Genomic DNA, 57,671 nt, shown 5'->3' on the forward strand with positions numbered 1-57,671 from the left:
CCGCGCCAGCGTGCAACCGACGCCACAGCCCGCGCGCCGCAAGGCGGCTGGGTGCGCGATCTCTTGACCGCCGCGTCGAACGATGCCGAGCTCAGGCCGGCGGCTCCCCAGGCGCCAGCGGAAGCCCCGCGCGCGGTCCCTGCCCAGCGTTCACCGCAGCATGTCGTGGAATCGCTGAACTCGCTGTCCGTCGATATCGCGCGGGCCATCGACCACGATGCCTCGATCGAGCTGTGGAACCGCTACCGGCGCGGCGAGCGTGACGTGTTCACGCGCAGGCTCTACACGCTCAAGGGCCAGCAGACGTTCGACGAAATCCGCCGCAAGTACCAGGCGGAGGCCGAATTCCGCACCGCCGTCGACCGCTATTGCGACGATTTCGAGAAGCTGCTCAAGGATGTCTCGCGCAACGACCGCGACAACATCATGGCCCAGACCTATCTCACGTCGGACACCGGCAAGGTCTACACCATGCTGGCCCATGCCAGCGGCCGCCTGCATTAGGCGGTCGACAAGCCAAATCGAACAAGGCGGGGGCTTGTCTCCCGCCTTTTTCTTGAAGGAACTGACTTTGCCACCCGGAGACGCATCCGGGTTTGATCTCGCTTTCCGGAACCGGATCCTGAGTTGTGAAGACGGCAATCATATTCGACTGCGAGTTTCTCTGCCTTGAGGGATCACAACGCCGATTCTGGTGCGCGGCCCACGATCCCGATCCGATCATCGCGCGGATCGGCGCGGCAAGGCTCGGCCTCGAAGGTGACTTCCCCCTGCTGGGCACGCACAAAGCCTATATCAGACCGGTCGACCGGTTTGGCGAGCGGTACACGCTCGATCCGTTCTTCATTGGACTGACCGGCATCACCGAAGAAATCATCGAGGCCGAGGGCGTTGCGCTGAAGGAGGCCCTGGCCGGCGTCGATCGGTTTTCCGCCGGAGCGCGGCTGTGGTCCTGGGGCAAGGACGAACTGAACATGATCGCCATCAGTTGCTATGTCGCCGGCATCAGGCCGCCTATCCCGGCCACCCGGTTCGACAATGCCGTCAAGCTGCTGATCGCGGCCGGCATGCCGATCGAGGACCTGGCAAGGACACCGAGCAACAAACTTGCGGATTATTCCGGCGTCGAACATCCGCCAGTGCAGGGACATGACGCGCTCGACGATGCGCTGTCCGTGACCTACACCCTGCAGCACCTGATGAAGACTGGAAAGCTGCGGCCGGAGACCTTCGGCCGTCCATAAACCGGAAGCGTTGGTGGTAGCCCTGCGCGCCTGGCGCTCAGATCACCGAATCGGTCCAGCGAACGATCTGCTGGGCCGCATCGCCGAAGGCCGCGTCGAGCGCGCTGACATAGGCCGGGTTGCCGCTGCCCGAAACGGGTGCCGATGCAGTGAAGCTCTTGGAAGCCTTCACTTCGCCGTTGCGGTCGTTGAGCAAGCGCACGAACAGGTCGACCTCGGCATGTTCACCGCCGTTGACGCGCACTTCGAAGGAGCGAACCTCGACGATCACCTGATAGTCGATCGCCAGCCCCTCGCCCGGCTTGCCGACGCCGGCAAAGCTGCCCGAGCGCTGGAACGTCTCGGCCAGCCGCGCCTGCACGATCAGCGGCAGCCGGTCAGCCCATTGCGCGCCCTTCAGATATTGGATCGAGCCGTCGGAGGGTTTGATGACTATGTTCTGGCTGTCCAGTGCCTTCAGTGCCGAAGGCTGGGCGATCAGGATTTGCTTTCGGCTATGGCCATGCGCGTCGACCGACGGTGCCGACAATTCGAACGTGTCGAGCGGTGCCGGCTTGCCGCCGAGCGCCGCGCAGCCGGCAACCGCCAGGACAAGCAGCGCCGCAGCCGATTTCAACCCGCTCGTTCCAAGCCTACTCAATCTCACGCGTGAGCCCCGTTATCCCCTGATCGCACGATCAACCCGCATTCACGAGCACTGTTCTTGCGGCGGGCCGATGCCGAAGTCAACGCCGCGCCCTGCCATCGAACTGCCGAACCTCGCCGTCGCCACCCGAAAGGATGCGCTGCGGATTGCGGCTGAGATCCGTCACCGCCTCCTCGATGCGGTTGATCGAGCGGCGGCTATCCTGCACCAGCGCCTCGACATTCTGTAGCCCCTGGCCCGAGAAGCGCGCCAGATTGTCGGTGATGACCCCAAGCCGGGCATTCAGCGTATCGGCAACCTGCTTGAACGATTTCAGCGTATCCCTGGCGTCGGCCATCACGCCGTCGGCCTGGCCAGAGCCGAGCAGCTTGTCGACCTTGGCGAGAATGCCGTCGACCCGCACCGAGGCGTCGTTGAGCCGTTGCGCCAGCTGCCTGGCGTCCTTGATCGTCTGGTCGATGTCGTCAGCCCGATTGGCGATCTTGCCGGTCACCTCCGCGATATCGCCAGCCGCCTTGTTGGCGCTGTCGCTGGCCTTCTGGATGTTGGCGAGCGCTTGGCGCACCTGCGCCGGATCGATGCCGTCGAGCACGCCATCGACCTTGGCCAGCGTGCCTTGCGTCTGCTTGGCGAAATCGTTGACCGATCCCACTGCCGTATCGACGTTCCTGATTACACCGTCCAGCTGCTGCGACGTTTGCTTGAGATTGCCCGTCACGGCATCGACATTGGCAACGATGCTCTTGATCTTGTCCTTGTCGACGGCATTGAGCAGGCCTTCCGCTGCTTTCAACGTGCCGTCCAGCTTGCCTGAAACGCCCTTCAGCTCATTGGACAACGCGCTGACGGCGGACAGGAATTTGTCGATCCCATCGGAATTCCTGGCCAATGCGTCGGAAAACGTCTGCACGTTCTGGACGGTCTGCGTCAGCGGCCCGCGCACATCCTTGGTGAAGCCTTCGAGTTCCGTCAGCACCCTGTCGGCGCGGGTGAAGATGTTTTGCGCCGTCTGCAGCAGATTGGTCACGGCAGAAGGATTGGCGACGATCTCGGCGACCTTGCCATCCTTCTCGGCCTGATCGAGCAGCTTGATTTCCTTGGGGTCGGCGCCCTTGAGCTCGATATTGGCCTGCCCGGTGAGGCCGGCGAGGCCGATATCGGCCTGCGTCGACTTGGTGATGGGCGTCATCCGGTCGATCTCGGTATCGGCGATGGCGACAGTCGGATTGTCGACGTCGATATAGACGCGCTTGACGTCGCCGACCTTGACGCCGTTGAACAGCACGAAGCTGCCGCGGCCGAGACCAGAGGCCGAGCCCGGAATGCGCACCCGCAGCAGCGTCGTCTCGCCCCTATCGCCGATCGCGGCCGTCCAATAGACGAAGCCGAACGCCGCCAGGATCGCAACCAGCGTGAAAATGCCGACAATGACGTAGTTGGCTCTAGTTTCCATTGCTTCACTTATGGCTATGCACGTGCGGCAAGATCAAGTTGCCGTGCTCGTTTTCCGCGGAAATAGGATTTTACCCACGGCTCCTCGCTCTTCAGCATGTCGTCGATCGTGCCTTCGACCAGCACCTTTTTCTTGCCGAGCACCGCCACGTGGTCGCAGGCGGTAAACAGCGTGTCGAGGTCGTGAGTCACCATGTAGACGGTCAGATCCATGGTGTCGCGCAGCTTGACGACAAGTTCGTCGAACTCGGCCGCGCTGATCGGATCGAGGCCTGACGTCGGCTCGTCGAGAAAAACGATGTCGGGGTCGAGCGCCAGGGCGCGGGCAAGTGCCGCACGCTTGATCATACCGCCGGAGAGCTCGGAGGGAAACTTCTGCGCCGCATCCGGCGGCAGTCCGACCAGCTCGATTTTCAGCAGCGCCAACTCGTCCATCAGCTTTCTTGGCAGATCGAGATATTCGCGCATCGGCACCTGCACGTTCTCCATCACGGTCAGCGCCGAAAACAGCGCCCCATGCTGGAACAGAACGCCAAGACGCATGTCGATGCGCAGCCGCTCGAGATCGCTTGCCTTGTCGACGTCGACGCCAAACAGTTTGATTGTTCCCGACTGCTTGGGCATCAGTCCGAGAATCGTTCGCAACAGCACGGACTTGCCGGCGCCCGAGGCACCGACGAACCCCAGTATCTCGCCGCGCTTGATGTCGAGCGACAGTTTGTCAAGGATCAGCTTGTCGTCGATGGCAACGGTGACATCGTGCACCGAAAGCACGATTTCGCTCTCGTCCGGCGCCTCAGTCGTGATTCCGTTTCCCTTTGCCATGTTACTAGAACTGGATCGCTGCGTAGAACATGGCGAAAAGTCCGTCGAGAATGATGACGACGAAGATCGACTTCACCACAGAAGCGGTCACGTGCTGCCCGAGCGATTCGGCACTGCCGCCGACCTTCATGCCCTCGACTGAAGCGATCGTGCCGATGATCATGGCCATGAACGGCGCCTTGATCAGCCCGGCGAAAATCGTGCTGAGATCGATTGCGACACGCAACCGGTCGATGAAGGCAGCGGGGGGGATATCGGAGTAGAGCCATGCGGCGATGATGCCGCCGCCGAGCGCGGCGAAATTGGCGATGATCGTCAGGCAGGGCAAGGCGATCACCAAGGCAACCAGACGTGGAAAAACCAGGACGCCGATCGGATTGAGGCCGATGACCTTCAGCGCGTCGACCTCCTCGCGCATCTTCATCGAGCCGATTTCGGCGGTGATCGCGCTGCCGGAGCGGCCGGCGATCATGATTGCCGTCATCAGCACGCCGAGTTCGCGCAGGATCAGCACGCCGACCAAGTCGACGACGAAGATGTCGGCGCCGAAATAGCTGAGCTGATACGCACCCTGCTGGGCCACGATGGCGCCGACGATCGCCGACATCAGCACGACCACGGGGATAGCGCCGACGCCCATGCGATCGATCTGGTTGAAGATCGCCGCCGGGTTCACGGCATGGCCACGGCCGAGCTTCATCTGCGCGCCGCGGATGGTGGCGCCCAATATGTTCATCGAGGCGAGGAAATCGTCGCGCATCTCGTAGACGCGGCGGCCCACCGCCTCCAGTGCCCGAATGACAATGTTGGGCGGTCGCGCCGGTCCGACTTCGGGTTCGCGCCGGACGGCTTCGCTCACCGCTTCGAGCAGGATGGAAGCGACGTCACTTTGGCCTTGCAGCCTTACCTCGACATTCTTCTTCTCGAAGACGCTGACCAGCCGGTCGATCAGCCAGGCGCCAGCGGTGTCGATCTTCTCGATTTTCGAAAGGTCGAGCGCCAACATCTTGAAACCGCTTCGTTTCTCGATCTTGCGCATCTCGGCGTCGATGAGCGCCACCGTCCGCGTCGTCCAGATGCCGGAGAACGCACAGCCGAGGACCCCATCCTCCTCGCCGACCGCGACGCGCGGGTCGTGGTCAGCCCCCGAGGCGGTCGTGCCGCTTGCGTCGCGTTTGCCGATGGTCAACATGGCGTCCTGTTTAGCCTGATGGGTCCGACCTTGTCGATTTGCCGACAACCCTTCTCGCATAGCCGGAGCAGAAAAATATGGCGCGTGTCATTTCGGTCGAGGCCGAGCGTTTTCCAATCGCCGGGACCTTCACCATTTCGCGCGGCTCCAAGACAGAGGCCGAGGTCATCACCTGCACGATCAGGCAAAACGGCCATGTCGGTCGCGGCGAATGCGTTCCCTACAAGCGCTATGGCGAGACCATGGACGGTGTGAGCGGCGCGATCGCGGCGATGCGCGACCGGATCGCCGGCGGGATGGACCGCGCAGCCCTGCTCGACGCAATGCCTGCCGGAGCGGCGCGTAACGCCATAGACTGTGCCCTGTGGGACCTTGAAGCCAAGATCAACGGCAATCCGGTGGCGAACACGATCTGGCCGGCCCCGTTGCGTCAGCTCGAAACCGCCTACACGCTGTCGCTCGGCGAACCGGAGACGATGGCGGCGCAGGCCCGCGCCAATGCCGGCAGGCCGCTGCTGAAGGTCAAGATCGGCGGCGACAACGATGTCGCCCGCATCCAGGCGGTGAGGCAGGCGGCTCCAGGGAGCCGATTGATCCTTGATGCGAATGAAGGCTGGACCGACGAAAACATAGTCGCGAATCTCGCTTTTGCCGCGAAGCAAGACATCGCCCTGATCGAGCAGCCGCTGCCGGCGGGCCGTGACGGCATCCTGCGCCATATAGCCCATCCGGTGCCGATCTGCGCTGACGAGAGCGTCCATGAAGCAGGGAACCTCGAGGCGCTTGTCGGCCTCTACGACGCAGTCAACATCAAGCTCGACAAGTCCGGCGGGCTGACGGCGGCGCTCACCTTGCGCGACCGCGCCCGTGAGCTGGGTTTTGGCATCATGGTCGGCTGCATGGTCGGAACATCGCTGGCAATGGCGCCGGCGGTGCTGCTCGCGCAAGGAGCGGATTTCGTCGACCTCGACGGCCCGCTGCTGCTTGCCCGGGATCGTGTGCCGGGTCTCGTTTACCAGGGATCGATCGTCTCACCCCCGGACCGGGCTCTGTGGGGCTGAGCGCGCGGCAAGCCCGATCAGCATAAGGCCCACGATCGCGATCGGGATCATCGCCAGGAAACCATCCACGCCGAGACGGTCATAGAGCGGGCCCGAAACAAGTGTAACGGCGGCCATGAAGAAGCCGTTGAAGAAATAGGCGATGCCTTGCGCGGCACCAGTGCGCTCTTCGGGGACGGTCTCGCCGATCATTTTCTGCAGGCCGATCAGCACCATTGCGACAGACACCGAATGCAGCGACTGCACGGCAAAGAAGCCGGCGATGCCGAGGCCGAGCGGCCATATCAGTGGAAAGATGATCCAGCGCGCAACGGAGCCGATGCCGGCAATCACCATCACCTTGACAACGGACACGGAGGCGAAAATGCGATTGAAAAACAGAAACATGCAGACTTCCGACACCACGCCCCACGCCCACAGGAGGCCGACAACGGAATCGCTGATGCCGATCGATTTCCAATAGATGGAAACGAAACCGTAGAGGAAGGCGTGGCTGGCTGTAATGATGCCGACGCCAAGGGTGAAGGAGAGGAAATAAGCGTTGAACAGGCTTGGCGCAGCGTGCTGGATTTCCACTGCCGACAGCGGCGAGGCCTTTCGCGGCCGTCCCATGCGCGGTGCCAGCAGGCCTGCGATGAGTGCCGCGCCAAGGGCAAGGACTATGATCACCGGGACGGCTCCAGGGCCGCTGGCCGCCAGGATGAAACCGCCCGCGACATTGGCCAGGAGATAACAGATCGACCCCCATTTGCGCATGCTCGCATAATTGGCCCCGAAGCGGCGCACGCCCGAAAGCGCCAGCGAATCGGCGATCGGCGAATGTGGCGTCCAGACAATGGTCAGCACCAGCGACACCGCCAGCACCGTCGCGTATGTCGGGGTCAGGAAGTATCCCGCGGACAGCAGCAGCGATGCGGCGACGAGCACGACATAGACATCGGCACGGTCCCTGGCTCGATCGGCAAGTGTCGTCAGCAGCGGCGTCGTTATTACGCGCAGGAACATCGGCGCCGCCAGGATGACGGCGATCTGCTCGGCATGAAACCCCTTGGCCTGCAACCAAAGCGGGAAATAGGGCAAATGGGTGCCAAGCGATATGAACAACGTGCCGAAGATCAGGCTCATGCGCAGTTCAAAACGGCTCGGCTTCACGAGTTGTTCGGGCGAAAGCGGTGGCAGCGGCATGAATCGATCCAATGACGCTGCGCTCAACGACCGGAGAGCAGCGCAAGCCGATCCTTAACATGAGGAAAAACCGGACGAAACCGGCTGGACCAGTCGATTAACACCAGAAATCGCGGGGCCGGCTTCGGCTTCAGGCCGCCTGCACCACCCTGTCCTCGATCAGCATCGGGATGAAGGGCTCGTCAAGCGCTTCAGGCAACACATGCGCCCAGGTCAGGATTTCCATGCGGCCGTCGAAATGCTCGACCACGGCGGTGCAGCTCTCTACCCAGTCGCCGGTGTTGATATATTGCACATCGCCGTAGCTTTCGATGGCGGCATGGTGGATGTGCCCGCAGATGACGCCGTCGACATGCGAGCGTCGCGCTTCCTCGCTGAGCACTGTCTGGAACGAGCCGATGAAGTTCACCGCCTTCTTGACCTTGACCTTGGCCCAGGACGAAAACGACCAGTAAGGCAGGCCGAGCGGCTGGCGCAACCGCGTGATCACCCGGTTGACCTGCATGGCGGCGTCGTAGGCATGGTCGCCGAGATAGGCGAGCCAGCGCTGGTTGTGGACGACGGTATCGAACTGGTCGCCATGGATGACCAGCAGCCGCCGGCCATCGGCGGTTTCGTGGATGGCGCGGTCGGCAACGACGATGCCGCCGAAATGCACGCCCTGGAACTGGCGGGCGAATTCGTCGTGATTGCCGGCGATATACGTGATCGAGGCGCCCTTGCGCGCCTTGCGCAGCAGTTTCTGCACGACGTCATTATGGCTTTGCGGCCAGTGCCAGCTGCGCCGCAGGCGCCAGCCGTCGACGATATCGCCCACCAGATAGATGATGTCGGCATCGTGGTAGCGCAGGAAGTCGATCAGGAAATCGGCCTTCGCCGCCTTCGAGCCCAGATGGACATCGGAAATGAACATGCTGCGGAAAGTGCGGGGCTCTTGGACTGACATCGCGGATTCACCCTTGCTTTCGAGCAGCCTATGCTCCGATTCATGCAACAACCGTATGACGGTTGCGATTGGTCCAGCGCTGGCGCTAGCCTGCCGCGCAAATCAAAGGAGAAAATCGTCATGGATCTCGGTATCCGCGGGAAGAAGGCCATCGTCTGCGCTTCGAGCAAGGGGCTTGGCCGTGGCTGCGCCATGGCGCTGGCCGAGGCGGGCTGCGACATCGTCGTCAATGGCCGCAATCCGGAGCTGGTCGCGAAAACCGCCGCGGACCTGCGCCAGCGCCATGGCGTGACGGTGACGGAAGTCGTCGGCGACGTTTCGAAGCCGGAGATACAGAAAGCGCTGCTCGCCGCCTGTCCGGAACCCGACATCCTCGTCAACAACAATGGCGGACCGCCATTGCGCGATTTCCGCGAACTCGATCGCGGAAAAATCCTTGAAGGCGTGACCCAGAACATGGTGACGCCGATCGAACTGGTGCAGGCGGTCATTGACGGCATGGCTGCGCGCGGCTTCGGGCGCATCGTCAACATCACCTCGCTATCGGTCTATGTCCCCATACCCGGCCTCGACCTGTCATCGGGCGCGCGCGCCGGACTGACCTCGTTTCTCGCCGGCGTGGCGCGCACGGTGATCGAGCGCAACGTGACCATCAACAGTCTCTTGCCCGGCAAGCTCGACACCGACCGACTGCGCGGCCCGCATGAGGCTGGCACGCCAGAGGATCCCAAGGCGGCCGCGGCGCGCAAGACCCGCATCAGTGCCGACGTGCCGGCCAAACGGCTCGGCACGCCGGAGGAATTCGGCCAGATCTGCGCCTTTCTCTGCTCGGTCCATGCCGGCTATCTGACCGGGCAGAACATACCCGTCGATGGCGGTCTCTACGTCAGTGCTTTCTGACCAGGATGTCGGCAAAGCGGTGCGAAACACCCGGCATGTAACCGCCGTAAGTGCCTGACATTTAATGCCTTTTGACGCGCTGGCGCTTAAAGCTGCCGGCGCGTCAATTAGCGTCGCGAAAAACCTTGGCCTCATGCTAAAAGGACTCCCGAAGCAGGTTTCGAGGAGCGGCCGCATGGAAGGCGAGAACAAGAAAACGGCACGTTCGGACCTCGACGAAGCCGCGCTTTATTTCCACAAGCACCCGACGCCGGGAAAGCTCGAGATCCAGGCGACCAAGCCGCTCGGCAACCAGCGCGACCTGGCGCTCGCTTATTCGCCCGGCGTCGCCGCCCCTTGCCTCGAAATCCGCGACAATCCGGCGACCGCCGCCGACTACACGGCGCGCGCCAACCTTGTCGGTGTCGTATCGAACGGCTCGGCCGTGCTCGGCCTCGGCAATATCGGGCCGCTCGCCTCCAAGCCGGTGATGGAGGGCAAGGCGGTCCTGTTCAAGAAGTTCGCCGGCATCGACGTCTTCGACATCGAGATCGACGCGCCGGAAATCGAGCGCATGGTCGAGACCATCGCCGCTCTGGAGCCGACCTTCGGCGGCATCAACCTCGAGGACATCAAGGCGCCGGAGTGTTTCGAGGTCGAGGAACGCCTGAAGGCTCGGATGAGCATACCGGTTTTCCATGACGACCAGCACGGCACAGCCATCATCGTTGCCGCCGCGGTGCTCAACGGGCTGGAGTTCGCCGGCAAGACCATCTCGGACATCAAGGTCGTCACCTCCGGCGCGGGTGCTGCCGCGCTTGCCTGTCTCAATCTTCTCGTTTCCCTCGGCGTGCGCGTCGAGAACATCTGGGTCACCGACCGGTTCGGCGTCGCCTACAAGGGCCGTGTCGACGAGATGGATCGTTGGAAAGACCCTTATGTGAAGGACACCGACGCGCGCACCCTGGCCGACGTCATGGCGGGCGCCGATGTATTCCTCGGTCTCTCCGCAGCCGGCGTGCTGAAGCCGGACCTGCTGCAACACATGGCACCGAAGCCGCTGATCCTGGCGCTGGCCAATCCAAATCCGGAGATCATGCCGGAAGTGGCGCGCGCGGCCCGTCCGGACGCCATGATCTGCACCGGACGGTCCGATTTCCCCAATCAGGTCAACAACGTGCTTTGCTTCCCCTACATCTTCAGGGGTGCGCTCGACTGCGGCGCCAGCGCCATTAACGAGGAGATGAAGATGGCGGCGGTGCGGGCCATTGCCGCCCTTGCCCGCGAAGAGCCTTCCGATGTCGCCGCGCGCGCCTATTCCAGCGAGACGCCGGTCTTTGGCCCCGAATTCCTGATCCCCTCGCCCTTCGATCCGCGCCTCATCCTGCGCATTGCGCCGGCGGTGGCCAAGGCAGCCTGCGACACCGGTGTGGCGACACGGCCGATCACCGACTTCGCCGCCTATATCGACAAGCTCAACCGCTTCGTCTTCCGCTCCGGCCTGGTGATGAAGCCGGTGTTCTCCTCCGCCAAGGCCTCCAGCGCCAAGCGCGTCATCTACGCCGACGGCGAGGACGAGCGCGTACTGCGTGCCGCCCAGGTTGTGCTTGAGGAGGGCATCGCCGAGCCGATCCTGATCGGCCGGCCGCACGTCATCGAGGTCAGGCTGAAGCGTTATGGCCTGCGCATCAGGCCCGGGGTCGATTTCGGCCTGATCAACCCGGAGGACGATCCGCGCTACCGCCACTATGTCGACCTCCTGATCGAACTCGCCGGCCGCCGCGGCGTGACGACGGAGGCCGCGCGCACCATGGTGCGCACCGACAACACGGTGATCGCCGCACTTGCGCTGAAGCGCGGCGATGCCGACGCCATGGTCTGCGGCCTAGAAGGCCGTTTCGAGCGGCATCTGCGCAATGTGACGCTGATCATAGGGCCGCGCACCGGCATCAAGGACCGGGACCTGTCGACGCTATCCATGCTGATCTCGCAACGCGGCATCATCTTTCTCACCGACACCCACGTCTCCGTCGACCCGACGGCCGACGAGATCGCCGAGATGACCGTGCTGGCGGCGGAAGAAATCCAGCGTTTCGGCATCGAGCCGAAGGCGGCACTCTTGTCGCATTCGGATTTCGGCTCGCGCGATTCGCCGAGCGCGCTGAAGATGCGTCAGGCCGCGGCCATTCTGGCGCGCATCGCGCCGGAGCTGCAGTGCGACGGCGAAATGCACGCCGATTCCGCTTTGTCGGAGCATCTGCGCCAGCGCGTCTATCCGCATTCGCGCCTGAAGGGCGAAGCCAATCTCCTGGTGTTCCCGAACCTCGACTCGGCCAACATCACGCTGACGGCGCTGCGGGCCATGATGGATGCCTTGCATGTCGGTCCCATCCTTCTCGGCACCGACAAGCCGGCGCACATATTGACACCCTCGGTGACCTCGCGCGGCGTCGTAAATATGACCGCGCTGGCGGTGGTCGAAGCCGCGCATAAGGCACAGGCGATCGCCAATCTGGACTGAACCGGCGGTCGATCGGATCCGGCCCGATTGAGGCATGGTGGCGACGCGACACGGACCACATTCGCGGATCGAGTGTTGCGAGCCGACAACTCTTAACCGAGAATCCGGCATCGGACGAATGCGGATTTCTCGGACCGGGTCAATTTGATATGGTCACGCCGTCTGATTGGGCGGTGAAAATGTCATGAGAGCCCTGTTGCTCGCATCGGCAATGCTGATTGTGGTTGGCGGACAGGCGTTTGCCGCCGACGCCATCGGGCTGGAGCCGGCCGCGCATGACTGGTCCGGCGTCTATGTCGGCGGGCATCTTGGCTATGGGTTCGGCAAAACCGACGCGACCTACAACCTGCCAAACACGCTAGCGGTCCGGGGCACGCAGGACTACGACATCGACGGGTTTCTGGGCGGTGTCCAGATCGGCTACAATTACCAGGTCAATTCCACGGTTCTGGGGATCGAGTCCGATATTTCGGGCGCCGATGTCAAGGGGCATTCCGACGAGGTCAATGTCGGCGGGGGCGATGTCTACGATACCAAGGTGGATTGGTTCGGGTCGATCCGCGCCAGGGCTGGCTATGCCTTCGGCAGCACTCTTGTCTACGGGACCGGCGGCCTCGCTATCGGGGGTGTCGAGAACCGGTATCTCGATGGCCCCGCCGACAGCTATTCCGAAAAGAACACCAAAATTGGCTGGACGATTGGCGCGGGGCTGGAGCAGGCAATCACCGATCACTGGTCGGCAAATGCCGAATATCGATACGTCGACCTGCGGGATCAGACGATCAACTACGCGCCGAACTCCAGCACGACTTTCGACAACACGTTCAGTACCGTCAGGATCGGGATGAACTACAAGTTCTGATGGCCCACCCGGCCATTGCCAGACTGATGGGTACATCGAATGCGCGCGGCTTTTCGGCCGGCAACCAAGCAACTTCCGAAATGGACGATTAACCGCGAACGGGGTAGCCTTGGCGACCACAGGCAAGCGGGATCGAGGCGGATGGCGAGCGGAGGTTTGAAGCAGGCGCATGCTGCCGTGCTGCTTGGCCTCCTGCTGTCCGGTGTGGTGGTCAGCGAGCCCCAGGCCGCTTCGCGGGTCTGCCGTCAACTGGAGGCCGAGCTCGCCGCGACCTCACGCGGCGGTGGCGGTGGCCCGGCAATGGTCCGGAAATACGATGCCGCGATCGAAAGGCAGCGCCAACAGATCTCGAAAGCTCGCGGTCAGGCGAGCAGCGCCGGCTGCGGGTTCTCGTTGTTTTCGCGCAACATCAACCAGTGTGCCGGGCTGAACGCCACCATTGAGCGCATGACCGCCAATCTCGACAGTCTGCAGGCCAAGCGCGCCCAACTAGCCGGCAGCGGCCCACACCGCGACCGGGGCCGTATCCTGGCGGCGCTCGATGCCAATGACTGCCGTGACGATGCGGTGTCCCCCCGCCGCGCGCCTCCGCTGGAGGCGAATCGTGAAGATGGAGGCAATGCGAATCTCTTCGACCAGCTTTTCGGCGGCGACAACCGCCAGGTCGATACATTGGACCAGCCGGACGCTCCCGGCGAGGAACGCAATGTCGGCCGCGTCCTGAACCTGCCCGGCGCTCCAGACGCTCCGGGCAGTGGCGGCGAGTTCCACACCAGTTGCGTGCGCACCTGCGACGGCTATTTCTTCCCGATGTCGAACGCCGCCTCGCCCGGCGATTTCGAGCGCGACCAGAAGAATTGCGAATCGGCCTGTCCCGGCACCGAGATGCAGGTCTTTTATTCGCGCGGCATGGACGATGATTCGGCATCGATGATGTCATCGGTCACCGGCAGGCCCTACGGCGAATTGCCGACCGCCTATCTCTACAAGCAACCCAACATGTCGCGGCCGCCCGCTTGCGGCTGCAACGCCGCGCAGAATTTCCAGATCATTGGCGGCAACTCGCCAAGCCCACAACAGTCACAGCCCGAACCGGAAGCGGCGCCGCTCGTTCCGGTACCGGCCTTAAAGCCCGATCCGGGTGCCGACCCGGAGACCCTGGCCAATAGGGACGGCGGGCTCGACCGTGAGGCCATCAAGCGCCTCTCGGCCAAGCCCGTGACATCGCCCGTTTCGGCCGTGCCTCCGGACCAGCGCAAGGTCAGGGTCGTCGGGCCAACGTTCCTTCCCGACCCATCAGGGGCAATAGATCTGCAAGCTCCGGCCCCGAAGGCAGTCCAGTAAGGGCAAGCCTGAGCGGCATGAACAGCGCCTTGCCCTTGCGGCCGGTCGCTTCCCTGATCTTGCCGGTCCAATCCTTCCAGATCGTCCCGTTCCACGGCTCCTCAGGCAGGAGATCGAGCGCCTGGTGAAGAAAATCGCGGTCGTCGTCGGAAAAGTCGGGCTTCTCCCGCGGCCCTTCGCGCAGGACGCGCCACCAGGCACCCGCATCCGCCAGCCGGTCGAGATTGCCGCGCACCGCCAGCCAGAATGGTTCGGCCTGCTCACCGGCAATACCTAGCACCATCAGCCGGTCCCGCGCCTCGTCGAACGGCATATTATGCAGCAGCACCCGGTTGAGCACGAACAGTTCGGCCGGATCGAACTTGGACGACGATTTCGAGGTCGCGGCCGGGTCGAAATGGCCGGCGAGTTCGGTCAGGTCATGCGCGGCCGCGACATTCTCGGACGTGCCGACCAGTACGGCCAGCGAAGCGACGGCCATCGGCTCGATGCCGTCATCGCGCAGGCTCTCGATGGAAAGTGCGCCGGTGCGCTTCGACAGCCCCTCGCCCGAGACGGTGGTCAGGAGATTGTGGTGGCCGAAGACGGGCGGCTCGGCACCCAGCGCCTTGAACAGGGCGATTTGCACGCCGGTGTTCGTGACATGATCGTCGCCGCGGATGACATGGCTGACACCCATCTCGATGTCGTCGACGACGGAGGGCAGCGTGTAGAGATAGGTGCCGTCCTCACGCACCAGCACCGGATCGGACAGCGAGGCCAGATCCACTGTCTCCTCGCCACGCACCAAATCGTCCCAGCGGATCTCGGTGCGCTCCGTCTGCAGCGGATCGCCTGAGAAATTGGGCAGCAAGAAACGCCAGTGGGGCCGGCGCCCATCGGCCTGATATTCGGCCACCTGCTCTGTCGTCAGCGCCAATGCCTCGCGGCCATAGACCGGCGGCAGGCCTCGCGTGCGGCGCACCTTGCGCCTGAGATCGAGTTCTTCCGGTGTTTCGTAGCAGGCGTAAAGAACACCCTCCGCCTTCAGCCGCTCCACCGCCGCGTCATAGATTTCGAAGCGCCGCGACTGATACTCGGTGGCATCTGGGAAAATGCCCAGCCAGTGCAGGTCGTAAAGGATGGCGTCGGCGAATTCCTGCTTCGAGCGGGCGATGTCGGTGTCGTCGAAGCGCTGGATGAAGCGGCCCTTGTTGTTGAGGGCAAACAGCCAGTTGAACAGAGCGGTGCGCGCATTGCCGATGTGGATGCGGCCGGTCGGTGACGGGGCGAAACGAACGGTAACTGTCATGGGCGGGGCGTACCGGATGCCTTTGTGATTGACAAGATGCGCCCCCGCGCCGTGCCGAAGACATAGAACATGGCGGCTGGAATGAAAAGACCGGGCCGGCAGGCGGCGCAAGGCCCCGCCATGAGAGGGCAAGCAGCCGACGGAGCCGACGAACAGGTGGTTGACGACGATCAGCGGCCGAAGTCGTCTGAACTCAGGCGGGTCCAGCGGTCGCCCATTAAGCCGCCGATAGCGATGTCGCCGGAGCGGACCGCTTGCGCAACCTCGGCGATTCGCGAGCGGACCATCGTCCCGCCGGCATAGCGGAAGAAGACATTCCTGTAGCCGAAGAGGTGAGGCATGAACTTGCCCTGGGTCTGCCCGGTGATGCCTGCGCAGCCCATATCCCGCGCTGCCGCGACGAGGCCGTCCAGCGTCGCGCCCCAGTGGTGTCCGGAAGTCTGGATTTGCAGCAGGACCGCCATGTCTCCGACTCGGCCGTAAAAGGCATAGCAACCGAGCATTTTGCCTGTCTCATCGTAAGTCCCGCCGAAATGAAGTGGTCCGTCGGCCTGCTTCTCGGCCGCAAGCGCGAGCAGCCGCGGCAGTTCGCCGTCCTTCCAACTCGGCCGAAGAGCGTAATCGGAGAGAAGGGTCGGCAGCCGCTCGGCGAACTGCGCGGCATTGATCGGCTCGGCATGGACCCGATGCGACGATGAAGGCTGGAAAGGCGACCCGAACCTTCGCTTCGCGACAGCGTCGAGTGCTCTCGCGCACGGGTCGAGTGCCAAGCGAGGCAGGCCGGGCCATCTACGATGCAGCGCGGCGGCGGCCATCGCGGCTGGCCGGAAGATGCAGGTCCATCCCAGGCAATGGACCGGCAGGAGTTGGTATTTCATCGGTCGCGCGAAGGCCAGGGACACCCGGTTGGCCGAATCCGTCAGTTGCAGATCGAATTCGCCTTGGTGCAAGGCGCGCAGCAATTGCGGTCCTGCCGAGCCATCATCGGCGCCGGTGTCGGCCATGAACGGACCGATGATCGCCGCATTCAATCCAGCGCCGTTAAACTCGTAACGGGCTTTCAGGACGCCGAGGAACCCGCCCAGATCGCCCTGCCGGGTGATCTGGACAAGAGCGCTGCTCGCACCGGGTTGGCCGGCGGGGTCAAGATAGATCTTTCTCATGTATTCGGCCGTCTCCTCGATAGCGCGATCGAGGAGGTGACGCCGGCCGCGGCGAAACTTCGTCAGGAAGAGTGCCGCGACGCGCTCGAGATCTTCGGCGGCGAGTGGCCGAACCGAGCCGTGCTGGGAATCCAGCACCGACGGGGCGGTCACCTTTTGCGCGCCGGCATTTGCGGAAACGAGACGCATCGTAAACACCGAAAAGGTTGCTTTTACAGAATACAGCAACCAAAAGTAGAAACAACGAATCTCGGCCGGTAACGTAAACAGACGTCACGCACTCGGGACTTTGGCTTCGCCCTGCGGTTGCGAGCGCCACATGGCTCGCCGGCTTATGGCACCGATAGAGGTGGCCCCCGACAGGAGCCGGAGGCCACCTTGGGTCACATCACGAGGCCCTTGGTAAGTTCCAGCGCCTGGCGCTCGAACAGGCGGCGGTAGATGCCACCCTTCAGCCGGATCAACTCGTCATGCGAGCCTTCCTCGACGATCTTGCCGCGATCGAAGACCAGCAGCCTGTCGAGCGCCCGCACCGTCGAAAGCCGATGCGCGATGACCAGTGTCGTGCGGCCGACCATCAGCCGTTCCATCGCCTGCTGGATGAGCACCTCCGATTCCGAATCGAGGCTCGACGTCGCCTCGTCCAGGATCAGAATGCGCGCATCGGCCAGGAAAGCGCGGGCGATCGCCACGCGCTGGCGCTCGCCGCCCGACAGTTTCACGCCACGTTCGCCGACCAGCGTGCCATAGCCCTTTGGCAGGCTGGTGATGAAGTCGTGCGCGCTCGCCAGCCTGGCGGCATGCTCGATCTCCTCCTGCGTCGCGCTTGGCCTGGCATAGGCGATGTTTTCGGCCAGCGACCGGTGGAACAAGATTGGTTCCTGCTGAACGATGGCGATCTGGCCGCGCAGCGACGCCTGGGCGACCTGCGAGATATCCTGGCCATCGATCACGATCTTTCCCGCATTCACGTCATAGAGCCGCTGGATGAGCTTGACGAACGTTGTCTTGCCCGAACCCGAGTGACCAACGAGCCCGACACGTTCGCCCGGCGCGATATCCACCGAAAAGTCGCGGTAGAGCGGCGACCGGTGACTGCCGTAGTGAAAGGTGACGTTGTCGAAGGCGATGTGGCCCTGCGTGATCGCAATTGGTTCGGCGCCGGGCGTGTCTTCGATGCCGAGCGGTTCGGATTGGAAATCGACCAGTTCCTCCATGTCGTTGATCGAACGCTGCAAATTGCGGATATGCGTGCCGATATCGCGCAAATAGCCTTGCAGCACGAAGAACGAGGTCAGCACGAAAGCGACATCGCCGGCGCTCGCCTGCCCCCACGACCACAGCATCAGCGCCAGCCCGATCACGGCGGCCCGCATGACCAGCAGCAGCGCCCCTTGCGTGGTGCCGTTGATGGTGCCGCGCACCCAGGTGCGCCGCGTGCGGTCGCGCCATTTGGCGACCACCGTGGCGAGGCGGCGCTCTTCGCGCGCCTCGGCGCCAAAGCCCTTGACCACGGCATTGCAGCTGACCGCGTCGGCCAGCGAGCCGCCGAGGCGCGTGTCCCAGGTGTTCGCAAGCCTTGCCGCGGGCGCGACATAGCCAAGCGACAACATGGCCGTCACCGTGATGAACAGCAGGGAGCCGGCCGCGACGACCGCGCCCATCAGCGGCCAGAACCAGCCGAGCAGCAGCGTCGAGCCGGCGAGCATGACCACCGATGGCAGCAGCGCGATCAGGATCGTGTCGTTGAGCAGGTCGAGCGCCCACATGCCGCGCGTCACCTTGCGCACCGTCGAGCCGGCAAACGAGTTGGCATGCCAGTCGGTCGAAAAGCGCTGAACGCGAAGGAAGGCGTCGGCCGCGATGTCGGCCATCATCTTGAGTGTCAGCTCAACGATGCCCATGAAGGCAAGATTGCGCAACACGACGCCAGTCAGCGCCAGCGCCATCAAAAAGGCAAATGCCGTCATCGCGGCGTTCCAGGCAATGGCATCCGCTCCGGCGCTGCTCGCGACAGCATCGACCAGCCGACCGGAATAGAGCGGCGTCAGCACGTCGGCCAGCGTCGACAGCAGGAAGCCGCCCATGATGAGCGAGAGCCGCCAAGGCTGACGCCGCCAATGGGTAAGTGTGAAGCCAAGAACGCTGCGAAAGGCGCTCGCGCGCAAATCGATCTTGAAACGAGCCATGATGTCATTCGGGCGCAAAACGAGCCCGATCCCAGTAAGGTCGAAAATTGAAAAGCCGCGATAGGGCAGGTGATGCCCGGGATGCGGAGTGGCATATTGGTGTCGAGCCCCTCGGGAGGGCGGCGACCGGCATCGGCATAAGCTTGAACTCGATCCGGCTTCGGCACGAGAGACAGACCCTCGCGGAACACCGGATGAGACCTAAGCTTCGCGGCCTCGCATTACCATTTGAAATACTGCCATTCGGACCTCCCGCAAATGAATCGCGGAACGGTCCTTATAGTGACAGCCCGACGCATCGCCAAGACCAGCCCGTCCCCAAAGCGTATCTGGTTCAGTCACTGAGGTTATTTGCAACAACGGCTGGTGGACGCTTGCTCGCCGGCGCACGGTTTGCCCCGATCTCGCTTCTGCGTAACGGTGACCCCGACTATCCTGAAGACCGCGGTAGGAGATCTTGCGGCATGGCGAAGCTCATTTTCAGAATGAACCAATCCCTCGATGGTTACGTCGACCACCTGGCAATGCCCTCACGCCCCACTATCTTTCGTCACTGGATAGACCAAGTGCGCGACCTTGCCGGCAGTGTATACGGTCGCGGCATGTACGAGGTCATGCGTTATTGGGACGAAGACCGTCCCGAGTGGAGCGCGGAAGGGCACGAATTCGCGGCGGCGTGGAGGAGCCAACCGAAATGGGTCGTGTCGCGCTCGCTGAAGTCAGTCGGCCCCAACGCCACACTTGTCCGGGATGACATCGAGGCGGCGATACGTGGGCTGAAGGCTGGTCTCGCTGGGGAGATTTCGCTGTCTGGACCCAACCTCGCACGAAGCGCAACCGACCTCGGTCTGATCGACGAATATCAACTCTACTTGCACCCGGTCGTGCTTGGCCACGGCAAACCATTCTTCGCCGGCCCTCGGCCACCACTGCGCTTTGTGGCCAGCGATCGGATTGACGATGACGTGATCAGGTTGACCTACGTTCCTGCCTGATCCGCCGATGCACATCCGGCATCGATCCACTAGCCGCGATCCCGGAATCGGTTGGTGATGGGATAGCGGCGGTCGCGGCCGAAATTCTTCCTGGTGATCTTCACGCCCGGTGCCGCCTGCCGGCGCTTGTACTCGGCGATGTAGAGCAGATGTTCGATGCGCGCCACCGTCGCCCGGTCATGGCCGCGCGAGACGATGTCGTCGACGCCCATCTCGTTCTCGACCAGGCATTCGAGGATGTCGTCCAGCACCGGATAAGGCGGCAGCGAATCCTGGTCGGTCTGGTTCTCGCGCAATTCGGCCGATGGCGCCTTGTCGATGATGCTCTTCGGGATCACCTCGCCTGAAGGCCCGAGCGCACCCGGCGGCACATGGCTGTTGCGCCAGCGCGAGAGCGCGTAGACCTGCATCTTGTAAAGGTCCTTGATCGGATTGAAGCCGCCATTCATGTCGCCGTAGAGGGTGGCGTAGCCGACCGACATCTCGCTCTTGTTGCCCGTGGTCACGACCATCGAGCCGAATTTGTTTGAGATCGCCATCAGGATGGTGCCGCGCGCGCGGCTCTGCAAATTCTCCTCGGTGATGCCTTCCTTGGTGCCTTCGAACAATTGCGTCAGCGCATGCAAAAAGCCTTCGACGGGCTGGAAGATCGGGACGATGTCATAGCGGCAGCCGAGGGCGCGGGCGCAGTCCTCGGCGTCCTTGAGGGAATCCTTCGAAGTGTAGCGATAAGGCATCATGACGGCACGCAGCCGTTCCTCGCCCAGCGCATCGACGGCCAATGCGGCACAGATCGCGGAATCGATGCCGCCGGAAAGGCCAAGCACCACATTCTTGAAGCCGTTCTTGTTGACGTAATCGCGCAGGCCAAGCATGCAGGCGCGGTAGTCGGCCTCCTCCTTGTCCGGGATTTTCGACATCGGTCCTTCCGAACAGACCCAGCCGTCATCGGTACGTTTCCAGGTGGTGACGTCGACCGCGTCCTCGAACTGACTCATCTGGAAGGCGAGCGTCTTGTCCGCCCCGATAGCGAAGGAGGCGCCGTCGAAGATCAGCTCGTCCTGGCCGCCGAGCTGGTTGGCGTAGATGATCGGCAGGCCACATTCGATGACTTGCTTGATCACGACCTGGTGGCGAACGTCGATCTTGGCGCGATAATAGGGCGAGCCGTTCGGCACCAGCAGGATTTCCGCGCCGCTTTCGGCCAGCGTCTCGCAGACCGCGACGTCGCCCCAGATGTCCTCGCAGATCGGTATGCCGATGCGCACGCCGCGGAAGTTGACCGGTCCCTGGATCTCGGGCCCGGCCTGGAAGACGCGCTTCTCGTCGAATTCACCGTAGTTGGGCAGATCGAGCTTGTAGCGTTCGGCGATGATCTTGCCGCCATCTGCGAAGACGATGGAATTATGCGTGCCGCTCTTGCGCTTCAGCGGCGTACCGATGATGACGCCCGGACCGCCATCGGCGGTATCCGCGGCAAAATCCTGCGCTGCCCGCTCGCATGCCTTGAGGAAGGCCGGCTTGAGCACCAGATCCTCCGGCGGATAGCCGGCGAGGAAAAGCTCGGTGAAGAGCACAAGGTCGGCGCCTTGGCGGGCGGCATCCGCCCTCGCCTCGCGCGCCTTGGCGAGGTTGCCGGCGACATCGCCGACAGTCGGGTTGAGCTGGGCGATGGCGATACGCAGTATGTCAAGCTTCTTGGTCATGCTGCTGACTTAGCGCGGCGGAATTCACCTCGCAATGGCGTTCGTTTGGACCAATTCAGCCGTCAATCGTCGCCCATATACTCGCGCAGCGATTGCGGAGAGTGGTTTTCGCCGATCGACATCGCCAGGATGCGCGAGAGATGCCGGCGCGGCAGGCCTGTCTCGCCGGCCCATCGGTTGATCTGGACCTGGATCTTGTCGAGGTCCTTCTTCGATGTCGGGTTGTCCGCGATGTCGAGACCCGAATCGCGAAGGGCTGCCGCCATGTCGGCGGAAATGACGAAAGCACCCCAGCCCAGCCAGCGCAAAAAATACTGGCCGGTGTTGCCGCCGAGCCGGCTGCCATGCTTGCCGAGATAGGTCATCAGCCCGACTTGGTCATCGGCGGGCCATTCGGCGAGAAAATTGCCGAAGCCGCCATGTTCCCGGGACACGCGCTCGACGAAGGCGGCGTTGTCGCGAACGGACCTGATCTTCTGCGGATTGCGCACGATGCGCTGGTCGGAAGCCAGGTCGTGCCAGAAATCCTCGGGCTGGAACAAAAGCCGCTTCGGCTCGAAGCGCAGGAACGCTTCCTCGAAACCGGGCCATTTCTGCTCGATGACGCGCCAGACGAAACCGGCGGCAAAGACGCGTTCGGCCATGGTCGAGAGGATACGGTCGTCGGTGACGTCGGCCACCGCCGCGTTGTCGGGTATCGGACCCAACAGCGAGATCAGTTCCGCCTCACCACCCTTGCGATTTGCCGCACGAGCGCGAATTTTCTTGAAGTCGGCCATCGGTCCCCCTCGGTTCGCCTCAATCTAGCACTTCCCGCCCGGGCCGGCAGCCTCTACCTCTAGCGCGGCAAAGCGCTTGGAGACGGCCATGAACAAGACGATCGACGATCTGGCGAACCGTTGGCTGAAGCGAAAGCCGGATGGGCTGAGCCAGTTGGAAAGCCGGGTGCTGCAAAGCACCATCGAACGTACCACCATCACCAGGGACACCAACAAGGCCGTCGCTTTCCACCAGACCTTTGGCGACCGTCTTGCCGATACGATCGCCCGCGTCGGCGGCTCCTGGTCGTTCATCCTGACCTTCATCGCCTTCCTGATCGTATGGACTTCGGGCAATGTCTGGCTGTTGTCGCGCGATGCGTTCGACCCCTATCCCTTCATCTTCCTCAACCTCGTCCTGTCGATGGTCGCCGCCTTGCAGGCGCCGGTGATCATGATGGCGCAGAACCGCCAGACCGAACGCGACCGCATCGATGCCGCCCACGACTATGAGGTCAATCTGAAGGCCGAAATCGAGATCATGGCGCTGCATGAGAAGCTGGACGAGCTGCGCCACAGCCAGATCATCGGCATGCGTGACGAAATCGGGCGGCTGGCGGAAGTGGTCAAGCGGATCGACGAAAGGCTGTCACAGCAGTCGGCGTCATGAGCGAGGCGATCCACCATTTCATCGAGCAATACGGGTTGCTGGCGGTTTTTCTCGGCTGTGTGGCCGAAGGCGAAAGTGTCGCGATCCTGGGAGGCTTCTTCGCCCACCAGCATGTTTTCGTGCTGTGGCACGCCTTTGTCGCGGCAGCGCTGGGCGCCTTCGGTGGCGACACCTTTTTCTTCATCCTCGGCAGGAGTTTCGCTGATAATCGCCATGTCGTCAGGCTGCGCCGGCGGCCCGGCTTTCGCCGCGCCTACCGCCTGCTCAACACCCATCCCAACATCTTCGTGCTGTCGAACCGCTATGTCTACGGCATGCGCCTGGTCGGCGGCATCGCGGCCGGCCTTTCAACCATAGCGGCGCCGCGCTTCGTCATCCTCAACGCCATTTCCTCGGTCATCTGGGCGGTCCTGTTCAGCACGATCGGCTATGTCTTCGGATTGGGAGCCGAACAGTTGATTGGCCAGGCGCTGATGAAGCACGAGCGGCTGTTCGTCGGGCTCGGCATCGGCCTTGCCGTGGCCGTGCTTGCCTGGTTTGTCGCCCGCAACATCGCCAAGCGGGAGCGCGACAAGGAGTTTTGACCGTCAGTCGATGCCGAGCGCCTGGTCCCCCCGATCGAGGATGAGCGGGATGATCAGGTCCTCCTCATCGGCCAGATGCCGGGTCAGCATCGCGATCAGTCGGCTGTTTTCGTCGGCATAGGTATCGGCGGCGAAGCGCTGCTTATCCTCACTCTCCTGAAGTGTACGGATGAAGGCGTTCGCCGCCTCGGCGTTGCGCTCCAATCCTTCATGGATGGTGTGGTGGTCGGCATCGAGAATCTCGAAACCGCGCGTCAGACGGGGCTCCGCCTTGGTGAAGGCCGGGAAATACTGGTAATCCTCGACATTGTGGTGGCCGTCGAGATGCCCGAGAAAATGGTTGAGGCGCGGCGCGAACCAGCGCGCGAAATCGGGAGCCGTCAGTCTGCCTTCGCGATAGTTGCCAATGCCGCCGGTGAGCATGCCGCCGAGTTCGCGAAACATGTCATGCCGCTGCAGCCACATATTGGCCATGCCGTGAATGTTGGCGTGAGCCTGCCAGTTCTCTCGCGGATACTTTTCGGCCAGCCAGCGCAGGTCTTCCGGCAGGCCCAGGCGTTCAAGAAGCGAGGAATTCGTGACCTCTGCCATGACGGTCTCCTTTGGTGACTGTCATATAGGGATCAAAGTCTCAGATCGGCACCCCCGTAATGCGCTCGATGAGAGCGATGCCCCAGACGCCGCCGGCAATCACGACTGAAATCAGCACCGCCAGCGAGCCGCAATCCTTGGCGAGCTGGATATCGATATGGAATTCACGAGAAATTGCATCGCACGCCGCCTCGATGCCGGTGTTCAGCACTTCGACCATGATCAAGAGGAGCACCGCGCCGATCAGTAGCGCGTAACCGCGCCACGACACTGAAACGAACCAGCCAGCAGGCAAGGCCAGCACCAGCAGCATCAGTTCCTGCTGGAAAGCCTTCTCGCTAACCGCAAGTTTGCGAAATGCCCGCACCGAATTGATAAATGCATCGATCAGCCGCTGCATGCCAAGGCCCCTCTCGGAATCACCGGCCCGGGATAAAGCAATGCCCCGATCAATGGAATAAGGCGGATCGTCCAAATTTCATTCGGCGACCGGTATGGCCGGTGTCGACTTTTCAAACTGCGGCAGCCCATCGTCGATCGAATAATAGTCGCCCTTGTCGCCGACGAAGATATGACATTCGCCCTTGAGCGCTGTCGGCTTGTCGAATGATCCGGCCATGACCGAGATATAGTCTTGATCCATTGCCTTCCAGAACAGAAGCGACCCGCATGTCTTGCAAAAGCCGCGCCTGGCGAAGCCCGACGCTTCATACCAGGTGATGCTTTCCGTGCCTTCGATCGCGATGTCGACGTCGGCAACATTGGTCGCGGCATAAAAATGCCCGCTCTGTTTGCGGCATTGCGAACAATGACAGTAGACAACGCCACGCAGTGTCCCACTTGTCCGGAAGCGAACCGCGCCGCACAGGCATGATCCCTGGTGACTGTCGCTCATTTCGGCACTCCTCGAAGACATCTTGCCTGGCATCCTTGTCAAGATTCCAGCTTTGCGGTGGTTACGCGCAAGCAAATGCGACATCGATTGGTGTGACGAATTCGAAATTCAGTTTCGTTGCCAGCAGCACGCCGCAGGGTTCCGAATTCAAAAACACCAAACGGAGGTGTTTTCCCACGATGGCGGCGCAAAAATTCACGCGCTCACAGCTCCAGCTAGGGAAGAACCTGGGAAATCGGGTGAATTAAGGAAACTTTAGCGCTGTCGCAACTATGATCTCTCAAAGCGAAGGGCGCGGGTGGGGACGCACCTCTTCGCAAGATGTTCTGGAGCATCGGGTGCGCTCCCCAGGTCGGCGATCAATGGACCCGCGAATTTCACGTCGGGACCCAAGGGGAAGAGTGAATCAGACATGCAGCCGGCAGCAGCCCCGACCGAACGAAGCACCAACATTGCAAGCACCGTTGTTGCGACCATGCATCAGCTTGGCGTGCTCGGCCTGCCGCGCAACTATGAGATTTTCTATGAGGCCTTGAGCGGCACCAACCGCGAGCTCGGTCTTGCCGTTTTGTCGCTGAGCAGTCGGCCGACTCAGGATGAGCTGGATCAGATCGGGCGCACCTTCTTCGCCCACAACCATGGTCCCGGCATCGTCGAACACGCCAGGGACGTCATCGCCCGGGAACTCGAGGAAGTCGCCTCGCTCCTGCGCAGCGAGCGCAGCCATATCGAAAAATACGGCCGGATTCTCGGTGAGACATCCAGTGGCCTGAGCAACCGCAGCCTTCTCTCCCAGGATCTTCTGCAAAAGATCGCCAACGCAATGACGATCGCAACCAATTCGACGATCGATCACGGTCGGCAGGTCGCCGCGACGCTTAGCGACAAGACGGCCGAGCTTGAGAGCGTCAAGTCGAAGCTCGAGGAATATAAGCGGCTGGCCGATACGGATCCGTTGACCCAGATCTGGAATCGTCGCGCTTTCGACAAGGAAATCGCCAGGATCTACAACAGCAACAAGGGTATTCTGTTCAATGCCCTTGTCCTCGTCGACATCGACCGGTTCAAGGACATCAATGACCGCTATGGCCATCCTGTCGGCGACAAGATCATCCAGATCATCGCCGAGATTTTCCAGACCAGCATTCGCGGCGACATGTTCGTCGCCCGAACTGGCGGCGAGGAGTTCGCGCTGATCATCGAGGGCGCCAGCGAGGACGCAACCTACGAAATCGTGGAACGCATTCGCGCCCTGGTCGAGCAGACGCCGTTCACCAGCAGCCAGACCGGCATGAATTACGGCACCGTGACGGTATCGATGGGCATCTGCATGGCATCAGAGGCCGAAGGCCCCGAAGACCTCTACACCAAGGCGGATCGGGCGCTCTACCGCTCCAAGGTCAGCGGGCGCAACCGCGTCACCAGGCATTCAGGCATGGCAGGGCGCGCCGGCAAAAGCTGGCTGCTCTACAAGAAAGACTGAGGCTTTCGCTTTTCCCGGTTGCGCCGACGCGGTCGGAAGCGCAACCGAAAGTTGAAATAAAAAAGGCGCCGGTTTCCCAGGCGCCTTTTCCTTATTGGTTCCAATTGGCTGAGATCAGCCGTTCGCGACCTGCTTGTGCTGCACCGGATGGCTCTTCTTCAACAGGTCCGAGACCAGGAAGGCCAGTTCGATCGCCTGGTCGGCATTGAGGCGCGGATCGCAATGGGTGTGGTAGCGGTCCTGCAACTCCTCGGCGGTGATGGCACGGGCGCCACCGGTGCATTCGGTGACGTTCTTGCCGGTCATCTCGACATGGATGCCGCCGGGATGCGTGCCTTCGGCGCGATGCACCTCGAAGAAGGTCTGAACTTCTTTCAGAATGCGGTCGAAGGGCCGTGTCTTGTAGCCGGCGGCCTCGATCGTGTTGCCATGCATCGGATCCGAGGACCAGACCACGCTGCGGCCTTCCTTCTGCACAGCACGCACCAGCTTCGGCAGATGGTCGGCAACCTTGTCCGAACCGAAGCGGGCGATCAGCGTCAGCCGCCCCGGCTCGTTCTCGGGGTTCAGCAGGTCGATCAGTTCCAGGAGGCCGTCCGGCGTCAGCGACGGACCGCATTTCAGGCCAAGCGGGTTCTTGATGCCGCGGCAATATTCGACATGGGCGTGGTCGGGTTGACGCGTGCGATCGCCGATCCAGATCATGTGACCCGACGTGGCGTACCAGTCTCCCGAGGTCGAATCGACACGGGTCAGCGCCTCCTCGTAGCCGAGCAGCAGGGCCTCGTGGCTGGTGTAGAAGTCGGTTTCGCGCAGCGCGAAATTGGTTTCGGACGTAATGCCGACCGCGCGCATGAAATCCATCGTCTCGGTGATGCGATTGGCAAGCGACTCGTATTTCTCGCCCTGCGGGCTGTCGGAGACGAAGCCGAGCATCCAGCGATGCACATTCTCCAGGCTGGCATAACCGCCCTGTGCGAAGGCACGCAGAAGGTTGAGGGTGGCCGCCGACTGGCGGTAGGCCATTTCCTGGCGGGCGGGATCGGGAATGCGCGACTTCTGGTCGAACTCGATGCCGTTGATGATGTCGCCGCGATAGCTCGGCAGCGTCACTTCGCCCTTGGTCTCGTTGTCGGACGAGCGCGGCTTGGCGAACTGGCCGGCAACGCGGCCGACCTTCACCACCGGCTGCGCACCGGCGAAGGTCAGCACCACGGACATCTGCAGGAAGACCCGGAAGAAGTCGCGGATGTTGTCGGCGCCATGCTCGGCAAAACTCTCCGCGCAATCACCACCCTGGAGCAGGAAGGCTTCGCCGGCGGCAACCGCCGCCAACTGCTTCTTCAGCTTGCGCGCCTCGCCGGCAAAGACCAACGGCGGGAAGGTGGCGAGTTGGGCTTCCGTGTTCTTCAGCGCGGCAAGGTCCGGATAGGCGGGAACTTGCTTGATCGGCTTTGCTCTCCACGAATTCGGCGACCATTTCGTCATCGCTGCACCCAACGCTCTTTCCGGCGGACACCCTCGCCCGCCATTTCTCGCCCCAACTGGGGTGGCGGCTCCATACACGAAGCCGATTTCCTATTCTAGACCGGAATTGCGGTGCTGGCGAATGGCTGACGCGCCCAGGACGGCCCGAAAGGCGAGATCAGGCCGTCTTCTCCACCAGTCGCGCCAGTTGCGTCATGACCACAGCCGAGCCCGCCAGACGCTTCTCCGCCGTCGGCCAGTCGCGGATGAAGACCACGCTGTGGTCGGCCCTGATCTTGGCCAGCGCGCCCTGTTCGCCGATGTATTTGACAAGCCCGACCGGGTTCGAGAACTCGCGCTTGCGGAAATGGATGACGATACCCTTCGGCCCGGCATCGAGCTTCTCGACATTGGCCTTGCGGCACAGCGCCTTGATGAAGACGATCTTAAGAAGATGTTTCACTTCCTCCGGCAACGGGCCGAAACGGTCGATCAGTTCGGCGCCGAAAGCGTCGATCTCCTCGGTGTTTTCGAGATCGCCGAGGCGGCGGTAAAGCGCCAGCCTGAGCTGCAGGTCCGGCACGTAGCCTTCCGGGATCATCACCGCCGTGCCGACGGCGATCTGCGGCGACCAGCCGCCATCCTGCACCTCGCCGGAATCCTTCACCTCGGCGACCGCTTCCTCCAGCATCTGCTGGTAGAGCTCGAAACCGACCTCCTTGATGTGCCCGGACTGTTCCTCCCCCAGCAGATTGCCGGCGCCCCTGATATCCAGGTCATGGCTGGCGAGTTGGAAGCCGGCGCCGAGCGTGTCGAGCGACTGCAGTACCTTCAGACGGCGCTCGGCAGTGTCGGTGAGCTTGCGGTTGGCCGGCAGTGTGAACAGCGCATAGGCGCGCACCTTCGAGCGTCCGACGCGGCCGCGCAATTGGTAGAGCTGCGACAGGCCGAACATGTCGGCGCGATGGATGATCAGCGTGTTTGCGGTTGGGATATCGAGCCCGGATTCGACGATGGTGGTCGACAAAAGCACATCGTACTGGCCGTCATAGAAGGCATTCATGATGTCGTCGAGTTCGCCCGGTGGCATCTGGCCATGCGCCACCGCTACCTTCAGCTCAGGGACTGATTCCTTCAGGAAATCATGAATTTCCGCCAGATCGCTGATACGCGGAACGACATAGAAGGAATGGCCGCCCCGGTAGCGCTCGCGCAACAGCGTCTCGCGAATGACCAATGGGTCGAAGGGCGAGATGAAGGTGCGCACCGCCATGCGGTCGACCGGTGGCGTGGCAATCAGCGACAGCTCGCGCACGCCCGTCAGCGCCAGTTGCAGCGTGCGCGGGATCGGCGTCGCCGACAAGGTCAAAACATGGACGTCGGTCTTCAGGTCCTTCAGCCGTTCCTTATGCTTGACGCCAAAATGCTGCTCCTCGTCGATGATCAGCAGGCCGAGATTCTTGAACGAAATTGCGGAGCCCAGCAGCGCATGGGTGCCGATAACGATATCGACCTGCCCTTCGGCAATGCCCTTCTTGGTCTCGGCTAACTCCTTTGAGCCCACCAGCCGCGACGCTTGTGCGACACGTATCGGCAGTCCGGAAAAGCGCTGCGAGAATGTCTTGAAATGCTGACGCGACAACAATGTCGTCGGCACCACCACCGCGACCTGAAACCCTTCCATCGCCGCGATAAAGGCGGCGCGCAGCGCCACTTCGGTCTTGCCGAAGCCGACATCGCCGCAGATCAGCCGGTCCATCGGCCTACCCGCGCCGAGATCGTCACGTACCGAGTCGATGGCCGTCTGCTGGTCGTCGGTTTCCTCGTAAGGGAACCGGGCGGCGAACTCGTCATAGAGGCCTTCGGCCGGCACCAGGGCCGGTGCCGCCCGCATCTGCCGCTCGGCGGCGATGCGGATCAGTTGTCCGGCCATGTCGAGCAGGCGCCGCTTCAGCTTCGCCTTGCGCGACTGCCAGGCGCCGCCACCGAGCTTGTCGAGCGTCGCTTCGGCCGTGTCGGAGCCGTAGCGCGACAACAGCTCGATGTTCTCCACCGGTAGGAATAGCCGGTCGTCGCCGGCATAATGGATTTCCAGGCAGTCATGCGGCGCGCCGACCGCTTCAATGGTGCGCAGGCCGATGAAACGGCCAATGCCATGGTCGGCATGGACGACAATATCGCCGGCCGACAAGGCCGAGGCTTCGGCAATGAAGTCGGACGCGCGCTTCTTGCGCTTCGAACGCCGGATCAGCCGGTCACCCAGAATGTCCTGTTCGGCGACGACAACCAGCTTTTCAGTCTCGAAGCCGGATTCCAGTGGCAAAACCGCCAATGCGGCCTGTCCCGGCTCGAGCTGTTCGGCCTCTGCCAGCGTCTTGACCTGCTTGAGATTGCCGAGACGGTGCTCGGCCAGGATCTGGCCAAGCCGGTCGAGCGAGCCTTCGGTCCAGCCGGCTATAACGACCCGGCGGCGCGCCGCGCGCTCGTCGGCTATGTGCCGGACGACGACATCGAAGACATTGACGTTCGGATCGGCTCGCTCCTCGACGAAGCTGCGGCCATGGCGCGAGCCGGCGTGGAAGACTTTCTTGCTCCCCAGGTCCGGCGCGTCGAACACGGTAAAGTCGATGTCTTCGCGCTCGCCAAGCGAAGCCTTCAGATTCTCCGGCGAGAGATAGAGCAGATCCGGCGCCACCGGCTTGTAGGGAACCGCATCCTTGAGCGCCGCGTCAGCCTGCTTTTTGCGCGCCTCGTAGTGATCGAGTATCAGCGTATGGCGCTCGGCCAGCGCCTCATGTGCCAGATGGTCGAAAACCACGGGTGCGTCGGGCAGGTAGTCGAACACCGTCTCCAGCCGCTCGTAGAAGAACGGCAGCCAATGCTCCATGCCCGCGAAGCGCCGGCCTTCGCTGACCGCCGCATAGAGTCCGTCGTCACGCTGGGGTGCGCCGAAAGCCTCGATATAGGAGCGGCGGAAGCGGCTGATGGTTTCGGGCGTCAGCGCCACCTCGCTCATCGCCTGAAGCGCCATCGACTTGCGCTGGCCGGTGGTGCGCTGCGTGGCGGCATCGAAGACGCGGATCGATTCCAGCGTGTCGCCGAAGAAATCAAGCCTCAGCGCCTCGCTCCAGCCGGGCGCAAAGAGGTCGAGAATGCCGCCGCGCACCGCGAATTCGCCGATGCCGCGCACGGTCGGCACCCGCTCGAATCCCGACGTCTCCAGCCGCGCGATCAACGCATTCATGTCGATCTGGTTGCCGGGCCGGGCGTGGAAGGTTTGGGCCTCGACAAGCTCCGCGGGCGGAATGCGCTGCAGCAGCGCATTGGCGGTGGTGAGAATGACCGCACGGTGCGGCTTCTTCGCCAGTGCGATCATGGCGGTCAGCGCATCGAGGCGCTTGGCGGCGGCATCCGAACCGGGCGAAACACGGTCGTATGGCAGGCAGTCCCAGGCAGGCAGTTCCAGCACAGGCAGGCCCGGCGCGACGAACGACAGCGCCTCGATGATGGAAGGCAGGCGCTGGCCGTCGCGGGCCACGAACAGCACCGGCTTGTCGGGTGCGATCTCGAGCGCCGTCTGCACCAGCGCGAAAGCCTCGTAGCCGTCCGCGACACCGTCAACGATGAACTGGCCGGCGCGGCCCTTCGGCAAGCCAATGGTGGGAATGAGAGCCATCAAATCACGGTCTTGTTTGTCGCAATTCCCATGGGAAAACCGCTTCGCACTTTTCCTGGAATTGCTTGTGTGTTCAGAAAGTCATTGTCCGGCGGGACGCCAGGATTTTTTGCAGGACGGCACAGTCGATCTCCGCCGGGACCGGGCGTTCGCCCGTGACCAGCGGCAGGAATTCCGTGTCGACAATATCGAGGAGCCCCTCATATTGGTCGATTTCCTCGGCGGTCAAGGTGCCGATCTCGGCATCGGCGAAGGTGCCGAGGATGAGGTCCATCTCGCGCATGCCGCGATGCCACGAACGGAACAACAGCTTGCGGCGATGCGCGTCCAGCCCCTCGCTTGATCGTTTCGTTCCGGTCATTGTGCCGCATCCTCGCTACAAGCGGCGCATATAGCGTGGATAGTGGGCGCTGTCAGCCTTGCGCTGCGGCCGTCGCGACATAAGCTGACATCATGCGTCCTTCCATCCTCGATCCCCTGTTTGTCCCGATCACCTCGCTTGCCGGCGTCGGGCCGAAGGTTGGCGCGCTGATCGAGAAGGTCGTTGCCGCCGATCTCGGCGACCGCGCCGCACGCGCCGGCGACCTCCTGTTCGTGCTGCCGCACACCGTCATCGACCGCCGAAACCGGCCGGGCATCGCACTCGCGGCCGAAGGCGCGATCGTGACGCTTGAGTTGCGCATAGACCGCCACCAGCCGCCACCGCGCGGCAACAGGTCGGTGCCGTACCGGGTGTACGCCCATGACGACACCGGCGAAATCGGCCTGACCTTCTTCCATGCCCATGCCGCCTATCTCGAAAAGGCAATGCCTGTGGGCGAGCCTGTCGTGGTGTCAGGCCGGATGGAATGGTTCAACGGCCGCCCGACCATGGTCCACCCCGACCATATCGCGCTCGCCAGCGAAGCCGAGAACCTGCCGCTGGTGGAGCCGGTCTATCCGTTGACCGCGGGACTGTCCGGCAAGGTGCTGCGCCGTGCGATCGGCCAGGCGCTCAGCCGCCTGCCGGAGCTGCCGGAATGGCAGGATGATGCCTTCATGCGCCGCGAGAGCTTCGCGTCCTTCGGCGACGCGCTGACCCGCGTCCATTATCCCGCCGACCCGATCGATGTCGCGGTCGAAGGGGCTGCATGGCGCCGCCTTGCCTATGATGAATTGCTCGCCGGCCAGGTCTCGCTGGCCCTGGTGCGGGCAAAGGTGCGGCGCCTGTCAGGCCGCCCTCTCGTCGGCGATGGCCGCATCGTCGAGAAGCTGCGGGCCGCACTGCCCTATTCGCTTACGCCCTCGCAGGAATTCGCGCTCGCCGAAATCAACGCTGATCTCGCCGATCCGGAGCGCATGCTGCGGCTGCTGCAAGGTGATGTCGGCTCGGGCAAGACGGTGGTGGCGCTGCTTGCCATGGCACGTGCTGTCGAGGCCGGCGGCCAGGCGGCGCTGATGGCGCCGACCGAAATCCTCGCGCGCCAGCATCTGGCGACGATCACCCCGCTTGCCGCCAGGGTCGGCTTGCGCATTGCCATCCTGACCGGCCGTGAAAAGGGCCGCGAGCGAGCCGAAACGCTGGCGGGTCTTGCCAGCGGCGAGATAGACATCGTCGTCGGCACCCATGCGCTGTTTCAGGAAACCGTCAGCTTCCACGACCTGGTCCTGGCCGTCATCGATGAGCAGCATCGCTTCGGCGTTCATCAGCGGCTTGCCATCACCGCCAAGGGCGACGCGCCCGACATGCTGGTCATGACCGCGACCCCCATCCCGCGCACGCTGGTGCTGACCGCCTTCGGCGACATGGACGTGTCGAAGCTGACTGAAAAACCGGCCGGCCGCCAGCCGATCCGCACCGTTACGCTGCCGCTGGAGCGGCTCGACGAGCTGGTCGGCCGCATGCTCGATGCCGTCGCGGATGGCCAGAAGATCTACTGGATTTGCCCGCTGGTCGAGGAATCCGAAGAAATAAAACTGATGTCGGCCGAGGATCGTTTTGCCTCGCTGAAGCCACTGTTCGGCGATCGCATCGGCCTTGTCCATGGCCGTATGAAGGGTGTCGAGAAGGACGAGGCGATGCGGGCCTTCAAGCAGGGTGAGACGCGCATCCTGATCGCCACCACGGTCATCGAGGTCGGCGTCGACGTTCCTGACGCCACGATCATTGTCATCGAGCATGCCGAACGCTTCGGCCTCGCCCAGTTGCACCAGCTGCGCGGCCGGGTCGGACGCGGCGACAAGCCCTCGTCCTGCGTGCTGCTGTACAAGGATCCGCTTGGCGAGACCGCAAAACGCCGGCTGTCGGTGATGCGCGAGACCGAGGACGGTTTCCGGATCGCCGAGGAGGACCTGAAACTGCGTGGCGAAGGCGAATTGCTGGGCACCCGCCAGTCCGGCACGCCGGGTTTCCAGGTGGCGCGCATCGAGGTGCACGCCGACCTGCTGGAGGCCGCCAGAGACGACGCCAGGCTGATCCTGTCGCGCGACCCCGAACTGCAATCGGACCGCGGCGAGGCGCTGCGGCTCCTGCTCTACTTGTTTGGCCGCGACGAGGCCGTGCGGCTCCTGCGGGCCGGATGAGGTCCCAGCGGCGGATTGGCCAGGGTTCCGTTGATCGGCTCGCCGTTCAGCGTCACCAGTTTCGTCTTCACCTCGGGGGCTACCAGCCCGGCCGACACGATCAGTTTGGCGCCGTCCTCGATGGTCATGTCGAGCGGCACGATGTCCGACTTCAAAACATACATCAGGAAACCGGTCGTCGGGTTCGGCGTGCAGGGCATGAACACGGCGATCAGCGGGTCGCCTTCCTGGTCGAGCTTCTGGTTGATCTCGGTTTCCTTTTCGCTGGCGACGAACACCAGCGACCACACGCCCTTGCGTGGATATTCGACCAGCCCGACCTGGCGGAACATGTCGCCCTTGTTCGACAGCACGGTCTCGAAAATCTGCTTCAGCGAGCCGTATATGCCGCGCACCAGCGGCATGCGGCCAAGCAAGCGCTCGCCAAAGCCGACTATGGCGCGGCCGACAATGTTGGCTGTCAGGAAACCGATCAGCGTGATCAGGATGAGCGCGACGATGAGCCCGAACCCCGGAACCGGAAACGGCAGATAGGTGTCGGGGCTGTACCGCGCCGGAATATACGGTTTCACCCAGGAATCGACCCAGCCGATGAACGACCAGGCGATATAGGCGGTGATCGCCAGCGGGGCGCAGACGATGAAGCCCGTGAGGAAATAGTTCCTCAGCCGCGTCATGCCGGAAGTCTTGGGAGCGTCTGACATGGTTCACCGGAGGCGCTATTGCGACGCGACATTAGTGAACCGGAAGGCGCTTTGGAACTGCGAAGTTTTTAAAGGCGCCTGTTTACAAGCGCCTATTCCACCGTCACCGACTTCGCCAGATTGCGCGGCTGGTCGACGTCGGTGCCCATGAACACGGCGGCGAAGTAGGCGAGCATCTGGATCGGCAGCGCATAGATGATTGGCGAGATGATTTCCGGCACATCCGGAAGCACGATCGTCTCCATCGTCTTCAGGCTCACCTGCGCCGCGCCCTTGGCGTCGGTGATCAGGATGATCTTGCCGCCACGCGCCGCCACTTCCTGCATGTTGGACACGGTCTTTTCGAAGATGCGGTCGTGCGGCGCGATCACGATCACCGGCATGTTCTCGTCGATCAGCGCGATCGGCCCATGCTTCAACTCCCCCGCGGCATAGCCTTCGGCGTGGATGTAGGAAATTTCCTTGAGCTTCAGCGCGCCTTCCATGGCGAGCGGGAAATTGGTGTCCCGTCCGAGATAGAGCACGTCCTTGTAACGCGACAGTTCCCGGGCGATCCGTTCGATCTGCTCTTCGAGCTTGAGCACCTGGTTGGCATAGCGCGGCGCTTCCGAAAGCGCTCGCACCAGCGTTTTCTCTTGCTCCTTCGAGATCGCTCCGCGCGCCACGCCGGCGCGCACGGCAAGCGACGCGAGCACGGACAACTGGCAGGTGAAAGCCTTGGTCGAAGCGACGCCAATCTCTGGCCCGGCCAGCGTCGGCAGCACGACGTCGGATTCGCGAGCCATGGTCGATTCCCGCACATTGACGACGGCGCCGATCTTCATCCCGGCCTTGCGGCAATAGCGCAAGGAGGCGAGTGTATCGGCGGTCTCGCCCGACTGCGAGATGAAGAAGGCGGCGTCGTTGGCCGACAACGGCATCTCGCGGTAACGGAATTCCGACGCGACATCGATATCGACCGGGAGCCGCGCATAGCGCTCGAACCAGTATTTGCCGATCAAGCCGGCGAGATAGGCGGTGCCGCAGGCGGAGATCGCCAGCCGGCCGATCTTGGCGAAGTCGAATGGCAGATCGAGCGGCTTGGAGACACCGGAGACGAAGTCCACATAATGAGCCAGCGTGTGCGAGATCACCTCGGGCTGCTCATGGATCTCCTTCTCCATGAAATGGCGGCGGTTGCCCTTGTCGACCATGAAGCTGGTCGAGAGCGACTGCTGGCGCTTGCGATCGACCTTTTTGCCGTCGATGTCGAAGATGGCGACGCCGTCGCGGCGCACCACCGCCCAGTCGCCGTCCTCGAGATAGGTGATCGAATTGGTGAACGGAGCGAGCGCGATGGCGTCGGATCCCAAAAACATCTCGCCATCGCCATGGCCAACGGCCAAAGGCGGGCCATTGCGCGCACCGACGATCAGGTCCTCGTCACCCTTGAACATGATGGCCAGCGCAAAGGCGCCTTCCAGCCGCTTGAGCGCCTGATGCGCGGCCTCGACCGGCTTCAACCCTTTGGCAAGCTCGCGCGCTACCAGGTGAGCAACAACCTCGGTGTCGGTCTGCGACGAGAAGGAATAGCCGTCGCGGATCAGCTCCTCGCGCAGTTCGGCGAAATTCTCGATGATGCCGTTGTGGACGATGGCGACGCCGTCCGAAAAATGCGGGTGCGCATTGGTCTCGTTGGGCACGCCATGGGTTGCCCAGCGCGTATGGCCGATACCGATCATGCCGTCGAGCGGCTCATCCTTGAGGCGGCGTTCGAGGTTGACCAGCTTGCCCTCGGCACGGCGGCGGCCGAGCTCGCCCTTCTCGATGGTGGCGACGCCGGCGGAGTCATAGCCGCGATATTCGAGCCGCTTCAGTGCGTCGACGATGAGTGGCGCAACCTGCGAGTGGCCGACGATTCCAACGATACCGCACATGCAGACAGTCCCCGATTGCCAACGGAAAACCAGCGATATTTAGGCGTGGCCGGCCTGCCGCGAAAGTCACATTGCATTTCGTCCGCTGTAACGGACGCTTCAGCAGGCATGCACCATGACAGCCCGCTCTTGCAATCCAGTTACTGCAATCATTCGGTTTTTCGATGGCTTCGGCGAGAAAGCAGACCGTCGACCCAATCGCTAATGGTCGGCGCCAGCCGCTTTCTTCTTCGCGGCCGCCGCGGAAGCAAAGCGTTCGCGCAATTCCTTGCCTTTGCCGGGGATCGTCTTCTGGCGGGCGCGGCCGAAGGCCAGTGCATCGTCGGGTACGCTTTCGGTGATGACGCTGCCCGAGGCGATGTAGCCGCCCTTGCCGATCGACACCGGCGCCACGAGCGAGGAATTGGAGCCGATGAAGGCACCCTCGCCGATGTCCGTGAAGAACTTTGAGTAGCCGTCGTAGTTGCAGGTGATGGCGCCCGCCCCGATATTGGCGCCCGCGCCGACACGCGCGTCGCCGATATAGGTCAAATGGTTGACCTTGGCGCCGTCCTCGATGACGGCTTGCTTGACCTCGCAGAAATTGCCGACCTTGGCCTTGTTTCTGAGATCGGCGCCTGGCCGCAGCCGTGCGAACGGCCCGACATCGCAATTGGACCCGATGGTGGCGCCCTCGATGTGGCTGAAGGCGTGGATTTTGGCGCCGCCGGCGATCCTCACGCCCGGACCAAACCAGACGTTGGGTTCGACGATGGTGTCTGCGCCGATGTCGGTGTCATACGAGAAGAACACGGTTTCCGGGGCGATCAGCGTCACGCCCGACAGCATCGCGTCATGGCGCCGGCGCTGTTGCCAGATGGCTTCGGCTTGCGCCAGTTCGGCGCGATTGTTGATGCCGAGCGCGCTTTCGAAGCTGGCTTCGGTGGCAACGACATCGAGATTTTGTGCACTGGCGATCTCGACGATATCGGTCAGATAATACTCGCCCTTGGCATTCTTGTTGCCGACCGCGTCGAGCAGTGTCAGCGCGTGCGCGCCCGCCACCGCCATCATGCCGGCATTGCAGAAGCCGATTTTCTTCTCCTCTTCGGAGCAGTCCTTTTCCTCGCGGATAGCCGTGAGCTTGCCATCCTTTTCGATCAACCGGCCATAGCCGGTCGGATTGGGTGGGCGGAATCCGACCACCACGACGGCAGCACCTTCCGCCAATCTCAGCCGCGCCATCGTGAGCGCTTCCGCATCGATCAGCGGCGTGTCGCCGAACATCACCAGGATGTCGTCATAACCCCTTGATATAGCTTCACGTGCGGCAAGAACAGCATGCGCCGTACCCAAGCGCTCTTCCTGCACGAAGGTTTCGGCCTTGGGTGAAAATTTCGCTACCGCCTTGCGCATCTCTTCCGCTCCATGTCCGATGACGATCGCATCGCTGGTGGCGCCGGCGGCGTCGGCCGCCTTCACCACGTGAGCGACCATCGGCAGGCCCGCGATCTGGTGCAGCACCTTCGGCAGCGCGCTCTTCATGCGCGTGCCTTCGCCGGCGGCGAGGATGACGGACAGGCAGGATCTCTGGCTCATGGACGGGCAACCGTATGAAAGGGTTGGGAATCAAGACACGATAGCAGTGGCGCCATGCTGCACCAATGCGGTTAAATTCCGGTGAGATGATAAAGCAGCTGACTCTCAATCAGCGGGTCCTCAGTTGAAATCCCGTACCTCACCGCAAGTCGACAAGCGTCAGCCCAGCCGCCCCAGCACCGGGAAATTTTCCAACAACCAGTAGGACACCGTCTGCACGCCACCGGTGAGGAAAAAGACGCCAGCGACCACCAGCAGTGCGCCGATGGCCTTTTCGACGCGGCCGAGATGGACGCGAAATTTGCCGAGGAAGCGCATGAAGGCGCCGGAGAACAGCGCCGCGATCAGGAACGGGATGCCAAGTCCGAGCGAATAGGCGGCGAGCAGCAGCGCGCCCTCGCCCACCGTTTCGCGGCCGCCGGCCAGGGTCAGGATCGGCCCCAGCACCGGGCCGATACAGGGGGTCCAGCCGAAGGCAAAGGCGAGCCCCATGACATAGGCGGCGATAGCATTTGCCGGCTTGCCCTGCGACTGGAAACGCGCCTCGCGCGACAACAGCGGAATACGCAGGATGCCGAGAAAATTCAGGCCCATCAGGATGATCAGCACGCCGGCGCCCATCGCCAGCGGCTCCTGCCAGACGCGCAGCAGCCGACCGATGGTCGACGCGCCGGCGCCTAGCGCCACGAACACGGTGGAAAAACCGAGCACGAAGGCGATCGAGGAATAGAGCAGCGCGCCGCGCGCGCCCTCGCGTNACGAACACGGTGGAAAAACCGAGCACGAAGGCGATCGAGGAATAGAGCAGCGCGCCGCGCGCGCCCTCGCGTGCCGTCGCACCTGCATTGCCGCGGAAATCGTCGACGGAGACGCCGGCCATGTAGCAGAGATAAGGCGGCACCAGCGGCAGCACGCATGGCGAGAGGAACGAGATGGCCCCCGCCCCGACCGCGCTGACATAGCCGATATCCAATGCCATTCCAAAACTCCAACCTTTGGCGACGATATAGCGGCACGCCGGTTTGTCCGCCAATCACCATCGTGTGGTAAGTCATCGCGGGCGGGGAAGAAAGCATCCGCGCAAGGCGTTGACACGACGAGGCCGCGATTTCCCGCGCGCCTTCGAATATCAGCCACGGAGATTTCCATGAAAACGATAACCGCAGCGCTGGCCGCGCTCCTGCTCAGCAGCGCCGTATCCTTTGCCGCCGAAGCGTGGAAGGAAGCCGAGGTCAATGGCGCCAAGATCNACACCGACGCCAACGGCATGACGCTTTACACCTATGACAAGGACGAAAAGGGCAAGACCAACTGCTACGACAAGTGCGCCGCCAACTGGCCGCCGCTGAAGGCCAAGGCCGGCGCCAAGGCGGACGATGAATGGAGCGTCGTCGACCGTACCGACGGCACCAAGATGTGGGCCCATGACGGCAAGCCGGTCTACACCTTCATCAAGGACAAGAAGGCCGGCGACGTGACGGGGGATGGCGTCGCCGGCGTCTGGCACGTCGTCAAGGCGGACTGAGTTTCCCATCGGGAGTTCCGCCAAACGGGACTTCTCAACGGCCGCCGGGCATCCCTCCGAGTCCGGCGGCCGGGCCGTCGCCGGACTCGACCTGGCCCATTCCAGCCCGATTGGACCAGCAACAAATTGAACTTCTCCCAATCTTCCGAGGCTTGCGCCCACTCATTCTAAAATATGTGATGTTCTCCATACACTCTTAGAGTGTATTGCTGTCGGCGGCCCCGCATTTTGGGCGCCTGCCCTTGACCGGATGCAAAAGCGCGGCCATGTGAGCGACGAACAGAACCGAGATTTCGTCGCGCGCAGCGGAATTCTTCTGCCGCATCACAGCTGATATGAGACCTCATGGACGTCGTCGTCGTCGAATCGCCGGCCAAGGCAAAAACAATCAACAAATATCTGGGCAGGAACTACAAGGTTCTGGCCTCGTTCGGCCATGTCCGCGATTTGCCGGCCAAGGATGGCTCGGTGCGCCCGGATGAGGATTTTGCCATGTCCTGGGCGGTCGACACCGCCTCCGGCAAGCGGCTCGCCGACATCGCCAAGGCGGTCAAGGACGCCGACGGCCTGATCCTTGCCACCGACCCGGATCGCGAAGGTGAAGCCATCTCCTGGCACGTTCTGGAAGTGCTCAAGCAGAAGCGCGCGCTGAAGGACAAGCCGGTCAGCCGCGTCGTCTTCAACGCCATCACCAAATCATCGGTGCTGGAGGCGATGGCCAATCCGCGCCAGATCGATGCGCCGCTGGTCGACGCTTATCTGGCCCGCCGCGCGCTCGACTATCTCGTCGGCTTCACCCTGTCGCCTGTCCTGTGGCGCAAATTGCCGGGCGCCCGCTCCGCCGGCCGCGTCCAGTCGGTGGCGCTGCGCCTGGTCTGCGACCGCGAATCCGAGATCGAGCGCTTCATCCGCGAGGAATATTGGCAGATATCAGCTCTCCTCGGCACGCCGCGCAACGAGACCTTCGAAGCCCGCCTCACCGCCTTCGAGCGCAAGAAGCTGCAAAAGCTCGACATTGCCAACAAGGCACAGGCCGACGACATCAAGGCGATGCTCGAAGGCGCCACCTTCAAGGCGCTGTCCGTCGAAGCCAAGCCGACCAGGCGCAACCCCGGTCCGCCCTTCACCACCTCGACATTGCAGCAGGCCGCCTCATCGGGCCTCGGCTTCTCGGCCACGCGCACCATGCAGGTGGCCCAGCGGCTCTATGAGGGCATGGAGATCGGCGGCGAGACCACCGGCCTGATCACCTATATGCGAACCGACGGCGTGCAGATGGCCCCCGAGGCGATCGATGCTGCTCGCGATGCCATTGCGAAGGAATTCGGCCCGAAGTACCTGCCGGAGAAACCACGCCAGTACACCGCCAAGGCCAAGAACGCCCAGGAAGCGCACGAGGCCATCCGGCCGACGGATTTCATGCGCACCCCCGCATCGGTCAGGCAATATCTCGATTCCGACCAGATGCGGCTTTATGAACTGATCTGGAAGCGCGCCATCGCCAGCCAGATGCAGTCGGCCGAGATCGAGCGCACCACTGTCGAGATCGAGGCGCTGAATGGCGCCCGCACCGCGGAACTTCGCGCTGTCGGCTCGGTCGTTCGCTTCGACGGCTTCATCGCCGCCTACACCGATCAGAAGGACGACGACACCGAAGACGAGGAAAACCGCCGTCTGCCCGAGATCCGCTCCGGCGAGCAGCTTGCCCGCCGCGCGATCAATGCCACCCAGCACACGACCGAGCCGCCGCCGCGCTACTCCGAGGCGTCGCTGATCAAGAAGCTGGAAGAACTCGGCATCGGCCGCCCCTCGACCTACACCGCGATCCTGAAGACGCTCGAGGACCGCGACTACGTCACCATCGACAAGCGCCGGCTGGTGCCGCAGGCCAAGGGCCGCCTGCTGTCGGCTTTCCTGGAAAGCTTCTTCGCGCGCTATGTCGAGTATGACTTCACCGCGTCGCTGGAGGAGAAACTCGACGAGATCTCCGACGGCAAGCTCGCCTGGAAGGACGTGCTGCGCGATTTCTGGAAGGATTTCTCGGGCGCCGTCGCCGACATCAAGGAGCTGCGCGTCACCGATGTGCTCGATGCGCTGAACGAGGAACTGGCACCGCTGGTTTTTCCCGCCCGCGAGGACGGTTCCAACCCGCGCATCTGCCCCAAATGCGGCACCGGTAATCTGTCGCTGAAGCTCGGCAAGTTCGGCGCTTTCGTCGGCTGCTCGAACTATCCCGAATGCTCCTTCACCCGCCAGCTCGGCGACGCCGCCAATCCCAATGGCGAGAATGGCGGCGGCGAGGACGGTACCAAGTTGCTCGGCAAGGATCCTTATACGGCCGAGGAAATCACGCTGCGCTCGGGGCGCTTCGGCCCCTACATCCAGCGCGGCGACGGCAAGGAGGCAAAGCGTTCGAGCCTGCCCAAGGGCTGGACGCCTGATTCCATCGACCATGAGAAGGCGCTGGCCTTGCTGGGGCTGCCGCGCGACGTGGGCAAACATCCCGAATCCGGCAAGATGATCTCGGCGGGCCTCGGCCGTTACGGGCCGTTCGTGCTGCACGATGGCACCTACGCCAATCTCGACAGCATCGAGGATGTGTTTTCCATTGGCCTCAACCGTGCCGTCACAGTGATTGCCGAGAAGCAGTCCAAGGGCAAGGGTGGCCGCAACGGTGGCACGCCTGCGGCTCTGAAGGAGCTTGGCGACCATCCGGATGGCGGCAAGATCGTCGTGCGCGACGGCAAATACGGCCCCTACGTCAATTTCGGCAAGGTCAACGCCACGCTGCCCAAGGGCAAGGATCCGCAATCGGTGACGATCGAGGATGCGCTGGCGCTGATTGCCGAGAAGGAAGCCAAGGGCGGCGGTGGCAAGAAGCCGTTCCGCAAGGCGGCGGCAATCAAAGCCCCCACCGCCAAGAAAACAGCGGCCAAGAAGCCGGCCGCGAAGAAAAAAGGGTAGAACGGCGTGGCGCGCAGGATCACCGGAAGAAGTCACGGCGATCCCCGCACCGCCGACACCCGGGCCAAGGTCAAGGACGACTATCGGCCCTCGCGCGACGAAATCCTGCGCTATATCGCCGAAAACCCAGATCGCGCCGGAAAGCGCGACATCGCCAAGGCGTTCGCGTTGCGCGGCGACGACCGCGTCTGGCTGAAAGATCTCCTGCGCGACCTGCAGGACGAAGGCGTTCTGACCAAGGAGCGCAAGCGGTTGGCCAGGGTCGGCGCCCTACCCCATGTCGCCGTGCTCGACATCTTTGGCCGCGACGGCGATGGCATCTTGCTGGCGCACCCGGCCGAGGCAGTCGGTCCGGGCGAGCCTCCCGTGGTCTCGATCCGCGTTTCGCGCAGCGGCAACGGTCCCGCGCCAGGCATCGGCGACCGCGTGCTGGCCAAAACCTTCCCGACCGACGATCCGTCAGGGCCTGCCTATACCGGCCGAGTGATGAAGATCTTCGAGAAGCGCACGGACGCTGTCCTCGGCGTCTTTCGCGTGCTTCAGGACGGCAGCTTCCGCATCGAGCCGGTGGAACGGCGCCAGCCCGAGCTGATCGTCGACAAGGAATTCCAGAACGGCGCCAAAAACGGCGACCTGGTCGAAGTCGAGCCAGCGCGAGCCTCCCGCTTTGGGTTGCCCCGCGCCAAGGTGCTGAATGTGCTGGGTTCGCTGACCAGCGAAAGGGCGGTTTCGATGATCGCCATCCACGCGCACGACATTCCCCACATTTTCCCAGCCGACGTCATTGCCGAATCCGAGGCGGCGAAGCCCGCGACGCTTGACCATCGCGAGGACTGGCGCGACCTGCCGCTGGTTACCATCGATCCGGCCGACGCCAAGGACCATGACGACGCGGTCTTCGCCACCCCTGACCTCGACGAAAAGAACCCCGGCGGCGTCATCGCGACGGTCGCCATCGCGGATGTCGCGGCCTACGTCCGCCATGGCACGGCGCTCGACCGCGAAGCGCTGAAGCGCGGCAATTCGGTTTATTTCCCCGATCGCGTCGTGCCGATGCTGCCCGAACGCATCTCCAACGATCTCTGTTCGCTGCGCGAGGGTCAGGATCGTCCGGCACTCGCGGTGCGCATGACTTTCTCCGCGGAGGGCAGAAAGATCAGGCATTCCTTCCACCGCGTCATGATGAAGTCGGCGGCCAAGCTGGCCTATAGCCAGGCCCAGGCCGCGATCGACGGTGTACCGGACGACAAGACCGGCCCGATCCTCGACACTGTGCTGAGGCCGCTGTGGGAGGCCTATGCGATCCTCAAGCGCGGCCGCGACGGCCGACAGCCGCTGGAGCTCGACCTGCCGGAGCGCAAGATCCTGCTCAAGCCGGATGGCACGGTCGACCGCGTCGTCGTGCCGGAGCGGCTCGACGCCCACAAGCTGATCGAAGAGTTCATGATCCAGGCCAATGTCGCCGCGGCCGAAACGCTGGAGGGCAAGAAGCAGGCGCTGGTCTATCGCGTCCATGACGCGCCGTCGCTGGCCAAGCAGGAATCGCTGCGCGAATTCCTGCAGACGCTTAGCCTGTCATTGGCACGCGGCGCCCAGATGCGGCCCAGCCAGTTCAACGGCATTCTTGAGCGTGTGCGCGGCGCCGACAACGAGGCGCTGGTCAACGAAGTGGTGCTGCGCTCGCAGAGCCAGGCCGAATATTCACCCAAGAACATCGGCCATTTCGGCCTCAACCTCAGCCGTTACGCCCATTTCACCTCGCCGATCCGCCGCTACGCCGACCTGATCGTGCATCGCGGACTTATTGCCGCGCTCGGCCTGGGCCCAGGCGGACTGACGCAGGATGAGGAGGCCCGCCTCGAAGACGTTGCGGTGCTGATCTCCGGCACCGAGCGGCGCGCAATGGCTGCCGAGCGCGACACGGTTGACCGGCTGATTTCGGCCTACCTCGCTGAGCGCATCGACGACCGCTTCGACGCCCGCATCTCCGGCGTCACCAAATCAGGACTTTTTGTCCAATTGCCGCAATATGGCGCCGATGGTTTCATCCCGGTTTCAACTTTGGGCGGCGATTACTATATATACGATGAAACGGCCCGCTCCCTGTTCGGAGAACGCTCGGGCAAAGGCTACCAGCTCGCGGACCGCGTCGAGGTCCGGCTCGTCGAGGTGGCGCCAATGGCCGGCGCGATGCGCTTCGAGATGTTGACCGAGCCAAAGCCCCTGCCAGGCTCCAGCAGGTCGTTTCACAAGGCTAAGGGCCGGGCCCGTGCGTCGCAATCGCGACCGGGGTCGCGCGGCAGGAGACGATGATGGAACAACAGGTTTTTGGCGGCGAACATCAGTCTGGCCGGATTGCCCGCCCACTGTGGACGGCGATGAAGCGGGGCCTCTTGGGCCGCTGCCCGAACTGCGGCGAAGGCAAGCTGTTCCGCGGCTTCACCAAGACTGTCGAAACCTGCAGCGTCTGCGGCGAGGAGATCCATCACCATCGCGCCGACGATCTGCCAGCCTACCTGGTCATCGTCATCGTCGGCCATATCGTTCTCGGTGCCTTCATGGGCGTGGAAGCGACCTCGACGCTCTCCACCTGGCAGCACATTGCCATATGGGTGCCTTTGACCATCCTGCTCTCCATCGCGCTGCTGCAACCGGTCAAGGGCGCCGTCATCGGACTGCAATGGGCGTTCTATATGCACGGATTCGGTGGCGAAAAGGATGGGACGGAGTCCCACCACGGCGCCTGAGGCGCCGCTGGCGCAACACGCCAATCGCTAAGGCTACTTTCGCATGCAAGAAGTTTCCGCTAGGTCCCTGCGCATGGAAGCATTGACCAAGGCGGATGCCGACAAGCTCGACAAGGGTCTTGCCACGCATGGCGGCGGGCGCCTGCGTCCGCGTGACGCCGCGACGCTCATCCTGCTCGACCGCAATGGCGACGACGTCCAGGTGTTGATGGGACGCCGCCACGCCGCACACGCTTTCATGCCAGGCAAGTTCGTGTTCCCCGGCGGCCGAACAGACCCTGCCGACAGCCGCATACCGACAGCGACGGCACTCGACCAGCACGAAGAAGCCAAGCTGACGGCCGGCCCCGGCCGCACCAGCCGCGCCCGTGCCCGCGCCATTGCTTTGTCGGCGGTCCGCGAGACCTACGAGGAAGCCGGCCTGCTGATCGGCCGCAAAGGCGCCTTTGCCACGACCAGGCGCGATTGGCAGGGTTTCGTCGAACATGGCGTGGCACCGTCGCTGGAAGCGCTGCGCTTCGTCGCGCGCGCCATCACGCCGCCGAACCGGGTGCGCCGCTTCGACACCCGCTTCTTCAGCGCCTGGCGTGGCGATGTCGCCGTCGAACTGGCCGATGGCGGCCCGACCAACGAATTGGAGGAACTGGTCTGGCTGCCGCTCGCCAAGGCCAAGCAGGCCGACATACCCGACATCACCCGAATGATCCTGGACGATCTGGAAAAACGGCTCGCCGACGATCCGCTGCTGCGGCCGGGCGGACCTGTCCCTTTCTACCGGCTTGTCCGCAACCGCTTCACCCGCGAACTTCTCTAGAGCAATTCCAGGAAAAGTGTGCCGCGGTTTTCCCGCGGGAATTGCGCAAGATCAAAGAGACAGAGTATTCAGCATCCCATGACGGTCGATACCCAACCACAGGGCGACGAACGCGTACACTGGCTGCCGATGGTGGCGGCGATTTCGTCGATCAGCGTCGTCGGCATCGCCATCGGCCTCGGCATGCCCTTGCTCAGCGTCATCCTGGAAACACGCGGTCATTCGGCCTCGATGATCGGCCTAAACACGGCTGTCGCCGGCCTGGCCTCGATCGCCGGGGCGCCGCTGGCCACGCCGCTCGCCATGCGCTTCGGCGTCGCCTGGACCATGATCGCCATGATTGCCACCGGCGCGCTCGCCTTCGTCGGTTTCCATTTCGCGCCCGATTTCTGGATGTGGTTTCCGCTGCGCGTCGTTCTTCACATCGCGCTGACAGTGCTGTTCATCCTGTCGGAATTCTGGATCAGCACGTCGGCGCCGCCACACCGGCGCGGCCTTGTGCTTGGCATCTATGCCACCGTCCTGTCGCTCGGCTTTGCCGCCGGGCCGTGGCTGTTTGCTCATCTCGGCAGCTCCGGCTTCAGGCCGTTCGGCGTCATCATTGCCCTGGTGACGCTGGCTGCCATACCGGTGCTCGCCGCGCGCAACGAAAGCCCGACCATCGTGGCCGACAGCGAAACCAGCCACTTCCTGCGCTATATCTGGCTGGTGCCAACCGCGACTTTCGCCGTACTCGTGTTCGGCGCCGTCGAGACTGGCGGCTTCGCGCTGTTCCCGATCTACGGCAACCGCATCGGTTATTCCGAGGCCGACGCGGCGCTGCTGCTGACCATGATCGGTCTCGGCAACGTGCTGTTGCAGATCCCGATCGGCATGATCAGCGACCGCGTCTCGGACCGGCGCTATCTGCTGCTCGCCTGCGCCACGGTCGGTCTCGCCGGCACGATGTTCATGCCGTTTTTTGCCGCTAACTGGCACTTGATGGCTGCCCTGCTTTTCGTCTGGGGCGGTGTCGTCGCGGCCATGTACACGATCGGCCTCGCCCATCTCGGTTCGCAGCTCTCCGGCCACGAGCTGGCTTCGGCCAATGCCGCTTTCGTGCTGTGCTACGGCGTCGGCATGGTGCTTGGTCCGCAGGCGATCGGCATCGGAATGGACAGTTTCGGACCTTCCGGCTTTGGCTGGTCGCTCGGCCTGTTCTTCGCCGCCTACATCGCCTTGGTCTGCTTCAGGCTCGTCCGCAAGCTCCTGCTGTAGCACCCCACCGTCGAGTGCCCTTATCCGCCGCGCCGCGGCAGATACTGACAGAACCGTGTCAGGAGCGTGCGGTTAAAAGAGTGTCCCCTGATACCCGAAGTTGAGGACACTGCCATGATCGACAGCGGCTTTGAGACCACATCACTGCGAATGACGCTTCTGCTGCTTGTAACCTTCCAGGCTCCGGCCTCGGACGTGGACCGCATCATGGATGCGGTGGTTGCGATCGCCCCGCTGGTTATGGGTAAATATGATCGAAACGCCTACCAGTCGGCGCATGGCATCGAGCGCTACCGGCCACTTGCCGGCGCGGCCGCCGGCGCCGAGGCCGAATTGCGGCGGCGCCCCGGCACGGTCGAGGTTTCGTTCGAACTGCCCGACGACCAGGCGCTGGCGGCTCGCGTCGTCGAGGCGATTTTCCAGGCGCATTCCTATCAGGAGCCGGTGATCCGCATCCAGCCGATCCTTGCCAGCCGCTCCAAGGGGCTGGACGACCGTGCCAATCCGAATCGCTGGTGGAACACGACCGGAGACTGGAAGAAGGTTGCGGTATCCGAAGCGGAAACCGCCTGATTTATGCATTCTGGGCTGCTTGGGCGAGCCACATAAGGTTGGCGGGGCTTGACTTTCCAGGCACGTTCTTTATGTGTCGCGCCAAGTTTCCCGCGTCCGGGTGTTTTCCCGTGCTCCAGCGGCCAAAACCCCACGAACATAACGGACTGAGATCATGGCCAAAGCCGCAAACATCAAGATCAAGCTTCTGTCGACCGCCGACACCGGTTTCTTCTACGTCACCAGCAAGAACAGCCGTACCAAGACCGACAAGCTGTCGTTCCGCAAGTACGACCCGGTCGCCAAGAAGCACGTAGAATTCAAGGAAACCAAGATCAAGTAATCTGGTTTCCCTTTGGAATGCCGAAACGCCGCCCATCGGGCGGCGTTTTCGTTTGGCCGGGCGGCTGATGTCCGTCAGCCCGGCTGAGCGCTTAGCCGATGCGGTCGCCGCTCTTCTCGTCGAACAAATGCAGCGATGCCGGATCGGCCGACAGGCGCACCATGTCGCCGGGCTTCACGGCCGCGCGGCCCATCGCAAAGACGCAAAGCTGCTGGCCGGCCAGTTTGACGTAGAACTGCGTCGACAGGCCGAGCGGCTCCACCACTCCCACTTCGCCTTGCAGGGCGCCGTCATCAGCCAGCCGGATATGCTCGGGCCGCAGGCCGACGGTGATGACGTCACCGTCCCTGAGCGGCAGGCCGTGCGGCAGCCGAAGCTTCTGGCCATCGGACAACACGGCGTCCACCTTGGCGCCCTTCTCCACCGTCGCCGGCAGGAAATTCATCCCAGGCGAGCCAATGAAGCCGGCGACGAATATATTGGCCGGCCGGTCATAGAGATCGAGCGGCGCGCCCACCTGCTGGATCAGCCCGTCATGCATGACAACGATGCGGTCGGCCATGGTCATCGCCTCGATCTGGTCGTGGGTGACGTAGACCGAAGTGGTCTTCAGTTGCTGGTGAAGCGCCTTGATCTCGGCGCGCATATGAACGCGCAACTTGGCATCGAGGTTCGACAGCGGCTCGTCGAAGAGAAAGACCTTGGGATCGCGCACTATGGCACGGCCCATGGCGACACGCTGGCGCTGGCCGCCAGACAATTGCCTGGGCAGGCGTTGCAGGAACGTATCGAGCCCCAGCCGCTTCGCGGCACCATCGACGCGCGCATCGATCGCCGGCTTCTCGGCCTTGCGCAGCATCAGGCTGAAGCCCATGTTCTTCGAGACGTCCATATGCGGATATAGCGCATAGGACTGGAACACCATGGCGATATCGCGGTCCTTGGGCGCAACATCGTTGACCAGCCGCTCGCCGATGCGGATCTCGCCGCCCGAGGCTTCCTCGAGCCCGGCGATCATGCGCAAAAGCGTGGACTTGCCGCAGCCGGACGGTCCGACCAGGACGACGAACTCGCCATCGGCGATTTCGAGATCGACCGCGTGCAGAACGCGCACGGAGCCATAATCCTTGCGGACCTTTTCGAGCGTGACAGAGGCCATCGGTCTATCCTTTGACGGCGCCGGCGGTCAGGCCGGTGACGAGATAGCGTTGCAGGAAAGCGAAGAAGATGCAGACCGGGATCAGCGCCAGGATCGACGCCGCCATCATCTGTCCCCAGTCGACGGCGAACTTGCCGATGAAGGTGAGCAGGCCGACGGCGAAGGTCTTCTGGTCGTCGCTGGAGATCAGCATCAGCGCGAACAGCAGCTCGCTCCATGCGGCGGTGAAGACGAAGCCCAGCGTCGCGCCCATGCCGGGCAACGTCAGCGGCACGATCACTTTGCGCATTGCCTGCGCGCGCGTGCAGCCGTCGATCATCGCCGCCTCCTCCAGGTCCTTGGGGACGCCGTCGAAGAACGACTGCATCAGAAAGGTGGCGAAGGCGGTGTTGAAGGCGGTGTAGATGATGATCAGCCCGGTCAGGCTGTTGATCAGGCCGATCTGCCCCATCACGCGGTAGATAGGCGGAATGACCATCACCAGCGGAAAGGTCTGGGTCAGAAGCAACATGAGAGCCAGTGCAGCCTTGCCGCGAAAGGTGAAACGCGACATGGCGTAGCCGGCGAGCGTGGCGATGACCGTGACCAGTGCCGCCGTCGACACCGAGACGATGACGCTGTTGAGGAAATAGCGCGGGAAATCGGTGGCTTCGAGCACGGTCACGAAATTCTGGATCGTCATGTGCGACGGCCAGAAGGTGATGCCTTCGGAATAGAGCAGCCGCTCCGGCGTGACCGAGATCTTCAGCGTCCAGTAGATCGGGAACAGAGCGAAGACGACGTAGGCGGCGATCGCGGCGTAAAGGCCGATGCCGCCGAAGAAGCGCTGTGAAGCTGAGCGTCCGGCGATCATCAGACGTGCCTCACAAGCGAGCGGCGAATGGCGATCAGCACGATCGCGTAGGCGATGAGCAGGACGAGCAGCAGCACCGCCACGGCCGAGGCATAGCCCTTGTCCAGCGACTTGAAGGCGCTGACATAGATGTAGACCGGCATCGTGTTGGTCGAGCCGGCCGGTCCGCCCTCGGTCATGACAAAGATGAGGTCGGCAAAAGTGGCGATCCAGATCGTGCGCAACATCACCGTTATGGCGATGGTTGGGGCCAGGAAGGGCAGCGTCACCTTGGTGAAACGTTGCAACGGCGAAGCGCCGTCGATCGCCGCCGCCTCATGCAGTTCCGAGGGAATAGACTTCAGCGCCGCCAGCAGCGTTATGGCGAAGAACGGAATGCCGAACCAGACATTGGCTACGATCGGCCCCCACATGGCGGTGGAGGGATCGGACAGAACGTTGGTCGGTTCGGCTTTCAGCCCCAAGGCGAACAGCCAGTGCGGCAGCGGACCGACGATCGGGTTGAACAGCCAGGCCCAGGTAAGGCCCGACAGGAAGGACGGCACCGCCCAGGGCAGGAAGACCAGCGCCTGCACCGCCTTGCGGCCTGGAAAAGGTTTGTCGAGCAGCAGCGCCAGGCCAAGGCCGAGGAAGAACTGAAAGAACAGGCTGGCCACCGTCCACCACAACGTGTTGATCAGCGCCTGGCCCAGCACCTGGTCCGACAGCATCGCCTCATACTGCCCGAGCCCGACATACTCGGACTTGAAGGCCGAAAATTTGCGGAAGGAGTAGCTGATGCCGATGACCAACGGCACGAGCAGCACCACGACCAGCAGGATGATCGCCGGGCTGAGGTAGAGCCAAGGCTCGATCGTCGCGTAGGAGAGCCGCTTTTTTCGTGGCGGCGCCGCGGATCGAATTTCGGATACGGCATAGGTCATACGATGCTCACGGTGAAGGATGGATGCCGGCATTGAAGCTGCCCCCTTCCCCCCGTTCACGGGGAGAAGATGCCGGTAGGCAGATGAGGGGCAGCGCGAACTTGCGAATGCTGGCGCCGCCCCTCATCCGTCACCTCGTGGCACCTTCTCCCCGTGAGTGAACGGGGAGAAGGAAGAGCAGGTGCCTACTTCTTGTTCTTCGCCAGCCAGTCCTGCTGTTCCTTGGTCAGGAAGGCAGCCCATTGGTCGGCGACCTCCTTGGCCGTCTTCTGGCCGAGCAGCACTTCCTGGAAGTTCTTGATCGCGACCTGGTCGACGAAATTGCCGAGGTTTTCCAGATGCGTCGGCGGCGTCACCATTTCATATTTGGAGCCGTCGCTGAGTTCCGTGAACCAGCCCTTGAACTGCTCGGTCTTGAAATGGGGATCCTGGTCCGCACCCTTGTGGATCGGCACGACGCCGACTTCCTTGGCCCATTCCAGATTGTCCTTCGGCGACAGAAGCGTCGCCATCAGCTTCCAGGCGTCGTCCTTGTGCTGCGAGTTGGCGAACATCGCCCAGCCGGCATAGCCGAGCGTCGGATAGGACTTTCCGCTTGGTCCGACCGGCAGCGGCGCCACGGCGAAGTCGTCGGCGCTCATCTTGTCGGCGATGCCGAGAAGCGCGTCCGGATCCTGATTGAGCATGGCGCAAGTGCCGGAGTAGAAGCCGGTGACGGTTTCGTTGAAGCCCCAGCTCACTGCATCCTTCGGCGCCAGACCATTCTTGTACATGTCGGCCAGCATCTGCAGGCCCTTGACCGAGCCCTCTTCATTGATGGTCGAGGTACCGTCCTCGTTGAAATAGCCGCCCTTGCCCTGAGCGATGTTCATGAACATGTGCATGCCGTTGAAGGCGCCCGGCCCGCCGCGCAGGCAGTAGCCGTATTTTCCGGGAATGGCCGAGATCTTCTTGGAATCGGCGACAAACTCGTCGAGTGTCGCCGGCGGGCCGTCGAGACCAGCCTCCTTGAACAGCTTCTTGTTCCAGAACAGCGCGTTCACATAGTAGCCATACGGAATCATAAACTGGGTGTTGTTGACCGTCGAGCCGAACTGTTTGGCGCGGTCGCCGAGCGTCTTGGCGTCGTCCCATTTGGCCATATAGGGGCCGAGATCCTCGAGCTGGGCATTGTTGGCGTAGAGCCCCATCCAGCGTTCCGGCATCTCGACCACATCGGGCGTATCGCCGGCCTGCACCATGGTCAGGAATTTCTCGAAAGCCTGGCCCCAGGGCAGCGAGACCAATTCGACCTTGACGCCTGGATTGGCCGCCTCGAACTCGGCGATCTGTTTCTTGAGGAATTCGGTGCGCGGCGGGCTGGTGATAACCTCGACCATTTTCAGGGTTGAATCGGCGAGCGCGCCACCGGCGGAAATCGCCAGCCCCGCGACGGTGGCAAGCATGACGGTCAGTTTTTTCATGTTCAAGACTCCCATTTTGAACCCGCTATTTTCTGGCTTTTTCGAAGGCCTGGGCGACATCCGCCCAGAGATCCTCGACACTTTCCAATCCGACATTGAAGCGGATGGTTCGGGGGCTGACGCCGAAGCGCGCCATCGAATTCAGTCCCGGCGTCTGCTCCAGCGACGCCTTGGCCGGTACGACCAGGCTCTCATGCCCACCCCAGCTGACGCCGATGCGGAAATATTTCAGCGCGTCGACGAACACGGGAATGTCGATGTCCTCGGTAACCTCGAACGAGAACAATCCGCCATAGCCGGCAAGCGTCGCCTTGCCCGGATGGTTCGAATAGGCGGGATGGTTGACCCGCTCGACATTGCCATGCGCCTTCAGCCGCTCGGCGATGGCAAGCCCGCTCTTCATATGGTGGGGCAGACGCAGCGGCAGCGTGCGCAGGCCGCGCAGCAAAAGCCAGGCCTCGAACGGCGACAGCTTGCCGCCGAGATAGGAATAGGTCTGCTCGTTGATATGCTTGATGTGCGCTGCCGAGCCGGCCACCACGCCGGCAACGGTGTCGCTGTGGCCGCCGAGATATTTCGAGGCCGAGTGCAGCACGAGGTCAACGCCATGCGAGATCGGCTTCTGGAACACCGGGGTCGCCCAGGAATTGTCGATGGTGGTGACGATGCCCTGCTCTTTTGCCAGCCGGGTCAGATGCGGCAGGTCCTGGAGCTCGAACACCATCGAGGTCGGGCTTTCCAGATAGAGCAGCTTGGCGCCGGGCAATGCCGAGGCAACCGCATCCGGGTCGGAGCCGTCGACATAATCGACCTTGATGTTGAGCCGCGGCAGGAGCCGCTCGAACAGCCGGTAGGCATCGCCATAGCAGTTGCGTACCGCAACGATGCGCTCGCCCGCGCCGACGAAGGCAAGCACGGTGGCGCTGATCGCCGCCATACCGCTGGAGAAGCCGCGTGCGGCCTCGGCGCCCTCGAGCGCGGCGACTCGGGCCTCGAACTCCATGACCGTCGGATTGTCGCCGCGTGAATAGATCGGCTGCTTTCGTTTGCCGGCAAAAGTATCGGCCATTTCCGCATAATTGGCGAAGGTGAACAACGAGGTCTGGTAGATCGGAGGCACGACGGCACCGCCGGGAAACGGTTCGTCATGCGCCAAAAGCGTCGCCGCCTCGGCGAGATAATCGTGGTCGAAGCCGTCTGGATGCCCGTTCATTTCAGGTCCGAAAGTTTGAGTTTGGCCGCACCGCGCTTCAGATCGTCCTCGACGGTGGCGATGAGCTTGAGCGCCTCGTCGCGGGCTCCCCGCGGATCACGCGCGGCGATACGTTCGTAGATGGTGCGGTGATAGGGAAAGCTGGCATGGCCGAAATCGCGCACACCGAGCGGATGCTCCCAGAAGCGATGGAACAGTTCGTGCATGGCGGCGATGATCTGTTCGAACAGCGGATTGCCGGAAACCCGGTAGATCGCCTGGTGGAATTCCCAGTCCTCTTCCGATGACATGCCGTCGAGGGTGCGAAACGCCTGCTCCATTATATCGAGCTTGCCTTCGATCTCGGCAATGTCGGCCGGGCTTGCCCGCTCGGCGCACAGTGCCGCTGCTTCCGCCTCCAGCGCGCGGCGGATTTCCAGCGTCTGCATCAGGCTGGTGAAGTCATTGCCGCCCGCCAGCGTCAACGGCAAATGCAGCATGTCGGGCGAGACGGCCGCCTTGAGAAACGTGCCGCTGCCTTGCCGGCGTTCGACCAGACCCAGTCCTTCCCACCGCGTCAGCGCCTCGCGCACCGTGTTGCGGCTCACCTTGAGCCGCTCGGCCAGGATGCGCTCGGTCGGCAGTCGCTCGCCAGGCCGCAAGGCCTCGGCGCGGACGAAGCTCACCAATGCCTTCAGCACGGCGTCGTCACGGGCCGTCGTCTGAATGGGTGGCAGACTGTTCTGGTCCACATTTCCTCCAAGTGGTCCAATGGTCCAACCAATTTCTGCACAGACGGCGCCTCCTGTCAATTGCTTGTCAGGAGGCGCCCGGCCTTCAGCCCATGGAAGGTGACGCGCTGCGTTCGGAAGGGCGCCCGGCTCCGGCAGTCGGTCCGAACCATCTGGTCAGCGCATCGGCCAATCCCTGTTCATTCTCAACGCCAACCCAAGCCACGTATCCATCGGGCCGAATCAAGACCGCGTCGGGTGCGCCGACCGTTCCGAGTAGGGGAAGCTCCCAGGCACCGGCATACAAAGCGTCGATCTGCCGGACCCGGCCGGCCCAAGGCACAATATTCAACCTGCCTGGCTCACCGAAATTGAGGAGCAGCGGCCGCGCGTCGTGGAGCAACGTGAACAGTCGCAACGGCCCGTTGGCGGTGGAGAGATCGAGGTCGGGTATTCGTCGCCCAAGCAGCCCGTGCCCTTCCCCGAGATCGTAGTGGACACCCAGCCCAGACATCTCCGCGGCGATCCGTTTGCGTGGCCCATCCATGGCGAGCAGTTCGGCGAATGTGTCGCTTAAGGCCTTGGTGCGAGCATCCATCCGACGAAGCGCGACCTGCGCCATCGCGTTGCGCAGCACGCGGGCGGCGACCGGATGGCGTTCGGCCTGGTAGCTGTCGAGCAGGCTTTCCGGCGATATTCGCTTTACCACCTGGGCCAGCTTCCATCCCAGGTTCACCGCGTCCTGCACGCCGATATTGAGACCCTGTCCGCCCATTGGGGGATGGATATGGGCGGCCTCACCGGCTAGCAGCACACGTCTGTCGCGGTAAGCGGCAGCCTGCCGCGTCATGTCGGTGAACCGGGAAATCCAGGTCGGACTGTGGACCCCGTAGTCGGTGCCGTAGACGCCGGCAAGCGCCTCGCTGAGATCGCGCAGTGTCGGTTCGCCACCAATGGTCAGGTGTTGCTCGGTCAGCACGACACCCACCCGGCCACCTTCCTCAATCTTGCCGATCGCATGGATGCCATGGGCGTCACTGCGAAAGCCCAATGCCGGTTCCTCCGCCATCTCGACCTCGGCGATCATCCAGCTCATCGTCGGATCCCATCCTTCGAACGCGATCCCCGCGGCCTTGCGGATCATGCTGCGTCCTCCGTCGCAGCCGACGAGATACTGCGTCCGCAACCGCTGGCCGCCGGACAGATCGATGTCGACGCCACCATCATCCTGTGCGAAGCCCGTGACGTCTTGCCCGCGACAAATCGGCACTCCGAACTCGCTGATCCACTCGGCCAATATCCGCTCGATGTGGTTTTGCCGCAGCGCCAGCAGATAGTTGTGCCGCGTGGGAAAGTCGCTGATGTCCAACCGGGTCATGTGGAAGCCCACCGACGGCGATGTCTGTCCCTGCGAGAGGAAGCGGTCGGCAATTCCGCGCTGGTCGAGCACCTCGATGGTGCGGGCGTGCAGGCCACCCGCGCGCAAACCGATGAGTTCCTGGTTTGGCCGCCGCTCGACAATGGCCACATCGACGCCCGCCAATGCGAGTTCGCCAGCCAGCATCAACCCGGTCGGACCGCCTCCGGCGATCACCACCGCATGATCCCCACGCACTCGGCCTCCTGGCAACAATTCCGTCATTTCGCCACTCCCGTTTCCGTTAACTCAGGTCGTGGTTCTACGGGAACAGGCGGGTCTTGCCGCAAGCCCCTTGCGCGCCATATGTATGAATGGAGGGGATGGCTCTCCTTCCCCCTATGCATATGGCTGTGAAAGGTCGCGGCGTTGCCAAGCGATAGCGGGCGAAGGTGCGACCTTTTCAATCCAGAAAGCGGGACCCTGCCGCAAAAAAGCCCCGGCACTTCCGGGGCTTGATGCCGATTCCTGATGTCATATCGGATGAAGGGGGCCGGTCGGCGTTTGGCAGCGGTACGAGGAGGCCACTATGTGCCAGCGCCGGCCGGCCGACCCCACGGACCCAGGAGATGCGGCGGACCTGAGCATCATGGGGTATTCGAGGATCGAGCCGGCTGTCTACCTCGTGCCGGCTTCTTCTTGGACTTCACATTTGCGCAAGAGCTTATGAAAATCAACAGTTTCTTAACCAAGGCTCGTGAATCGCTTGGATTAAGGTAAATGGGTAACCCTGTTGGGGTTGACCGGATAATCGGGCCCGGACCGTCAGGCTGCCTTGGCAACGACGCGGTTGCGGCCGCCGCTCTTGGCTTCGTAGAGCGCGAGATCGGCGCGCTTCATCAGCGCCGCAACCGTATCCACGCCCTTCAGCACCGATGACACGCCAACGCTGACGGTGACCTCGATCGTCTTGCCCTCGGCTCCGATGGCGAACGGCATCTGGGCGATTTCGGCACGAATGCGTTCGGCCACCCTCTCGGCCACTGCGCCGTCCGTATCGGGCATCACCACCACGAACTCCTCGCCGCCGAACCGGCAGGCAAGGTCGATACCCCGGACGTTTTTGCGCAGCCGCCGCGCGAATTCGCGCAGCACCTCGTCGCCGCCGTCATGCCCATGCGCATCATTGATGGACTTGAAGCGGTCGAGATCGGTGATCATCACCGACAGGGGCCGTCGCCGCGCCACGGCGCGGTCGAACAGCGTCTGCAAATGGCTGTCTAGATAGCGGCGATTGTGCAGCCCGGTCAGGCCGTCGGTCACGGCCATTTCGATGGTCTGGGTGATGCTGGCGCGCAATTGGTCATTGTAGCGCTTGCGGCGCACCTGGGTGCGCAGTCGCGCCG

The 57,671-nt window shown here is 62.9% G+C and carries 49 protein-coding genes and 1 pseudogene (1 of these 50 running past the window's edge); 21 read left to right on the top strand and 29 right to left on the bottom strand.

From position 1 onward, the window contains the following. Nucleotides 1–504: hypothetical protein (locus tag X739_RS01000000165680; RefSeq protein ID WP_032924104.1), on the top strand; the 504-nt coding region annotated here is incomplete at its 5' end. 125 nt (nt 505–629) lie between these two features. Beyond that, entirely contained in the window at nt 630–1,244 is a 615-nt protein-coding gene (locus X739_RS165675) for an exonuclease (protein ID WP_023770100.1), read from the top strand. Nucleotides 1,245–1,281: 37 nt separating this feature from the next. On the opposite strand, the gene X739_RS165670 is transcribed toward X739_RS165675, so the two are convergent. The 4 genes from X739_RS165670 to X739_RS165655 form a co-directional block, all read right to left on the bottom strand. Further along, nucleotides 1,282–1,860 (bottom strand): ABC-type transport auxiliary lipoprotein family protein, encoded by a 579-nt coding sequence (locus X739_RS165670; protein ID WP_023770099.1) that lies wholly within the window; start codon nt 1,858–1,860, stop codon nt 1,282–1,284. A 109-nt stretch (nt 1,861–1,969) separates the two neighbouring features. Further along, complete coding sequence (locus tag X739_RS165665; protein WP_023791337.1) at nt 1,970–3,343, bottom strand: MlaD family protein; 1,374 nt, start codon at nt 3,341–3,343, stop codon at nt 1,970–1,972. Nucleotides 3,344–3,357: 14 nt separating this feature from the next. Continuing rightward, nucleotides 3,358–4,167, bottom strand: coding sequence for an ABC transporter ATP-binding protein (locus tag X739_RS165660; protein ID WP_023783273.1), 810 nt, complete (start codon nt 4,165–4,167; stop codon nt 3,358–3,360). Nucleotides 4,168–4,171: 4 nt separating this feature from the next. Beyond that, nucleotides 4,172–5,359 carry an ABC transporter permease gene (locus X739_RS165655; protein ID WP_023770096.1) on the bottom strand — a complete coding sequence of 396 codons (1,188 nt, stop codon included), beginning with the start codon at nt 5,357–5,359 and terminating at the stop codon, nt 4,172–4,174. A gap of 77 nt (nt 5,360–5,436) precedes the next feature. Here X739_RS165655 and dgcA point away from each other — a divergent pair, with 77 nt between their 5' ends. Beyond that, on the top strand, nt 5,437–6,420 hold the full coding sequence (gene dgcA / locus X739_RS165650) for an N-acetyl-D-Glu racemase DgcA (protein ID WP_023791342.1): 984 nt from the start codon (nt 5,437–5,439) through the stop codon (nt 6,418–6,420). On the opposite strand, the gene X739_RS165645 is transcribed toward dgcA, so the two are convergent. Both X739_RS165645 and X739_RS165640 read right to left on the bottom strand, forming a co-directional pair. Next, the gene (locus tag X739_RS165645) at nt 6,391–7,605 is read right to left on the bottom strand and encodes an MFS transporter (protein ID WP_023783272.1); all 1,215 of its coding nucleotides are present in this window, start codon (nt 7,603–7,605) and stop codon (nt 6,391–6,393) included. The genes dgcA and X739_RS165645 overlap by 30 nt on opposite strands. A gap of 130 nt (nt 7,606–7,735) precedes the next feature. Then, nucleotides 7,736–8,518 carry a UDP-2,3-diacylglucosamine diphosphatase gene (locus tag X739_RS165640; protein WP_032924109.1) on the bottom strand — a complete coding sequence of 261 codons (783 nt, stop codon included), beginning with the start codon at nt 8,516–8,518 and terminating at the stop codon, nt 7,736–7,738. Between the two features lie 153 nt (nt 8,519–8,671). Between X739_RS165640 and X739_RS165635 the strand changes: the two genes are divergently transcribed. From X739_RS165635 to X739_RS165620, 4 genes are all read left to right on the top strand, one after another. Next, nucleotides 8,672–9,451: an SDR family oxidoreductase gene (locus X739_RS165635; RefSeq protein ID WP_023770092.1), complete on the top strand. Its 780-nt coding sequence runs from the start codon at nt 8,672–8,674 to the stop codon at nt 9,449–9,451. 175 nt (nt 9,452–9,626) lie between these two features. Further along, complete coding sequence (locus X739_RS165630; protein ID WP_023791350.1) at nt 9,627–11,951, top strand: NADP-dependent malic enzyme; 2,325 nt, start codon at nt 9,627–9,629, stop codon at nt 11,949–11,951. Nucleotides 11,952–12,135: 184 nt separating this feature from the next. After that, nucleotides 12,136–12,813, top strand: coding sequence for an outer membrane protein (locus X739_RS165625; RefSeq protein ID WP_023791354.1), 678 nt, complete (start codon nt 12,136–12,138; stop codon nt 12,811–12,813). Nucleotides 12,814–12,954: 141 nt separating this feature from the next. Then, the gene (locus tag X739_RS165620) at nt 12,955–14,157 is read left to right on the top strand and encodes a DUF2865 domain-containing protein (RefSeq protein WP_023791358.1); all 1,203 of its coding nucleotides are present in this window, start codon (nt 12,955–12,957) and stop codon (nt 14,155–14,157) included. Here the strand turns inward: X739_RS165620 and X739_RS165615 are convergent. Then, on the bottom strand, nt 14,075–15,448 hold the full coding sequence (locus tag X739_RS165615) for a glutamate--tRNA ligase (protein ID WP_023791361.1): 1,374 nt from the start codon (nt 15,446–15,448) through the stop codon (nt 14,075–14,077). The genes X739_RS165620 and X739_RS165615 overlap by 83 nt on opposite strands. Nucleotides 15,449–15,618: 170 nt before the next feature. After that, nucleotides 15,619–16,263 (bottom strand): hypothetical protein, encoded by a 645-nt coding sequence (locus tag X739_RS1000000170195; protein WP_245273758.1) that lies wholly within the window; start codon nt 16,261–16,263, stop codon nt 15,619–15,621. Between X739_RS1000000170195 and X739_RS1000000170200 the strand changes: the two genes are divergently transcribed. Continuing rightward, entirely contained in the window at nt 16,243–16,872 is a 630-nt protein-coding gene (locus X739_RS1000000170200; RefSeq protein ID WP_245273759.1) for a hypothetical protein, read from the top strand. The two genes, X739_RS1000000170195 and X739_RS1000000170200, sit on opposite strands and share 21 nt — an antisense overlap. Nucleotides 16,873–16,994: 122 nt before the next feature. Here X739_RS1000000170200 and X739_RS165605 read toward each other — a convergent pair whose 3' ends face one another. Further along, nucleotides 16,995–18,800, bottom strand: coding sequence for an ABC transporter ATP-binding protein (locus X739_RS165605; RefSeq protein WP_023791367.1), 1,806 nt, complete (start codon nt 18,798–18,800; stop codon nt 16,995–16,997). A 464-nt stretch (nt 18,801–19,264) separates the two neighbouring features. Here X739_RS165605 and X739_RS165600 point away from each other — a divergent pair, with 464 nt between their 5' ends. Continuing rightward, the gene (locus X739_RS165600) at nt 19,265–19,795 is read left to right on the top strand and encodes a dihydrofolate reductase family protein (RefSeq protein ID WP_023791370.1); all 531 of its coding nucleotides are present in this window, start codon (nt 19,265–19,267) and stop codon (nt 19,793–19,795) included. A 29-nt stretch (nt 19,796–19,824) separates the two neighbouring features. On the opposite strand, the gene X739_RS165595 is transcribed toward X739_RS165600, so the two are convergent. Together X739_RS165595 and X739_RS165590 are read right to left on the bottom strand one after the other, a co-directional pair. Continuing rightward, the gene (locus tag X739_RS165595; protein ID WP_023791373.1) at nt 19,825–21,501 is read right to left on the bottom strand and encodes an NAD+ synthase; all 1,677 of its coding nucleotides are present in this window, start codon (nt 21,499–21,501) and stop codon (nt 19,825–19,827) included. A gap of 62 nt (nt 21,502–21,563) precedes the next feature. After that, nucleotides 21,564–22,280, bottom strand: a complete 717-nt coding sequence (locus X739_RS165590) for a DNA-3-methyladenine glycosylase I (RefSeq protein WP_023791376.1) — start codon at nt 22,278–22,280, stop codon at nt 21,564–21,566. Between the two features lie 88 nt (nt 22,281–22,368). Between X739_RS165590 and X739_RS165585 the strand changes: the two genes are divergently transcribed. After that, entirely contained in the window at nt 22,369–22,929 is a 561-nt protein-coding gene (locus tag X739_RS165585) for a DUF1003 domain-containing protein (RefSeq protein WP_023791379.1), read from the top strand. Continuing rightward, nucleotides 22,926–23,513 carry a DedA family protein gene (locus tag X739_RS165580; protein ID WP_023791382.1) on the top strand — a complete coding sequence of 196 codons (588 nt, stop codon included), beginning with the start codon at nt 22,926–22,928 and terminating at the stop codon, nt 23,511–23,513. The genes X739_RS165585 and X739_RS165580 overlap by 4 nt, the downstream gene beginning before the upstream one ends. Nucleotides 23,514–23,516: 3 nt before the next feature. Here the strand turns inward: X739_RS165580 and X739_RS165575 are convergent, their stop codons facing one another. From X739_RS165575 to X739_RS165565, 3 genes are all read right to left on the bottom strand, one after another. After that, nucleotides 23,517–24,104 carry a hemerythrin domain-containing protein gene (locus X739_RS165575; protein ID WP_023770081.1) on the bottom strand — a complete coding sequence of 196 codons (588 nt, stop codon included), beginning with the start codon at nt 24,102–24,104 and terminating at the stop codon, nt 23,517–23,519. 40 nt (nt 24,105–24,144) lie between these two features. Then, complete coding sequence (locus X739_RS165570) at nt 24,145–24,504, bottom strand: diacylglycerol kinase (protein WP_015317648.1); 360 nt, start codon at nt 24,502–24,504, stop codon at nt 24,145–24,147. Nucleotides 24,505–24,582: 78 nt separating this feature from the next. After that, nucleotides 24,583–24,999 (bottom strand): GFA family protein, encoded by a 417-nt coding sequence (locus X739_RS165565; RefSeq protein ID WP_023791387.1) that lies wholly within the window; start codon nt 24,997–24,999, stop codon nt 24,583–24,585. A gap of 412 nt (nt 25,000–25,411) precedes the next feature. Here X739_RS165565 and X739_RS165560 point away from each other — a divergent pair, with 412 nt between their 5' ends. Continuing rightward, complete coding sequence (locus tag X739_RS165560; protein ID WP_023791393.1) at nt 25,412–26,482, top strand: GGDEF domain-containing protein; 1,071 nt, start codon at nt 25,412–25,414, stop codon at nt 26,480–26,482. A 114-nt stretch (nt 26,483–26,596) separates the two neighbouring features. Here X739_RS165560 and X739_RS165555 read toward each other — a convergent pair whose 3' ends face one another. The 3 genes from X739_RS165555 to X739_RS165545 form a co-directional block, all read right to left on the bottom strand. Then, nucleotides 26,597–27,970, bottom strand: a complete 1,374-nt coding sequence (locus tag X739_RS165555) for a 3-deoxy-7-phosphoheptulonate synthase class II (protein WP_015317645.1) — start codon at nt 27,968–27,970, stop codon at nt 26,597–26,599. A 157-nt stretch (nt 27,971–28,127) separates the two neighbouring features. Next, nucleotides 28,128–31,625, bottom strand: coding sequence for a transcription-repair coupling factor (gene mfd, locus X739_RS165550; RefSeq protein WP_023770077.1), 3,498 nt, complete (start codon nt 31,623–31,625; stop codon nt 28,128–28,130). A 73-nt stretch (nt 31,626–31,698) separates the two neighbouring features. Then, nucleotides 31,699–31,986, bottom strand: a complete 288-nt coding sequence (locus X739_RS165545; protein ID WP_023770076.1) for a succinate dehydrogenase assembly factor 2 — start codon at nt 31,984–31,986, stop codon at nt 31,699–31,701. A gap of 92 nt (nt 31,987–32,078) precedes the next feature. Here X739_RS165545 and recG point away from each other — a divergent pair, with 92 nt between their 5' ends. Beyond that, nucleotides 32,079–34,187, top strand: a complete 2,109-nt coding sequence (recG, locus tag X739_RS165540; protein ID WP_023770075.1) for an ATP-dependent DNA helicase RecG — start codon at nt 32,079–32,081, stop codon at nt 34,185–34,187. On the opposite strand, the gene X739_RS165535 is transcribed toward recG, so the two are convergent. The 4 genes and pseudogenes from X739_RS165535 to X739_RS01000000165685 form a co-directional block, all read right to left on the bottom strand. After that, the gene (locus X739_RS165535) at nt 34,139–34,891 is read right to left on the bottom strand and encodes a DUF502 domain-containing protein (RefSeq protein WP_031240956.1); all 753 of its coding nucleotides are present in this window, start codon (nt 34,889–34,891) and stop codon (nt 34,139–34,141) included. The two genes, recG and X739_RS165535, sit on opposite strands and share 49 nt — an antisense overlap. Before the next feature lie 92 nt (nt 34,892–34,983). Continuing rightward, a complete protein-coding gene (glmS, locus tag X739_RS165530) occupies nt 34,984–36,807 on the bottom strand; it encodes a glutamine--fructose-6-phosphate transaminase (isomerizing) (RefSeq protein ID WP_023783255.1) in 1,824 nt (607 codons plus the stop codon). 201 nt (nt 36,808–37,008) lie between these two features. After that, nucleotides 37,009–38,385 carry a bifunctional UDP-N-acetylglucosamine diphosphorylase/glucosamine-1-phosphate N-acetyltransferase GlmU gene (gene glmU, locus X739_RS165525; protein WP_023770072.1) on the bottom strand — a complete coding sequence of 459 codons (1,377 nt, stop codon included), beginning with the start codon at nt 38,383–38,385 and terminating at the stop codon, nt 37,009–37,011. A gap of 159 nt (nt 38,386–38,544) precedes the next feature. After that, nucleotides 38,545–39,364: pseudogene (locus X739_RS01000000165685) on the bottom strand (cytochrome c biogenesis CcdA family protein). 168 nt (nt 39,365–39,532) lie between these two features. Here X739_RS01000000165685 and X739_RS165520 point away from each other — a divergent pair. The 8 genes from X739_RS165520 to rpmG all read left to right on the top strand — a co-directional run bounded on the left by X739_RS165520 (nt 39,533) and on the right by rpmG (nt 48,587). Continuing rightward, nucleotides 39,533–39,910 (top strand): hypothetical protein, encoded by a 378-nt coding sequence (locus tag X739_RS165520; RefSeq protein WP_023791402.1) that lies wholly within the window; start codon nt 39,533–39,535, stop codon nt 39,908–39,910. Nucleotides 39,911–40,255: 345 nt separating this feature from the next. Then, nucleotides 40,256–42,874 carry a type I DNA topoisomerase gene (gene topA, locus X739_RS165515; RefSeq protein ID WP_023770068.1) on the top strand — a complete coding sequence of 873 codons (2,619 nt, stop codon included), beginning with the start codon at nt 40,256–40,258 and terminating at the stop codon, nt 42,872–42,874. 6 nt (nt 42,875–42,880) lie between these two features. After that, nucleotides 42,881–45,187, top strand: a complete 2,307-nt coding sequence (rnr, locus tag X739_RS165510) for a ribonuclease R (RefSeq protein WP_023791406.1) — start codon at nt 42,881–42,883, stop codon at nt 45,185–45,187. Further along, on the top strand, nt 45,187–45,621 hold the full coding sequence (locus X739_RS165505; RefSeq protein WP_023770066.1) for a DUF983 domain-containing protein: 435 nt from the start codon (nt 45,187–45,189) through the stop codon (nt 45,619–45,621). The genes rnr and X739_RS165505 overlap by 1 nt, the downstream gene beginning before the upstream one ends. A gap of 73 nt (nt 45,622–45,694) precedes the next feature. Then, nucleotides 45,695–46,435 carry an NUDIX hydrolase gene (locus X739_RS165500; protein ID WP_023770065.1) on the top strand — a complete coding sequence of 247 codons (741 nt, stop codon included), beginning with the start codon at nt 45,695–45,697 and terminating at the stop codon, nt 46,433–46,435. 78 nt (nt 46,436–46,513) lie between these two features. Then, a complete protein-coding gene (locus tag X739_RS165495) occupies nt 46,514–47,692 on the top strand; it encodes an MFS transporter (protein WP_023770064.1) in 1,179 nt (392 codons plus the stop codon). A gap of 114 nt (nt 47,693–47,806) precedes the next feature. Continuing rightward, entirely contained in the window at nt 47,807–48,265 is a 459-nt protein-coding gene (locus tag X739_RS165490; protein ID WP_023770063.1) for a hypothetical protein, read from the top strand. Between the two features lie 154 nt (nt 48,266–48,419). After that, nucleotides 48,420–48,587, top strand: a complete 168-nt coding sequence (rpmG, locus tag X739_RS165485; protein WP_006201775.1) for a 50S ribosomal protein L33 — start codon at nt 48,420–48,422, stop codon at nt 48,585–48,587. A gap of 91 nt (nt 48,588–48,678) precedes the next feature. Here the strand turns inward: rpmG and ugpC are convergent, their stop codons facing one another. From ugpC to X739_RS165445, 8 genes are all read right to left on the bottom strand, one after another. Beyond that, nucleotides 48,679–49,746, bottom strand: a complete 1,068-nt coding sequence (gene ugpC / locus X739_RS165480) for a sn-glycerol-3-phosphate ABC transporter ATP-binding protein UgpC (protein ID WP_023770062.1) — start codon at nt 49,744–49,746, stop codon at nt 48,679–48,681. A gap of 4 nt (nt 49,747–49,750) precedes the next feature. Beyond that, nucleotides 49,751–50,599: a carbohydrate ABC transporter permease gene (locus X739_RS165475; protein WP_023770061.1), complete on the bottom strand. Its 849-nt coding sequence runs from the start codon at nt 50,597–50,599 to the stop codon at nt 49,751–49,753. Next, a complete protein-coding gene (locus tag X739_RS165470; RefSeq protein WP_023770060.1) occupies nt 50,599–51,522 on the bottom strand; it encodes a sugar ABC transporter permease in 924 nt (307 codons plus the stop codon). Before X739_RS165470 ends, X739_RS165475 begins: the two co-directional genes overlap by 1 nt. Before the next feature lie 185 nt (nt 51,523–51,707). Further along, complete coding sequence (locus tag X739_RS165465; RefSeq protein WP_023770059.1) at nt 51,708–52,985, bottom strand: sugar ABC transporter substrate-binding protein; 1,278 nt, start codon at nt 52,983–52,985, stop codon at nt 51,708–51,710. Nucleotides 52,986–53,010: 25 nt separating this feature from the next. Beyond that, the gene (locus X739_RS165460; RefSeq protein ID WP_023770058.1) at nt 53,011–54,198 is read right to left on the bottom strand and encodes a PLP-dependent transferase; all 1,188 of its coding nucleotides are present in this window, start codon (nt 54,196–54,198) and stop codon (nt 53,011–53,013) included. Then, the gene (locus X739_RS165455) at nt 54,195–54,929 is read right to left on the bottom strand and encodes a FadR/GntR family transcriptional regulator (protein WP_023770057.1); all 735 of its coding nucleotides are present in this window, start codon (nt 54,927–54,929) and stop codon (nt 54,195–54,197) included. Before X739_RS165455 ends, X739_RS165460 begins: the two co-directional genes overlap by 4 nt. Before the next feature lie 85 nt (nt 54,930–55,014). Continuing rightward, complete coding sequence (locus X739_RS165450; protein WP_031247619.1) at nt 55,015–56,550, bottom strand: FAD-dependent monooxygenase; 1,536 nt, start codon at nt 56,548–56,550, stop codon at nt 55,015–55,017. A 540-nt stretch (nt 56,551–57,090) separates the two neighbouring features. Beyond that, nucleotides 57,091–57,671, bottom strand: partial view of a PleD family two-component system response regulator gene (locus tag X739_RS165445; protein ID WP_023770055.1) — the 3' portion only. Its footprint extends 793 nt past the window's final position; only the last 581 of its 1,374 coding nucleotides appear in the window; the start codon falls outside the window, past its right edge; it ends in the stop codon at nt 57,091–57,093.

It is taken from the genome of Mesorhizobium sp. LNHC209A00 (genome assembly GCF_000502915.1).
GTDB lineage: Bacteria > Pseudomonadota > Alphaproteobacteria > Rhizobiales > Rhizobiaceae > Mesorhizobium.

Coding starts and splice junctions, on each gene's coding strand:
- X739_RS165450 (WP_031247619.1), bottom strand. CDS start 56,550: ATGACGGAATTGTTGCCAGGAGGCCGAGTGCGTGGGGATCATGCGGTG.
- X739_RS165640 (WP_032924109.1), bottom strand. CDS start 8,518: ATGTTCATTTCCGATGTCCATCTGGGCTCGAAGGCGGCGAAGGCCGAT.
- topA (WP_023770068.1), top strand. CDS start 40,256: ATGGACGTCGTCGTCGTCGAATCGCCGGCCAAGGCAAAAACAATCAAC.
- X739_RS165460 (WP_023770058.1), bottom strand. CDS start 54,198: ATGAACGGGCATCCAGACGGCTTCGACCACGATTATCTCGCCGAGGCG.
- rpmG (WP_006201775.1), top strand. CDS start 48,420: ATGGCCAAAGCCGCAAACATCAAGATCAAGCTTCTGTCGACCGCCGAC.
- X739_RS165655 (WP_023770096.1), bottom strand. CDS start 5,359: ATGTTGACCATCGGCAAACGCGACGCAAGCGGCACGACCGCCTCGGGG.
- X739_RS165585 (WP_023791379.1), top strand. CDS start 22,369: ATGAACAAGACGATCGACGATCTGGCGAACCGTTGGCTGAAGCGAAAG.
- X739_RS165630 (WP_023791350.1), top strand. CDS start 9,627: ATGGAAGGCGAGAACAAGAAAACGGCACGTTCGGACCTCGACGAAGCC.
- X739_RS165635 (WP_023770092.1), top strand. CDS start 8,672: ATGGATCTCGGTATCCGCGGGAAGAAGGCCATCGTCTGCGCTTCGAGC.
- X739_RS165645 (WP_023783272.1), bottom strand. CDS start 7,605: ATGCCGCTGCCACCGCTTTCGCCCGAACAACTCGTGAAGCCGAGCCGT.
- X739_RS165560 (WP_023791393.1), top strand. CDS start 25,412: ATGCAGCCGGCAGCAGCCCCGACCGAACGAAGCACCAACATTGCAAGC.
- X739_RS165620 (WP_023791358.1), top strand. CDS start 12,955: ATGGCGAGCGGAGGTTTGAAGCAGGCGCATGCTGCCGTGCTGCTTGGC.
- mfd (WP_023770077.1), bottom strand. CDS start 31,625: ATGGCTCTCATTCCCACCATTGGCTTGCCGAAGGGCCGCGCCGGCCAG.
- glmU (WP_023770072.1), bottom strand. CDS start 38,385: ATGAGCCAGAGATCCTGCCTGTCCGTCATCCTCGCCGCCGGCGAAGGC.
- glmS (WP_023783255.1), bottom strand. CDS start 36,807: ATGTGCGGTATCGTTGGAATCGTCGGCCACTCGCAGGTTGCGCCACTC.
- X739_RS165555 (WP_015317645.1), bottom strand. CDS start 27,970: ATGACGAAATGGTCGCCGAATTCGTGGAGAGCAAAGCCGATCAAGCAA.
- X739_RS165500 (WP_023770065.1), top strand. CDS start 45,695: ATGGAAGCATTGACCAAGGCGGATGCCGACAAGCTCGACAAGGGTCTT.
- X739_RS165595 (WP_023791373.1), bottom strand. CDS start 21,501: ATGACCAAGAAGCTTGACATACTGCGTATCGCCATCGCCCAGCTCAAC.
- X739_RS165575 (WP_023770081.1), bottom strand. CDS start 24,104: ATGGCAGAGGTCACGAATTCCTCGCTTCTTGAACGCCTGGGCCTGCCG.
- X739_RS165465 (WP_023770059.1), bottom strand. CDS start 52,985: ATGAAAAAACTGACCGTCATGCTTGCCACCGTCGCGGGGCTGGCGATT.
- X739_RS165545 (WP_023770076.1), bottom strand. CDS start 31,986: ATGACCGGAACGAAACGATCAAGCGAGGGGCTGGACGCGCATCGCCGC.
- X739_RS165475 (WP_023770061.1), bottom strand. CDS start 50,599: ATGATCGCCGGACGCTCAGCTTCACAGCGCTTCTTCGGCGGCATCGGC.
- X739_RS1000000170195 (WP_245273758.1), bottom strand. CDS start 16,263: ATGGCCGCCGCCGCGCTGCATCGTAGATGGCCCGGCCTGCCTCGCTTG.
- X739_RS165660 (WP_023783273.1), bottom strand. CDS start 4,167: ATGGCAAAGGGAAACGGAATCACGACTGAGGCGCCGGACGAGAGCGAA.
- recG (WP_023770075.1), top strand. CDS start 32,079: ATGCGTCCTTCCATCCTCGATCCCCTGTTTGTCCCGATCACCTCGCTT.
- X739_RS165600 (WP_023791370.1), top strand. CDS start 19,265: ATGGCGAAGCTCATTTTCAGAATGAACCAATCCCTCGATGGTTACGTC.
- X739_RS165605 (WP_023791367.1), bottom strand. CDS start 18,800: ATGGCTCGTTTCAAGATCGATTTGCGCGCGAGCGCCTTTCGCAGCGTT.
- X739_RS165665 (WP_023791337.1), bottom strand. CDS start 3,343: ATGGAAACTAGAGCCAACTACGTCATTGTCGGCATTTTCACGCTGGTT.
- X739_RS1000000170200 (WP_245273759.1), top strand. CDS start 16,243: ATGCAGCGCGGCGGCGGCCATCGCGGCTGGCCGGAAGATGCAGGTCCA.
- X739_RS165505 (WP_023770066.1), top strand. CDS start 45,187: ATGGAACAACAGGTTTTTGGCGGCGAACATCAGTCTGGCCGGATTGCC.
- X739_RS165580 (WP_023791382.1), top strand. CDS start 22,926: ATGAGCGAGGCGATCCACCATTTCATCGAGCAATACGGGTTGCTGGCG.
- X739_RS165470 (WP_023770060.1), bottom strand. CDS start 51,522: ATGACCTATGCCGTATCCGAAATTCGATCCGCGGCGCCGCCACGAAAA.
- X739_RS165565 (WP_023791387.1), bottom strand. CDS start 24,999: ATGAGCGACAGTCACCAGGGATCATGCCTGTGCGGCGCGGTTCGCTTC.
- X739_RS165490 (WP_023770063.1), top strand. CDS start 47,807: ATGATCGACAGCGGCTTTGAGACCACATCACTGCGAATGACGCTTCTG.
- X739_RS165535 (WP_031240956.1), bottom strand. CDS start 34,891: ATGTCAGACGCTCCCAAGACTTCCGGCATGACGCGGCTGAGGAACTAT.
- X739_RS165615 (WP_023791361.1), bottom strand. CDS start 15,448: ATGACAGTTACCGTTCGTTTCGCCCCGTCACCGACCGGCCGCATCCAC.
- X739_RS165570 (WP_015317648.1), bottom strand. CDS start 24,504: ATGCAGCGGCTGATCGATGCATTTATCAATTCGGTGCGGGCATTTCGC.
- ugpC (WP_023770062.1), bottom strand. CDS start 49,746: ATGGCCTCTGTCACGCTCGAAAAGGTCCGCAAGGATTATGGCTCCGTG.
- X739_RS165625 (WP_023791354.1), top strand. CDS start 12,136: ATGAGAGCCCTGTTGCTCGCATCGGCAATGCTGATTGTGGTTGGCGGA.
- dgcA (WP_023791342.1), top strand. CDS start 5,437: ATGGCGCGTGTCATTTCGGTCGAGGCCGAGCGTTTTCCAATCGCCGGG.
- X739_RS165590 (WP_023791376.1), bottom strand. CDS start 22,280: ATGGCCGACTTCAAGAAAATTCGCGCTCGTGCGGCAAATCGCAAGGGT.
- X739_RS165495 (WP_023770064.1), top strand. CDS start 46,514: ATGACGGTCGATACCCAACCACAGGGCGACGAACGCGTACACTGGCTG.